The sequence below is a fragment of the Janthinobacterium sp. GW458P genome (assembly GCF_002127585.1).
Classification (GTDB): Bacteria; Pseudomonadota; Gammaproteobacteria; order Burkholderiales; family Burkholderiaceae_D; genus Janthinobacterium.
The window spans coordinates 1-54,411 of sequence record NZ_NEGZ01000024.1; the positions used below are offsets into that span (position 1 = coordinate 1).

The 54,411-nt window shown below is 62.3% G+C and carries 57 protein-coding genes and 1 other RNA gene (1 of these 58 only partly in view); 23 read left to right on the forward strand and 35 right to left on the reverse strand.

What is annotated here, in order from left to right; all coding sequences use genetic code 11:
- The 3 genes from CBW50_RS14810 to CBW50_RS14820 form a co-directional block, all read left to right on the forward strand.
- A partial coding sequence (locus tag CBW50_RS14810; protein ID WP_172404770.1) for a DUF4129 domain-containing protein occupies positions 1-505 on the forward strand: 505 nt, incomplete at its 5' end.
- A gap of 8 nt (positions 506-513) precedes the next feature.
- On the forward strand, positions 514-1,662 hold the full coding sequence (gene mltB, locus CBW50_RS14815; RefSeq protein WP_226936081.1) for a lytic murein transglycosylase B: 1,149 nt from the start codon (positions 514-516) through the stop codon (positions 1,660-1,662).
- A 439-nt stretch (positions 1,663-2,101) separates the two neighbouring features.
- A complete protein-coding gene (locus CBW50_RS14820) occupies positions 2,102-2,434 on the forward strand; it encodes a hypothetical protein (protein WP_034751784.1) in 333 nt (110 codons plus the stop codon).
- Positions 2,435-2,535: 101 nt separating this feature from the next.
- On the opposite strand, the gene cysM is transcribed toward CBW50_RS14820, so the two are convergent.
- Positions 2,536-3,438, reverse strand: coding sequence for a cysteine synthase CysM (gene cysM / locus CBW50_RS14825; RefSeq protein ID WP_086146278.1), 903 nt, complete (start codon positions 3,436-3,438; stop codon positions 2,536-2,538).
- 248 nt (positions 3,439-3,686) lie between these two features.
- Here cysM and CBW50_RS14830 point away from each other — a divergent pair, with 248 nt between their 5' ends.
- Entirely contained in the window at positions 3,687-5,456 is a 1,770-nt protein-coding gene (locus CBW50_RS14830; RefSeq protein ID WP_086146279.1) for a cyclic nucleotide-binding domain-containing thioredoxin-disulfide reductase, read from the forward strand.
- On the opposite strand, the gene CBW50_RS14835 is transcribed toward CBW50_RS14830, so the two are convergent.
- Positions 5,453-6,808: a M20/M25/M40 family metallo-hydrolase gene (locus CBW50_RS14835; RefSeq protein WP_086146280.1), complete on the reverse strand. Its 1,356-nt coding sequence runs from the start codon at positions 6,806-6,808 to the stop codon at positions 5,453-5,455. The two genes, CBW50_RS14830 and CBW50_RS14835, sit on opposite strands and share 4 nt — an antisense overlap.
- Before the next feature lie 205 nt (positions 6,809-7,013).
- On the opposite strand from CBW50_RS14835, the gene CBW50_RS14840 reads away from it, so the two are divergent.
- Positions 7,014-8,579, forward strand: coding sequence for a phospholipase D family protein (locus CBW50_RS14840; RefSeq protein ID WP_216356361.1), 1,566 nt, complete (start codon positions 7,014-7,016; stop codon positions 8,577-8,579).
- A gap of 128 nt (positions 8,580-8,707) precedes the next feature.
- Here CBW50_RS14840 and CBW50_RS14845 read toward each other — a convergent pair whose 3' ends face one another.
- From CBW50_RS14845 to gyrA, 15 genes are all read right to left on the reverse strand, one after another.
- Positions 8,708-9,367: a helix-hairpin-helix domain-containing protein gene (locus tag CBW50_RS14845; protein ID WP_076567447.1), complete on the reverse strand. Its 660-nt coding sequence runs from the start codon at positions 9,365-9,367 to the stop codon at positions 8,708-8,710.
- Between the two features lie 165 nt (positions 9,368-9,532).
- Positions 9,533-10,477: a D-glycero-beta-D-manno-heptose-7-phosphate kinase gene (gene rfaE1 / locus CBW50_RS14850; protein ID WP_086146282.1), complete on the reverse strand. Its 945-nt coding sequence runs from the start codon at positions 10,475-10,477 to the stop codon at positions 9,533-9,535.
- Positions 10,474-11,841, reverse strand: a complete 1,368-nt coding sequence (locus CBW50_RS14855; RefSeq protein WP_086146283.1) for a UDP-glucose/GDP-mannose dehydrogenase family protein — start codon at positions 11,839-11,841, stop codon at positions 10,474-10,476. The genes rfaE1 and CBW50_RS14855 overlap by 4 nt, the downstream gene beginning before the upstream one ends.
- A gap of 139 nt (positions 11,842-11,980) precedes the next feature.
- Positions 11,981-13,156, reverse strand: coding sequence for a lipopolysaccharide assembly protein LapB (lapB, locus tag CBW50_RS14860; RefSeq protein WP_086146284.1), 1,176 nt, complete (start codon positions 13,154-13,156; stop codon positions 11,981-11,983).
- Between the two features lie 46 nt (positions 13,157-13,202).
- The gene (locus CBW50_RS14865) at positions 13,203-13,505 is read right to left on the reverse strand and encodes a lipopolysaccharide assembly LapA domain-containing protein (protein ID WP_076567441.1); all 303 of its coding nucleotides are present in this window, start codon (positions 13,503-13,505) and stop codon (positions 13,203-13,205) included.
- Between the two features lie 241 nt (positions 13,506-13,746).
- The gene (locus CBW50_RS14870) at positions 13,747-14,052 is read right to left on the reverse strand and encodes an integration host factor subunit beta (RefSeq protein ID WP_008446215.1); all 306 of its coding nucleotides are present in this window, start codon (positions 14,050-14,052) and stop codon (positions 13,747-13,749) included.
- A gap of 20 nt (positions 14,053-14,072) precedes the next feature.
- Positions 14,073-15,785, reverse strand: a complete 1,713-nt coding sequence (rpsA, locus tag CBW50_RS14875; RefSeq protein ID WP_071650172.1) for a 30S ribosomal protein S1 — start codon at positions 15,783-15,785, stop codon at positions 14,073-14,075.
- A 118-nt stretch (positions 15,786-15,903) separates the two neighbouring features.
- Positions 15,904-16,572: a (d)CMP kinase gene (gene cmk, locus CBW50_RS14880; protein ID WP_086146285.1), complete on the reverse strand. Its 669-nt coding sequence runs from the start codon at positions 16,570-16,572 to the stop codon at positions 15,904-15,906.
- A 15-nt stretch (positions 16,573-16,587) separates the two neighbouring features.
- A complete protein-coding gene (gene aroA / locus CBW50_RS14885) occupies positions 16,588-17,943 on the reverse strand; it encodes a 3-phosphoshikimate 1-carboxyvinyltransferase (protein WP_086146286.1) in 1,356 nt (451 codons plus the stop codon).
- Positions 17,944-17,958: 15 nt separating this feature from the next.
- A complete protein-coding gene (locus tag CBW50_RS14890; protein ID WP_172404771.1) occupies positions 17,959-18,864 on the reverse strand; it encodes a prephenate dehydrogenase/arogenate dehydrogenase family protein in 906 nt (301 codons plus the stop codon).
- 4 nt (positions 18,865-18,868) lie between these two features.
- Positions 18,869-19,975 (reverse strand): histidinol-phosphate transaminase, encoded by a 1,107-nt coding sequence (hisC, locus tag CBW50_RS14895; protein ID WP_086146287.1) that lies wholly within the window; start codon positions 19,973-19,975, stop codon positions 18,869-18,871.
- Positions 19,976-20,065: 90 nt separating this feature from the next.
- Entirely contained in the window at positions 20,066-21,136 is a 1,071-nt protein-coding gene (gene pheA, locus CBW50_RS14900; protein ID WP_086146288.1) for a prephenate dehydratase, read from the reverse strand.
- 83 nt (positions 21,137-21,219) lie between these two features.
- On the reverse strand, positions 21,220-22,311 hold the full coding sequence (gene serC / locus CBW50_RS14905; protein WP_086146289.1) for a 3-phosphoserine/phosphohydroxythreonine transaminase: 1,092 nt from the start codon (positions 22,309-22,311) through the stop codon (positions 21,220-21,222).
- A gap of 24 nt (positions 22,312-22,335) precedes the next feature.
- Positions 22,336-22,920, reverse strand: a complete 585-nt coding sequence (locus CBW50_RS14910) for a DUF2059 domain-containing protein (RefSeq protein ID WP_099374639.1) — start codon at positions 22,918-22,920, stop codon at positions 22,336-22,338.
- 109 nt (positions 22,921-23,029) lie between these two features.
- The gene (gyrA, locus tag CBW50_RS14915; protein ID WP_086146291.1) at positions 23,030-25,699 is read right to left on the reverse strand and encodes a DNA gyrase subunit A; all 2,670 of its coding nucleotides are present in this window, start codon (positions 25,697-25,699) and stop codon (positions 23,030-23,032) included.
- 543 nt (positions 25,700-26,242) lie between these two features.
- On the opposite strand from gyrA, the gene ompA reads away from it, so the two are divergent.
- The 5 genes from ompA (at position 26,243) to CBW50_RS14940 (ending at position 29,991) form a co-directional block, all read left to right on the forward strand.
- The gene (ompA, locus tag CBW50_RS14920) at positions 26,243-26,953 is read left to right on the forward strand and encodes an outer membrane protein OmpA (RefSeq protein ID WP_086146292.1); all 711 of its coding nucleotides are present in this window, start codon (positions 26,243-26,245) and stop codon (positions 26,951-26,953) included.
- 132 nt (positions 26,954-27,085) lie between these two features.
- Positions 27,086-27,781 carry a bifunctional 2-polyprenyl-6-hydroxyphenol methylase/3-demethylubiquinol 3-O-methyltransferase UbiG gene (gene ubiG, locus CBW50_RS14925; RefSeq protein ID WP_086146293.1) on the forward strand — a complete coding sequence of 232 codons (696 nt, stop codon included), beginning with the start codon at positions 27,086-27,088 and terminating at the stop codon, positions 27,779-27,781.
- Between the two features lie 66 nt (positions 27,782-27,847).
- Positions 27,848-28,552: an HAD family hydrolase gene (locus tag CBW50_RS14930; RefSeq protein WP_086146294.1), complete on the forward strand. Its 705-nt coding sequence runs from the start codon at positions 27,848-27,850 to the stop codon at positions 28,550-28,552.
- Between the two features lie 190 nt (positions 28,553-28,742).
- Positions 28,743-29,103, forward strand: a transfer-messenger RNA (tmRNA) gene (gene ssrA / locus CBW50_RS14935).
- Between the two features lie 585 nt (positions 29,104-29,688).
- The gene (locus CBW50_RS14940) at positions 29,689-29,991 is read left to right on the forward strand and encodes an HNH endonuclease (RefSeq protein ID WP_086146295.1); all 303 of its coding nucleotides are present in this window, start codon (positions 29,689-29,691) and stop codon (positions 29,989-29,991) included.
- Positions 29,992-30,073: 82 nt separating this feature from the next.
- Here CBW50_RS14940 and CBW50_RS14945 read toward each other — a convergent pair whose 3' ends face one another.
- The 4 genes from CBW50_RS14945 to CBW50_RS14960 all read right to left on the reverse strand — a co-directional run bounded on the left by CBW50_RS14945 (position 30,074) and on the right by CBW50_RS14960 (position 33,819).
- On the reverse strand, positions 30,074-30,583 hold the full coding sequence (locus CBW50_RS14945; protein ID WP_086146296.1) for an SUKH-3 domain-containing protein: 510 nt from the start codon (positions 30,581-30,583) through the stop codon (positions 30,074-30,076).
- A gap of 183 nt (positions 30,584-30,766) precedes the next feature.
- Positions 30,767-31,219 (reverse strand): HD domain-containing protein, encoded by a 453-nt coding sequence (locus tag CBW50_RS14950; protein ID WP_086146297.1) that lies wholly within the window; start codon positions 31,217-31,219, stop codon positions 30,767-30,769.
- 24 nt (positions 31,220-31,243) lie between these two features.
- Positions 31,244-32,077, reverse strand: coding sequence for a hypothetical protein (locus CBW50_RS14955; RefSeq protein WP_139842525.1), 834 nt, complete (start codon positions 32,075-32,077; stop codon positions 31,244-31,246).
- Positions 32,078-32,217: 140 nt separating this feature from the next.
- Positions 32,218-33,819 (reverse strand): sensor domain-containing diguanylate cyclase, encoded by a 1,602-nt coding sequence (locus tag CBW50_RS14960; RefSeq protein ID WP_086146299.1) that lies wholly within the window; start codon positions 33,817-33,819, stop codon positions 32,218-32,220.
- Between the two features lie 238 nt (positions 33,820-34,057).
- Between CBW50_RS14960 and CBW50_RS14965 the strand changes: the two genes are divergently transcribed.
- Entirely contained in the window at positions 34,058-34,522 is a 465-nt protein-coding gene (locus tag CBW50_RS14965; RefSeq protein ID WP_139842526.1) for a hypothetical protein, read from the forward strand.
- 19 nt (positions 34,523-34,541) lie between these two features.
- Positions 34,542-34,892: a hypothetical protein gene (locus CBW50_RS14970; protein WP_086146301.1), complete on the forward strand. Its 351-nt coding sequence runs from the start codon at positions 34,542-34,544 to the stop codon at positions 34,890-34,892.
- Between the two features lie 47 nt (positions 34,893-34,939).
- Here CBW50_RS14970 and CBW50_RS14975 read toward each other — a convergent pair whose 3' ends face one another.
- Positions 34,940-35,182: a hypothetical protein gene (locus CBW50_RS14975; protein WP_086146302.1), complete on the reverse strand. Its 243-nt coding sequence runs from the start codon at positions 35,180-35,182 to the stop codon at positions 34,940-34,942.
- A 249-nt stretch (positions 35,183-35,431) separates the two neighbouring features.
- Between CBW50_RS14975 and CBW50_RS14980 the strand changes: the two genes are divergently transcribed.
- From CBW50_RS14980 to CBW50_RS14990, 3 genes are all read left to right on the forward strand, one after another.
- Positions 35,432-36,181 carry a hypothetical protein gene (locus tag CBW50_RS14980; protein WP_086146303.1) on the forward strand — a complete coding sequence of 250 codons (750 nt, stop codon included), beginning with the start codon at positions 35,432-35,434 and terminating at the stop codon, positions 36,179-36,181.
- A gap of 5 nt (positions 36,182-36,186) precedes the next feature.
- A complete protein-coding gene (locus tag CBW50_RS14985; RefSeq protein ID WP_086146304.1) occupies positions 36,187-36,429 on the forward strand; it encodes a hypothetical protein in 243 nt (80 codons plus the stop codon).
- A 63-nt stretch (positions 36,430-36,492) separates the two neighbouring features.
- Positions 36,493-37,497: an SMP-30/gluconolactonase/LRE family protein gene (locus tag CBW50_RS14990; RefSeq protein ID WP_226936078.1), complete on the forward strand. Its 1,005-nt coding sequence runs from the start codon at positions 36,493-36,495 to the stop codon at positions 37,495-37,497.
- Here CBW50_RS14990 and CBW50_RS14995 read toward each other — a convergent pair.
- The gene (locus tag CBW50_RS14995; RefSeq protein WP_086146305.1) at positions 37,484-38,551 is read right to left on the reverse strand and encodes an SDR family oxidoreductase; all 1,068 of its coding nucleotides are present in this window, start codon (positions 38,549-38,551) and stop codon (positions 37,484-37,486) included. The genes CBW50_RS14990 and CBW50_RS14995 overlap by 14 nt on opposite strands.
- A gap of 97 nt (positions 38,552-38,648) precedes the next feature.
- On the opposite strand from CBW50_RS14995, the gene CBW50_RS15000 reads away from it, so the two are divergent.
- The 3 genes from CBW50_RS15000 (at position 38,649) to CBW50_RS15010 (ending at position 41,814) form a co-directional block, all read left to right on the forward strand.
- Entirely contained in the window at positions 38,649-39,563 is a 915-nt protein-coding gene (locus CBW50_RS15000; protein ID WP_086146306.1) for a LysR family transcriptional regulator, read from the forward strand.
- Positions 39,564-39,632: 69 nt separating this feature from the next.
- Complete coding sequence (locus tag CBW50_RS15005) at positions 39,633-40,667, forward strand: MerR family transcriptional regulator (RefSeq protein WP_086146307.1); 1,035 nt, start codon at positions 39,633-39,635, stop codon at positions 40,665-40,667.
- Between the two features lie 67 nt (positions 40,668-40,734).
- Positions 40,735-41,814, forward strand: coding sequence for a hypothetical protein (locus CBW50_RS15010; protein ID WP_086146308.1), 1,080 nt, complete (start codon positions 40,735-40,737; stop codon positions 41,812-41,814).
- Here CBW50_RS15010 and CBW50_RS15015 read toward each other — a convergent pair.
- Positions 41,804-43,009: a D-amino acid dehydrogenase gene (locus CBW50_RS15015; protein WP_086146309.1), complete on the reverse strand. Its 1,206-nt coding sequence runs from the start codon at positions 43,007-43,009 to the stop codon at positions 41,804-41,806. The two genes, CBW50_RS15010 and CBW50_RS15015, sit on opposite strands and share 11 nt — an antisense overlap.
- Positions 43,006-43,458 (reverse strand): helix-turn-helix domain-containing protein, encoded by a 453-nt coding sequence (locus tag CBW50_RS15020; RefSeq protein ID WP_086146310.1) that lies wholly within the window; start codon positions 43,456-43,458, stop codon positions 43,006-43,008. The genes CBW50_RS15015 and CBW50_RS15020 overlap by 4 nt, the downstream gene beginning before the upstream one ends.
- 91 nt (positions 43,459-43,549) lie before the next feature.
- Between CBW50_RS15020 and CBW50_RS15025 the strand changes: the two genes are divergently transcribed.
- Positions 43,550-44,740, forward strand: coding sequence for an MFS transporter (locus CBW50_RS15025; protein WP_086146311.1), 1,191 nt, complete (start codon positions 43,550-43,552; stop codon positions 44,738-44,740).
- On the opposite strand, the gene CBW50_RS15030 is transcribed toward CBW50_RS15025, so the two are convergent.
- The 4 genes from CBW50_RS15030 to CBW50_RS15045 all read right to left on the reverse strand — a co-directional run bounded on the left by CBW50_RS15030 (position 44,737) and on the right by CBW50_RS15045 (position 48,277).
- The gene (locus CBW50_RS15030; RefSeq protein ID WP_070221800.1) at positions 44,737-45,432 is read right to left on the reverse strand and encodes a Crp/Fnr family transcriptional regulator; all 696 of its coding nucleotides are present in this window, start codon (positions 45,430-45,432) and stop codon (positions 44,737-44,739) included. The two genes, CBW50_RS15025 and CBW50_RS15030, sit on opposite strands and share 4 nt — an antisense overlap.
- Positions 45,433-45,711: 279 nt before the next feature.
- A complete protein-coding gene (locus tag CBW50_RS15035; protein ID WP_253251944.1) occupies positions 45,712-46,359 on the reverse strand; it encodes a response regulator in 648 nt (215 codons plus the stop codon).
- Between the two features lie 39 nt (positions 46,360-46,398).
- The gene (locus CBW50_RS15040; RefSeq protein WP_086146312.1) at positions 46,399-47,631 is read right to left on the reverse strand and encodes a GAF domain-containing protein; all 1,233 of its coding nucleotides are present in this window, start codon (positions 47,629-47,631) and stop codon (positions 46,399-46,401) included.
- Between the two features lie 64 nt (positions 47,632-47,695).
- Positions 47,696-48,277, reverse strand: a complete 582-nt coding sequence (locus CBW50_RS15045; RefSeq protein ID WP_086146313.1) for a DJ-1/PfpI family protein — start codon at positions 48,275-48,277, stop codon at positions 47,696-47,698.
- 207 nt (positions 48,278-48,484) lie between these two features.
- Between CBW50_RS15045 and CBW50_RS15050 the strand changes: the two genes are divergently transcribed.
- Complete coding sequence (locus CBW50_RS15050) at positions 48,485-48,910, forward strand: hypothetical protein (RefSeq protein WP_086146314.1); 426 nt, start codon at positions 48,485-48,487, stop codon at positions 48,908-48,910.
- 66 nt (positions 48,911-48,976) lie between these two features.
- Positions 48,977-49,276 (forward strand): antibiotic biosynthesis monooxygenase, encoded by a 300-nt coding sequence (locus CBW50_RS15055; protein WP_086146315.1) that lies wholly within the window; start codon positions 48,977-48,979, stop codon positions 49,274-49,276.
- A 25-nt stretch (positions 49,277-49,301) separates the two neighbouring features.
- On the opposite strand, the gene pncB is transcribed toward CBW50_RS15055, so the two are convergent.
- The gene (gene pncB, locus CBW50_RS15060; RefSeq protein ID WP_086146316.1) at positions 49,302-50,492 is read right to left on the reverse strand and encodes a nicotinate phosphoribosyltransferase; all 1,191 of its coding nucleotides are present in this window, start codon (positions 50,490-50,492) and stop codon (positions 49,302-49,304) included.
- A gap of 77 nt (positions 50,493-50,569) precedes the next feature.
- On the reverse strand, positions 50,570-51,433 hold the full coding sequence (locus tag CBW50_RS15065) for a cysteine hydrolase (protein WP_086146317.1): 864 nt from the start codon (positions 51,431-51,433) through the stop codon (positions 50,570-50,572).
- Between the two features lie 71 nt (positions 51,434-51,504).
- Between CBW50_RS15065 and CBW50_RS15070 the strand changes: the two genes are divergently transcribed.
- Positions 51,505-51,744: a TIGR02450 family Trp-rich protein gene (locus CBW50_RS15070; protein WP_086146318.1), complete on the forward strand. Its 240-nt coding sequence runs from the start codon at positions 51,505-51,507 to the stop codon at positions 51,742-51,744.
- Here the strand turns inward: CBW50_RS15070 and CBW50_RS15075 are convergent.
- The gene (locus CBW50_RS15075) at positions 51,726-51,980 is read right to left on the reverse strand and encodes a hypothetical protein (protein WP_086146341.1); all 255 of its coding nucleotides are present in this window, start codon (positions 51,978-51,980) and stop codon (positions 51,726-51,728) included. The two genes, CBW50_RS15070 and CBW50_RS15075, sit on opposite strands and share 19 nt — an antisense overlap.
- A 140-nt stretch (positions 51,981-52,120) precedes the next feature.
- On the opposite strand from CBW50_RS15075, the gene CBW50_RS15080 reads away from it, so the two are divergent.
- The gene (locus CBW50_RS15080) at positions 52,121-52,420 is read left to right on the forward strand and encodes a hypothetical protein (RefSeq protein WP_086146319.1); all 300 of its coding nucleotides are present in this window, start codon (positions 52,121-52,123) and stop codon (positions 52,418-52,420) included.
- A 142-nt stretch (positions 52,421-52,562) separates the two neighbouring features.
- Here the strand turns inward: CBW50_RS15080 and CBW50_RS15085 are convergent, their stop codons facing one another.
- The 3 genes in view from CBW50_RS15085 to CBW50_RS15090 are tightly spaced (each overlapping or abutting the next) and all read right to left on the reverse strand, a layout consistent with a single transcriptional unit that may run on beyond the window.
- Positions 52,563-53,351, reverse strand: coding sequence for a hypothetical protein (locus CBW50_RS15085; RefSeq protein ID WP_086146320.1), 789 nt, complete (start codon positions 53,349-53,351; stop codon positions 52,563-52,565).
- Entirely contained in the window at positions 53,344-53,835 is a 492-nt protein-coding gene (locus tag CBW50_RS28905) for a hypothetical protein (RefSeq protein ID WP_139842528.1), read from the reverse strand. Before CBW50_RS28905 ends, CBW50_RS15085 begins: the two co-directional genes overlap by 8 nt.
- Positions 53,822-54,411, reverse strand: partial view of a GTPase gene (locus tag CBW50_RS15090; protein ID WP_086146321.1) — the 3' portion only. The gene runs 79 nt beyond the window's last position; only the last 590 of its 669 coding nucleotides appear in the window; its start codon lies beyond the right edge, outside the window; it ends in the stop codon at positions 53,822-53,824. Before CBW50_RS15090 ends, CBW50_RS28905 begins: the two co-directional genes overlap by 14 nt.

Here is a 54,411-nt window from a genome sequence, read left to right on the forward strand (position 1 = left end):
GCTGACGGCGTGGCGCGCCCTGGCCGGCCTCGATGGCGGCGCGCACGGCGCGCTCGCCGCCTGGCGCCGGCAATGGCAGCAGGCCGGGCATGCCTGGAGCCGCTGGGTGCTCGATTACACCCCGCAACGCCAGCGGGTCTTGCTCGACGGCTTGAAAAACTTGCCAGCGAAAAAGCTGGCACTGGCCTGCGCCGTGCTGGCCCTGCTGGCCGCCGCGGCCGGCGCACTGGTCTGCTGGCGGCAGGCGCGGCAAGGCGATCCGCTCGACCGCCTGTACGCGCGTTTTTGCCGCCAGCAGGCGCAGCGCGGCTACAGCCGTGCGCCGCATGAAGGCCCGCACGGCTATGCTGCGCGGCTGGCCGCCGGCAAGGCTAAGCCCGAGGCGCACGCCGCCATCGCACAGTTTCTGGCAATCTACGCCGCGATGAAGTATGGTAATGCCAACCCAGATGAACACACCCGCGCGCGGCGCAGCTTGCGCCGCCTGTTAACCCAATGCCGATGAGACGCTCCTTGTTACCGATCAAATACTCCGCCCTGTCCCTGCTCCTCTCCCTCCCCCTGTGCCTGGCAACCGCGCACGCGGATGAAAACAGCAACATTTCCGCCGCCGACCGCGCCCGGGCCGTGCGCGCCGCCAAGGCCCAGCCCGTCAAAAAGGCCTCGGCGAAGAAAGCCCCGGCGAAATTCGACTTCGAAGGCGAATTTGTCGACTACGCCAACTGGAAGGAAGTACGCGCCTTCCTCGACGAGATGTCCGCCAAACACGGCTTTGACCGTGCCGAACTCGACACCCTGATCGGCAAGGTGCGCTATGTGGACGCGACGGTGCAACTGATGAAGCCGGCGCCGCCGGGCAAGCCGAAGAACTGGCATGCCTACAGCGCCCGCTTCATCGAGCCCGTGCGCATCAATGCCGGCGTGAAATTCTGGGAAGAAAACGCGGAAGCGCTGGCGCGCGCCCAGCGCGAGTATGGCGTGCCGGCCGAAATCATCGTCGGCATCATCGGCGTGGAAACCGTGTACGGACGCAACACGGGCCGCTTCCGCGTGCTCGATGCGCTGACCACGCTGGCGTTTTCCTATCCGGAAAGCCCGACGCGGGCCGCGCGCATGGAATTTTTCAAGGGCGAACTGGAAAACGCGCTGCTGTACGCGCGCAAGGACGGCATCGACCCCTTGACCCTGCTCGGCTCGTATGCGGGCGCCATCGGCCTGCCCCAGTTCATGCCTAGCAGCATCATGAAGTACGCGGTCGATTTCGATGGCGATGGACACATCGACTTGCGCAACTCGACGGCCGACGCCATTGGCAGCGTCGCGCATTTCCTCGTCGAACACGGCTGGCGCCGCGATGATCCGGCCATCAGCGTCTACCCCGTCACCGTGTCGGCCAACCGGGCGTGGGAAAAATTCATCGGCCAGGGCTTGCAGGCCAGGTACCGGCTGGAGGAATTGCAGGCGGCCGGCGTCAGCGCCGTTGCAGTCGCGCCACCGAATATGCTGTTTGGCCTGATCGATCTACAAAATGGTTCAGAAGCAACTGAGTATAGCTTGGCAACCAATAACTTCTTTGCTATAACTCAGTACAACAGAAGTTATTTTTATGCCATGTCAGTGATCGACTTGGGCAAGGCCATCAGCCAAGTGCGCGCACGCTAACCGAAAGTCGGTGTAAAGTTATAATATTACTTGTAAGAAAGCGTAAGCGATGTTGAAGCGACCGGCAAACACGTCTATGGTGGAGTCGATAACATCGTGCCAGCCTCGCTCGCCAGCCTGTTGTGCGGTACGGGATACAGAATGGTTTTATACTTAACTTTTGTCAAAGTACAATTTTTGTTCTATCATAGAGCATAATAAAGAATAAATAGGTGTTGCAACAAGACAACACCGATTCTGTACAAAGCAAGATTACAGAGCTTTCCAGCCTGAAATTAAATCCTGCTGTACAATTGTGTATATATTATGAAAAACTGTAACCCGGATCGTACCGTGTGTGAATTCGTTCCTTTTAGTAAAGAATGAACATGAACGCAGCAAGAGCGAGCTCCGAGTGTTTTTTACTTTGCAGTGCAACTACAGAAGGAACAATAACATCATGACAAACCAAGTCGGCATTGATATGAACAGCGATTCGGACTCCGACGATCTGCTTCAGTACAACCCAAACAGACTGCTCGATACCCTGATCGAAAACCTGCGCCTGAAAAACGACGCAGCCCTGTCGCGCGCGCTGGAAGTAGCGCCGCCAGTCATCAGCAAGATCCGCCACCACCGCCTGCCGGTCGGCGCATCGCTGCTGATCCGCATGCACGAAGTCAGCGATCTGAGCATCCGTGACCTGCGTTACCTGATGGGTGACCGTCGCAACAAATTCCGCATCAGCGACAAGCAATTCAAGCCAAAAGAAGGCGAAACGCCACAAGGCTGATCCTGCCAGTTATGCAGGTTTTCCCTCCCCGCCATGGGGAGGGGGTATTTCAGCAGTTCTCAGGCCGTCCTGGCCAATATCACGACACGATGCTTTAGCCCTTACGCAGGGAAAACACCTGTGGACAGATACCTGTCGCCGCGGTCGCAGACGACAAACACGATGGTCGCGTTTTCCACCGTCTGCGAGATGCGCAGCGCGATTTCGCACGCGCCTGCCGCCGAGATGCCACAGAACAAGCCCTCTTCCGCCGCCAGGCTGCGCGCCATGCGCTCGGCCACGCCCTGGCTCACGTATTCCACCTGGTCGACGCGGCTCTTGTCGTAGATTTTCGGCAGGTAGGCTTCCGGCCACTTGCGGATGCCGGGAATCTGCGATCCTTCCTCGGGCTGGGCGCCGATGATCTGGATGGCGGGATTCTGTTCCTTCAGGTAGCGCGATACGCCCATGATGGTGCCCGTCGTGCCCATGGCGCTGACAAAATGCGTCACGCGGCCATTCGTGTCGCGCCAGATTTCCGGCCCCGTCGTTTCATAGTGGGCGCGCGAATTGTCTTCGTTGGCGAACTGGTCGAGAATGACGCCGCGGCCATCCTTCTGCATCTGCTCGGCCAGGTCGCGCGCATATTCCATGCCGCCCGTCTTCGGCGTCAATAAAATGTCGGCGCCGTAGGCGGCCATGCTCTGGCGGCGCTCCACGCTCAGGTTGTCGGGCATCAACAACAGCATCTTGTAGCCGCGCAGGGCGGCGGCCATGGCCAGCGCGATGCCCGTGTTGCCGCTGGTCGCTTCGATCAGGGTGTCGCCCGGCTTGATGACGCCGCGCTCTTCCGCGCGCTTGAGCATGGACATGGCGGCGCGGTCCTTCACGGAACCGGCCGGGTTGTTGCCCTCCAGCTTGCCGAGGATGACGTTGTTGCGCGCAATCGCATCGGCGCCCGGCAAGCGCGTCAGCTGCACCAGCGGGGTATTGCCTATCGTATCTTCCAGTGTCTTGTAAGCCATCGTGTCGGTTTGAGTAATTTCAACAAAGACCCATTCTAATATGAGATGCTGGACGGCGTATGGCTAAAAACCCCTGCCCGGCCGGACGGCGCAGGCCCCGGCCACTGCCGCGCCAGGCCGCACGGCGCCTGGCTTTGCGCCCGGCCGGGCCGTGCGCGCGCGGCGTGCCAGCGCCCCGCGCGCGCATGCGCTAGACTCGTGACGGTTAGTTATTTTAGTAATTTGCTTATTCACTCAATGGATCAGTCATGGCCAGCACCGTTCCCGAATTCATCCCCGAAACCACGCAGGACGACCCCGTCCAGGCCAGCAGCCTCGATATCCAGGGCCGCATGCACCAGATTTCCCCCGTCTTCAGCGAGGCCGAACTGCGCCGCCTGCAGCGCTACGGCAAGACCTGCCGCTATGCTGGCGGCGCCACCCTGTTCGAGGCGGGCAGCAGCAGCTTCGGCATGCTCGTCATCCTGTCCGGCCACGTGGCCGTCACGCGCCACGAAGGCCTGGGACGCACTTCGCTGATGCGCGAAATCGGCCCCGGCCACTTCATCGCCGAAGTGGCGCAGCTGTCGGGCCGCCCCGCCCTCGTCAACGGCCATGCCGTGGGCGACGTGGAAGTGCTCGTGATCAGCTCGGAGTCGCTGCGCGCGCTGATCGTGGCGGAAGCGGAAATGGGCGAGCGCATCGTGCGCGCCCTGATCCTGCGCCGCGTGGCCTTGATCGAAGTCAATTCGGGCGGTCCCGTGCTGGTGGGACCGCGCGGCAACGGCAATCTGTTTCAGCTGCAGAGTTTTTTGTCGAGCAATGGCCACCCGCACACGGTGCTCGACCCGGCCACGGATGCGGCCGCCGCCGCGCTGGCCCAGCGCTACCAGCCCGCGCCGCAGGAATGGCCGCTGGTGGTGTGTCCCGACGGCAAGGTCATGAAGAATCCCGGCAATGCGGAACTGGGCCGCTGCCTGGGCATGCTGCCCGATTTATCCGGCGACAAGATCTTCGACGTGCTGGTGGTAGGCGCCGGTCCCGCCGGCCTGGCCACGGCCGTGTATGCGGCGTCCGAAGGCCTGTCGGTGCTGGCCCTGGAGCAGCGCGCGTATGGCGGCCAGGCGGGCGCCAGCGCGCGCATCGAGAATTACCTGGGCTTTCCGACGGGTATTTCCGGCCGCGCCCTGGCCGGACGCGCCTACGTGCAGGCGCAAAAATTCGGCGTCGAGATCGCCACCCCGGCCAGCGCCGCCAGCCTGCTGTGCGACAGCTGGCCTCTGCGCGTCAATCTGTGCGACGGCACGCAGGTGCGCGCCCGCACGGTGGTGCTGTCGTGCGGCGCGCGCTACCGCCGCCCCTCGCTGGCGAATCTGAAAACGTATGAGGGACGGGGCGTGTATTACTGGGCCTCGCCCATTGAAGCCAAGCTGTGCCGGCAGGAAGAGATCATTTTAGTCGGCGGCGGCAACTCGGCCGGCCAGGCGGCCGTGTTCCTGTCCGGCCACGCATCGCGCGTCCACATGGTCATCCGCGGCGAGGGACTGGCGGCCAGCATGTCGAGCTACCTGATCGAGCGCATCGCCGCCACGCCCAACATCACCCTGCACACGCACACGGAAATCATCGCCCTCGAAGGCGACGACGATGGCTTGACGGAGGTGCGCTGGCGCAACAACCAGACGGGCGAAGAGTGCGACTGCGCCGTGCGCCGCGTCTTCCTGTTTGTGGGCGCCGATCCGAACACGGACTGGCTGCACGATTGCGCCGTGGCCGTCGACGAACAGGGTTTCATCCGCACGGGCTTCGACGTCACGCGCGCCGAATGCCGCGCCCAGGGCCACGCCGCGCTGTTGGCCGCTCCGCCGCCCGACCTGCCGGAGCGGGCCGCGCTGGAAACGAGCGTGCCCGGCGTATTCGCCATCGGCGACGTGCGGGCCGGCTCGACCAAGCGCGTGGCCGCCGCCGTGGGCGAAGGCGCAGCCGTCGTTTCGCAGATCCACGGCTTCCTGGCGCGGCTGCCCGCAGGCAGCGCCTAGCGCAAGGGCATCGGGTAAGTTGCCACGCTGACATTGCCGTCGTTGTCGATGGCCTGGACGCCGAAGAAATAGTTGTCTTTCGACAATTTCAACCGCGCTTGCGTGACATTGCCCACGTCCTGCGCACCCTGCCACTGGTCGGCCGTCGTGGCGCGCCAGACGATGCGGTAGCCGGCCAGGTCCGGCTCCGCATTCGGCTGCCACTGCAGCGAGGTGGCGTTTTCCAGCTGGGCCGTGCGCACGTGCACGCCGGTGGGCGCGGCCGGGGCCAGGGCCAGCGATGCGAGCGCCGCCGCATTCACGCGCGCCACTTTCGCCACGTAATCGTAATCGACGAATTGCGGCAGGTCGCCGTATTGCACGCCGTTTTCCACGCGCACATCCTGATGCTGGTGGGAAAAATCCTCGTGCGGTTCCGTGAAGCGCAAGGCTGCGTAGCCTTGCGCCAGGAACGGCATGTGGTCGCCGCCGCGCAGGTAGCGGTCGGCGCGCTGGATGACGTTGACCCGGAAGCCGGGAACGTAGTGCTCGCCCACCTGTTTTACATGGCGCGCCAGCTGGCGCGAGAGGGAATCATTTTCGCCGCCCGTGGCCACGAGGCCGCGCACGCCGTCGCTCATTTCCTTGACGGCGGGAATGCCCTCGGCAAACAGCCGCACCTGGCCGCCATCGACCGTGCCGTCGTCGGCGCGCGAACTGCCGATGATGTCATTATTGAGCATGCCGGCGATGTTGAGCTTTTTCAACTTTGCCTGCTGCGCCCAGTGACCGGAACCGAGCAGCCCCTGTTCCTCGGCCGCCACCGCCATGAAGACGAGCGTGGCGTCGAACTGGTGGCGCGCCATCACGCACGCCATTTCAATGACGGCCGCCGTGCCCGACGCGTCATCGTTGGCGCCGGGGGCGTCGCCCCTGGCATCCATCACGTCGGTGGCGCGCGAGTCATAATGACCGCTGACGACGTAGATGCGTTCGGCCGACTGCGGCTGGCTGCCGGGCAAGGTCGCCACCACGTTGACGATTTCCGTCGGCTGCGCGATGCGCTTCGACACGGGCGCGACATGGCTGTCGAACGCCACCTGCAGCCGCCCGCCCGCCTGCGCGCCGCAGCGCTCCAGTTCGGCCCTGATCCAGCGCCGGGCCGCGCCGATACCCTGCGTCTCGGACACGGTGTCGGACATGGTATGGCGGGTCCGGAAGCCGACCAGCTTGCGCACATGCGCCTCGATGCGCTGCGGCGAGATGGCGGCCACGATATCGCGGATCTGCGGCTGTGTCTGTTCAATGGCTGGCGCCGCAACCGCGCCCGCCGACAGCAGGGCCGCCGTCATCGCCGTCAAAATTCGTACCATGCGCGCATCCCCCGATGATTGATTGAGCTGCCCATTCTCGCATTTTTGACGGCAGGCAAGGATGTTCCAGGATGAAAATCGTGCATTACAGGAACTGCTACAATCGGCCACTTCCCGTCCCGTTCACGAAAGACACCCGCATGCGCCAGTCACACCTCCTTCCCGCACGCCGCAGCATGCGCGCGGTCCGCTGACGGTGCGCCGCGTGCTCGTCAAACTGCTGCTGTGCGCGGCCATCTTTGCCGCACTCAGCATCGCCGCCCTGTACAGTTACGGGCGCTTCGCCGAACGTTCGCTGGGCGCGCCTGGCACGGCCTTGCCGGTGGCGATGGGCGCCACCCTGCTCGACCGCGTGCTGGCGCCGCAGCTGGCGCAACGCCCCGGCGACAGCGGCACGGCCCTGATCGACGACAACCTGGAAGCGTTCGCCCTGCGCGCCCTGAGCGCGCGCGAAGCGGGCCGCAGCATCGACCTGCAATATTACATCTGGCATAACGACGTCACGGGGCGGCTGCTGGTGCGCGAGCTGCTGCGCGCGGCCGACCGCGGCGTGCGCGTGCGCGTGTTGCTCGACGACATCAATGCGCGGGGCCAGGACGCCGCCATCCTCGCGCTCGACAGCCACCCGCTGATCGATGTGCGCATCTTCAATCCCGGCCGCAACCGCGACGGCATCTGGTGGCGCGCCGTGGAAATGGCCTTGCGCGCCGTCAGCCTGAACCGGCGCATGCACAACAAGGCCTGGATCGTCGATGGCAGGGTGGCCCTCGTCGGCGGGCGCAATATCGGCGATGAATATTTTGATGCCGCCGAGCAAGTCAATTTCCAGGATGCGGACTTGCTGCTGGTCGGCCCCGCCGTGCAGCAGACGAGCGACATCTTCGACCGCTTCTGGAACAGCCGCGCCGTCATCCCCATCGGCGCCTTGCACGCAGGCAAGAACGCGGGCGCGCCGGAGCTGCAGGCGGTGCGCGCCCGCCTCGACGCGTTGACGGGCGAAGTGGGCGCTTCGCCATATTTACGGCAGCTGACCGACACGGGCCAGCTGCAGGCGCACCTGGACGGCCGCCTGCGCCTGCACTGGAGCGGGCAGGTGCAGGTGCTGTCGGACCCGCCGGAAAAAGCCGCGCCCGTGGCCAGTTTGCAGCGCAGCGAGCACTGGCTCATGCACAGCCTGCTGCCCCTGCTGACGCAGGCGCGCGAGGAAGCACTGCTGACCTCGCCCTACTTCGTGCCCGGCACGGCCCTGAGCGCGCTGCTGGGCGACAAGGTCGCGGCCGGCGTCAAGGTCAAGGTGCTGACCAACTCGCTGGCGGCCACCGACGTGGCCCTCGTGCATGCGGGCTATGCGCGCTACCGCCAGCTGCTGCTCGATGGCGGCGTCGACCTGTATGAATTGAAGACGCAGCATCGCAAGCGCATCAGCCTGATGGGTTCGAGCCGCGCCAGCCTGCACACCAAGGCCGTGGTGGTTGACGGCGAACGGGGCTTTGTCGGCTCCTTCAACCTCGATCCCCGCTCGGCCCAGCTGAATACGGAAATGGGCGTGCTGTTCACCGATGCCGCGCTGGCGGCCGACATGCGCACCCTGTTCCGGCACTCGACGTCGAGCGACACCAGCTACCGCTTGTTCCTCGACAATGGCGCGCTGCGCTGGTCGGACGCCACAGAAGAGCCTGCCAAGGTGTGGACGCGGGACCCGGAGACGGGCTTCTGGCGCCGCACGCTGGTGTCCGTGATGCGCTGGCTGCCGATCGAGTCGCAGCTGTAGGCGCGCCGGCCGCCGGCGGGCCAAACAAGGCGGCGCGCGCATAAAAAAACCCCGCGCGGCCGGTACCACGCGGGGTTTTCTTGCATGCTGCGCGGCACCACCACTCAGCACGCTTTACAACAAAACGCTTATTTTTTCTCGGCTTCCGCTTTCTTCGCCTCGGCGGCAGCCAGTTTCGCTTCCTTCTTCGCGGCAGCGGCGGCAGCCTTCGCTTCTTTCTTGGCCGCGGCAGCTTCCTTCTTCGCTTCGGCGGCCGTCTTCACGGGCGCGGCACCATCGGCTGCGGCGGCGGCAGGCGCGGCGGCGGCTTCTTTTTTGGCGGCAGCGGCGGCGGCCTTGGCTTCTTTCTTCGCGGCAGCAGCTTCTTTTTTCGTTTCAGCGGCTGTCTTGGCCGGCGCCGCAGCGGTGTCGGTCGCAGCAGCTGGCTTCGCTGCGGCTTCTTTCGCTGCAACTTCCTTCACAGCAGTTTCCTTTTTTGCCGGGGCAGCTTTCGCCACGGGGGCCGCCGGCGCGCCGGACTTGGCCTGGCCATTCACCTGCAAGCCCGCTTCCGACAGTTTCACGGAGCTTTTCGGGCCGATGCCCTTCACGCGGCTTTCGAAATCGGCCCAATCCTTGAAGGCGCCGCCCTTCGCGCGCTCGTCGATAATGGCTTTCGACGTGACGGGGCCGATGCCCTTGACGCTGTCGAGTGCCGCCTGGTCCGCCTTGTTGACGTCGACCTGGGCAAAGGCAAAGCCCATCGTCGCGATCAGGGTGGCGATGGCCAGCAGTATTTTTTTGAACATGGGTATCTCTCCGTGATGTGGTTTCAAGATGACTCGAACGCAAGGGAGAAGCAGCGCCTTAACGGCTTTAACGGCTGTGGCGTGATACGGTTGACAAGACGGGACAGGGGAACGGGGGAAAAGCCTGCGCCAGATCAAACGCTGCGGCGCAGGCATTGCAACAAATTACTGGGGGAACAGCTCTTCGCGGGTGACGGTCGCCGTGCCCAGCTTGCCGACGACGATGCCGCCGGCGCGGTTGGCCGTGCGCACGGCATCGCCCAGGTTCATGCCGGCGCCCAGCATGGCCGCCATGGTGGCGATCACCGTGTCGCCGGCGCCCGAGACGTCGAACACTTCGCGCGCATCGGTGGGCATGTGCAGCACTTCGTCAGCCGTGTACAGGCTCATGCCCTCTTCCGAGCGGGTCAGCAGCAAGGCGTCCAGGCCCAGTTGCGCGCGCATCTGCTGGGCGCGCTCCGTAAGCTGCTCTTCCGTGCTCCAGCTGCCGATCACGCGGCGCAGTTCCGCCTTGTTCGGAGTGAGCACTGACGCTCCCGCATAACGGCTGAAATCGTCGCCTTTCGGGTCGACCATGACGATCTTGCCGGCGGCGCGGGCGGCCTTGATCATCTCGGCCACGTTCACCAGGCTGCCCTTGGCGTAATCGGACAGGATCACCACGTTGTAATTAGGCAAGAGGGCGTTAAACTGCGCCAGCTTGTCGCGCAGCACCGTGTCGCTGGGCGCATCCTCGAAATCGATGCGCAGCATCTGTTGCTGGCGGCCGATCACGCGCAGCTTGATGATGGTGGAAATGGCCGCATCGCGCTGCAGATAGCTGTGGATGCCGCTGCCCTCGAGCAGGCGCTCGACCTGGCTGCCGGCCTCGTCGTCGCCCACCACGCCCAGCAAGCTGGTCTTCGCGCCCAGCGCGGCCGCGTTGCGCGCCACGTTGGCCGCGCCGCCCAGGCGCTCCTCGCGCTTTTCGATGCGCACGATGGGCACGGGCGCTTCCGGCGAAATGCGGCTGACATCGCCGAACCAGTAGCGGTCCAGCATCACGTCCCCCACCACCAGCAGTTGCACCTGGGCCAGGGCGGCAATCGCCGTCATGTCGCGGGCGCTCATGCGCGCGTCAGGATCGAGCGGCCGATCCCGTGGTATTCAATGCCCGCCTCGGCCATGACGGCCGGTTCGAACAGGTTACGGCCGTCAAAGATCACGGCCTGCTTCAGGCGCGCCTTGACCTGCTCGAAGTCGGGGCTGCGGAAGGCTTTCCATTCGGTCACGATGACCAGCGCGTCGGCGTCCGTCAGCGCATCCTTCGGGCTGTCGGCAAAGCGCACCTTCGCCAATTGCGCCGGCGTCAGGTCCAGCTGCAGCACGCGGCGCGCCTCGGCCATGGCGACGGGGTCGTACACGGCCACCGTGGCGCCCCGTCCCAGCAAGTCGGCCAGCAGCACGCGGGCCGACGCTTCGCGCATGTCGTCCGTGTTCGGCTTGAACGCCAGTCCCCACACGGCAAAATGCCGGCCCGTCAGGTCTTCGCCGAAGCGAGTGACCACTTTGCCGCCCAGCACCATCTTCTGCTTGTCATTGACGGCTTCGACAGCGCGCAGGATCAGCAATTCCTGGCCGTGGCCGCGCGCCGTGCGCTCGAGCGCCTGCACGTCTTTCGGGAAGCAGGAGCCGCCGTAGCCGCAACCGGCGTACAGGAAGCTGTGGCCGATGCGCGGGTCCGAGCCGATGCCGTGGCGCACGGCCTCGATATCGACGCCCACCTTGTCGGCCAGGTTCGCCAGTTCATTCATGAAGGAAATGCGCGTGGCCAGCATGGCGTTGGCCGCGTATTTCGTGAATTCGGCCGAGCGCACATCCATCCAGTAGGTGCGCTCGTGGTTGCGGTTGAACGGCGCGTACAGGCTTTTCAGCAATTCGCGCGCGCGCTCGCCGTCCGGCGTGGCGTCGACGCCGATGACGATGCGGTCGGGACGCATGAAGTCTTCGACAGCCGCGCCCTCCTTGAGAAACTCCGGGTTCGACGCCACCGAGAACGTGGTGGCCACGCCGCGCGCATCGAGTTCGCCCTGGATGGCGGCGCGCACTTTTTCGGCCGTGCCGACGGGCACGGTCGACTTGTCGACGATGACCTTGAACTCAGTCATGTACTTGCCGATGCCGCGCGCGGCGGCCAGCACGTATTGCAGGTCGGCCGAGCCGTCTTCATCGGGCGGCGTGCCGACGGCGATGAATTGCATCACGCCGTGGGCGGCGGCCGCTTCGACGTCGGTGGAAAAGGTCATGCGCCCGGCGGCGCGGTTGCGCGCGACGACTTCTTCCAGGCCCGGTTCATGGATGGGGATGCCGCCGCTGTTGAGCAGGTCTATCTTCTGTGCGTCGAGGTCGAGGCAAAAGACGTCGTTGCCCAGCTCCGCCAGGCAGGCGCCGGTCACGAGGCCAACATAGCCCGTGCCGATAATGGTGATTTTCATGGTTGTGCCGTATTTGTAATATATATTTCTGACCTGCAAGTGCACAGCACAGGGTTCAGGGCAAGGCGCGGCGCCGAAGACAGTACGAATAGTACGGCGAGGCGCTGCAACGCAGCCATGGGTCCTGTGGTGGGCACGACTAGTTCATGACGTTGAGCTCTTCTGTGCGGCGCGGTGGATACGTTTCCCACTTGTTGCAGCCCGGGCAATGCCAGTAGAACTGGCGCGCCTTGAAGCCGCAGTGGCTGCACTGGTAGCGCGCCAGCTTCTGCGTATAGCCGTGGACGAGGTTTTTCACCATCGACAGCTCGGACCAGATGGCGGCTGGCGCATCCATCATGCGTGCTTCCAGCAGCTTGTCGAGGCCCAGCAGGGTCGGCGTGCGGCGCAGCTCGGCGCTGACCAGCTGTTTCGCCGCTTCCACGCCATCGAGCTCGATGACGGCCTTGAAGACGACTTCGATCAGGTCGATCGACGACGCTTCTTCCAGGTAGGAACGCAGCAGGTTGACGCCTTCCTGCGGACGGCTCAACTTGGTGTACCCGTCCATCAGGCGCTGGGCCACCAGGGCCACGTGCGGCACGCTTTGCTGCTCGACGCGACGCCAGGTGGTCAGCGCCCCTTCCACGTCGCCGCGCGCCAGCAGCACGTCGCCCGTCAGGATGGTGGCGCGCACGCTCTTGCGGTCCGTCTGCAGGGCTTTTTCCAGCAGCGGCATGGCTTCGTCCGGCTTCATGTGCACGAGGGCGTCATGCGCCAGTTCGCAATAGAACTGGGCGATTTCCTTCTGGCGCGCTCCGGCGCCCGATTCCTGCAGGCCCACGGCCGCTTCGATGGCGCGCGGCCACTCCTTTTCGCGCTGGTAGATTTCCAGCAGCGCGCGGCGCGCCTGGGCCGCGTATTGCGTGTCGATCAGGCTGTTGAAGGTTTCCTCGGCGCGGTCCAGCAAGCCCGCCTTCAGGTAATCCATGCCCAGTTCATAGGCGGCGTGGCCCTGCTGTTCCAGCGGCAAGTCCGGGCGCGCCAGCAAGTTCTGGTGCACGCGGATGGCGCGCTCCGTCTCGCCACGGCGGCGGAACAGGTTACCCAACGCAAAATGCATATCGGCCGATTCCGGGTCCAGCTTGACGACTTCGATGAAGGCGTCGATGGCCTTGTCGTGCTGTTCGTTGAGCAGGAAATTCAAGCCCTTGAAGTAATTGCGCGGCAGGCTGCGCGATTCGGACACCAGTTGATGAATGTCAACACGCGCGGCGATCCAGCCCAGCGCGAAAAACACCGGGATACCCAAGAGCCACCAGAGTTCAAAATCCATGCGATTATTTTTATTCGAGTAAGAGAGATAGGAGCGACGGCGGCGCTTACTGCGCGCTCACGCTGTCCGGTTGCGGCTGAACATTGCTGGGCACGCCAACGGTCTGCAGCGCGGCAATGGTGGTTTTTTGCTTGCTCGCTTCGCGGCGGTGACGGAACACGGTCGGCGTCAGGGCCAGCACGCCCAGACTGGCGCCGGCGACAAAAAAGCCCAGCAGCATCAGGACCAGGGGGCCGCGAATTTCATAATTGAGGAAAACATGCAGGTCGACAACCTGCGCGTTCTTCAGCGCAAAACTGAAGAACAGGACGAAAAGAACACAGCCAACGATGGTGGAGATGATTTTCATCGATAGGTCCAGAGTGAACAAAAAAATGCCCGTGCCACATGGCACAAACGTAGAGCGCTGATCAAACCGTAGCGAGCGGCAGCGATTTGCGGCCGAGAAGCGCAACCGTACTTGAGTACGGTGAGCATCGCCGGCCGCAAAGCGCGACGCGCAGCAGGTTTGATCAGTGCTCTACAGCATATTAACAAAAAAAAGCGGCATCCAAGGGACGCCGCTCTTTGTCTCGCCTTCCAGCAGACGATTAATCCTCGATAATCGGTTGCCCGACCATCGCGTCCACCCGTTCGCGCAACTGTTTGCCCGGCTTGAAGTGGGGTACCCGTTTTTCGGGCACCATCACCTTGTCGCCGGATTTCGGGTTGCGGCCGATGCGCGGGGGCCTGCTGTTCAGGGCAAAACTGCCAAAACCGCGGATCTCGATACGTTGACCGGTCGCCAGGGCGTTGGTCATCGCATCGAGAATGGTCTTGACGGCATACTCCGCATCTTTCGCCACCAGCTGAGAATAACGCTCAGCGAGGCGGTTGATCAGCTCGGACTTTGTCATCTGCCAGTATCCGCGAAGTCTTAGTTCTTGTTATCGAACTTAGCTTTCAACAAGGCGCCCAGGCTGGTGGTGCCCGAAGCTGCGTTGTTGTCGGTAGCTGCCATCTTCTGCATGGCTTCCTGGGTTTCAACGTTGTCTTTCGCTTTGATCGACAGTTGGATACCACGGGCTTTGCGGTCGATGTTCAACACCATTGCTTCGACAGTGTCGCCGACTTTCAGGTGCGTACCAGCATCTTCAACGCGGTCGCGCGAGATTTCGGAAGCGCGCAGGTAGCCTTCAACTTCTTCGGACAGTTGGATCACGGCGCCTTTAGGCTCAACCGATTTAACGGTGCCGGTTACCAGCGAGCCTTTGTCGTTCATGGCTGCGAAGTTGTTGAATGGGTCACCTTCCAGTTGCTTGACGCCCAGGGAAACGCGCTCGCGCTCAACGTCGATGGCCAGAACGATGGCTTCCAGTTCGTCACCTTTCTTGAAGCGACGCACGGCTTCTTCGCCGGTTTCGGTCCAGGACAGGTCGGACAGGTGCACCAGACCGTCGATGTTGCCGGCCAGGCCGATGAACACGCCGAAGTCGGTGATCGATTTGATCGCGCCGCGGACTTTGTCACCTTTCTTATGGGTAACACCGAAGTCATCCCATGGGTTGGCTTTGCACTGTTTCATGCCCAGCGAAATACGACGACGCTCTTCGTCGATTTCCAGAACCATGACTTCTACTTCGTCGCCCAGTTGGACAACTTTGTTAGGAGCAACGTTTTTGTTCGTCCAGTCCATTTCGGAAACGTGTACCAGACCTTCGATACCCTGTTCCACTTCAACGAACGCGCCGTAGTCGGTCAGGTTCGTTACTTTACCGAACAGACGGGTGCTTTGTGGGTAACGACGGGACAGACCGGTCCAAGGATCGTCGCCCAGTTGTTTCACGCCCAGCGAAACACGGTTTTTCTCTTGATCGTACTTCAGGACCTTGGCGGTGATTTCCTGGCCAACCGTCAACACTTCCGACGGGTGACGTACACGGCGCCATGCCAGGTCGGTGATGTGCAGCAGGCCATCGATACCGCCCAGATCCACGAACGCGCCGTAGTCGGTGATATTTTTGACGACGCCGGTCACGACCGTGCCTTCTTTCAGCGTTTCCATCAGCTTCTGACGCTCTTCGCCCATCGAAGCTTCGATGACGGCGCGGCGGGACAGAACCACGTTGTTACGCTTGCGGTCCAGTTTGATGACCTTGAATTCGAGGGTCTTGCCTTCGAATGGGGTGGTGTCTTTGACAGGACGGGTATCAACCAGCGAGCCCGGCAGGAATGCGCGGATGCCGTTGGTCAACACGGTCAAACCGCCTTTGACTTTACCATTGACGGTACCGACGACGATTTCGCCCGATTCCATCGCTTTTTCCAGAGCCAGCCACGAAGCCAGACGCTTGGCTTTATCGCGCGACAGGATGGTATCGCCGAAACCGTTTTCCAGCGATTCGATCGCCACGGAAACGAAGTCACCAACTTTGACTTCCAGTTCGCCGTGGTCGTTCTTGAATTCTTCGACAGGGATGAATGCTTCGGATTTGAGGCCGGCGTTGACGATCACGAAATTGTGGTCGAGGCGCACGACTTCAGCGGAAATAACTTCGCCGGAGCGCATATCTTGACGCGACAACGATTCCTCGAAGAGCGCAGCAAAACTTTCCATACCGGTAGATTCGTTAGTTGTAACAGTAGACATAGGGTTCACACAGGTTATCCAGCAGAGATCGCACGATGCGACTTAAACTGGGTTAGGTTTTTGACACACCCGGACAGGCCAGGAGCCGTCAACGGGCACCACATAGCACAACAGCACGCTATTTTGCTACAGCTGCATACCATTTCAACACGGTTTCAACGGCAACATCTGCCGTCATTTCCGACGTATCGAGGACATGCGCCCCTTCCGCGGGGACCAGCGGCGCAATCGCACGGTGAGTATCACGTTCGTCCCGCGCCTGCAAATCCATCAGAAGGTCTTCCATATTAGCAGAAAAACCCTTGTCTATCAATTGCTTGTAGCGCCGTTGCGCGCGCGCCTCGACGCTGGCGGTGAGGAACACCTTCAACTGGGCGTGCGGGAAGATCACCGTGCCCATGTCGCGCCCGTCGGCCACCAGGCCCGGCGTCTTGCGGAAACCCAGCTGCAAACCCACGAGGGCATGGCGAACAGTTGGCAATACGGCAATTTTTGACGCCGTATTGCCCACTTCTTCGGCACGGATCTGCTCGGTGACGTTTTCCTGCGCCAGCAGGATCTCGCCGCCCGCGAAATGGCAGGGCAAATGCTCGGCCAGCTTGGCCAGCGCGTGCTCGTCGCGCAAGTCGGTGCCGCGGCGCAGGGCCGTGAGCGCCGTCAGGCGGTACAGCGCGCCCGAATCGAGGTAATGAAAGCCCAGCTTGTCGGCCACGCGGTGCGCCACCGTGCCCTTGCCGGAAGCGGTAGGGCCGTCGATGGCGATGACTGGGATGGTGGAAGTCGGCATTGTATTATTTATCAATTAAATTAAGGTATCTTTGGCAATCCCCGCAAATGCGGCGAAATACTCGGGGAAGGTCTTGGCCACGCATTTCGGGTCGTTGATGCGCATCTCGTTGCCGCGGCGCGCGGCGCCGTCCAGCGAGGCCAGCGAAAAGCACATGGCCATGCGGTGGTCGTCATAGGTATCGATTGTCGCTGCCTGGATTTCGGCCGGCGGCGTCACGCGCAGGTAGTCCGCGCCCTCTTCCACTTCGGCGCCGAGTTTGCGCAATTCCGTCGCCATGGCAGCCAGGCGGTCCGTTTCCTTCACCCGCCAGCTGGCGATATTGCGCAAGGTGGAGGTGCCGTCCGCGTACAGCGCGGCCACGGCGATCGTCATGGCCGCGTCGGGAATGTGATTAAAGTCCATGTCGACGGCCTTCAGCGCGCCGTTCGACCGGGCCTCGATCCAGTTCTCGCCCATGGTGATGGTCGCGCCCATCTGCTGCAAGGCTTCGACGAAGCGCACGTCGCCCTGGATGCTGTCGCGCCCCACGCCTTCCACGCGCACGGGGCCGCCGCCGATGGCGCCGGCCGCCAGGAAATACGACGCCGACGAAGCGTCGCCTTCCACGTGGATGGTGCCCGGGCTTTGATATTGCTGGCCAGGCTGCACGGTGAACGACTGCCAGCCGTCATGCTCGACCGTCACGCCGAAGCGGCGCATCAGGTTCAGGGTGATTTCGATGTACGGCTTCGAGATCAGCTCGCCCGTGACGTCGATGGTCACCGCATGGTCGCGCGCCATCAGCGGCGCCACCATCAAGAGGGCCGTCAAAAACTGGCTCGACACGTTGCCGCGCACGGCGATGCGCTGCGCGTGGATGTGGCCGCGGCGGATGCGCAGCGGCGGGAAGCCCTGCTCGCCCGTGTATTCGATCTGCGTGCCGACGGCGTTGAGCGCGTCGACCAGGTCGCCGATGGGGCGCTCGTGCATGCGCGACACGCCGTGCAGCGTATAGTCGCCGCCGATCACGGCCAGCGCCGCCGTCAGCGGACGGATGGCCGTGCCGGCGTTGCCCATGAACAGGTCTGCCGCGTGGTGCGGAAACACGCCGCCGCAGCCTTCCACATGGTGCACCTGGTGCGCCGTGGCCGGGTCGCCCGTCAATTCATCCTGCGTCCATTTCACGCCCAGCGACGTCAAGGCCGTGAGCATGACGAAGGTGTCGTCGGAGGCGAGCAGGTCGATGATCTTCGTCGTGCCCCTGGCCAGCGCGGCCAGCAGCAGCACGCGGTTGGAAATGCTTTTCGAGCCGGGCAGACGCACCGTGCCCTCGACGTGCATCACGGGCTTCAAATCGACATGGTGGGGGTAGTGCTTGATCTGGGTCATGCTGGAATCCTTCAATTATTGTGTGGGCGCGGGCGCTTCCGCCGTTTCGATCGCCTCTATCCATTGCTGCCGCGCGTGCTGGGCGTTCGCATACACGCCCTCGATGGCGGCGCCGTCGCTGGCGGCCAGGTGGGCGCGCAAGGTCGTCAACTGCGCCAGGTAGGCGTCCAGTTCGTGCAGCAGCGCCGGCTGGTTGGCCAGGCTGATGTCGCGCCACATTTCCGGCGATGAGCCGGCGATGCGCGTAAAGTCGCGAAAGCCGCTGGCCGCATATTGAAACAGCAGGCCCGCGTGCGGCTTGTTGGCGATATCGTCGACCAGCGCAAAGGCCAGCAGATGCGGCAGATGGCTGACGGCGGCAAATACCTTGTCATGTTCTTCGGGGCTCAAGGTGTGCAGGATGGCGCCGCAGGCGCGCCAGGCGGCCGCCACGCGCTCGACGTCGGACGCGGCGTTTTCCGCCAGCGGCGTAAGCACCACTTTCTTGCCTTGATATAAATCAATGATGGCGGCGTCGGGGCCATTCGTCTCGCGCCCCGCGATCGGGTGGCCGGGCACGAATTGCGCCACCTTGCCTTTCAACGCCGCGCGCGCTGCCGCCACCACGTCGCTTTTCGTGCTGCCCGCGTCGGTCACGACGGTGCCAGGCTGCAGGTGCGGCGCGATGGATGCGAGGATGGCGCCCGTCTGCGCCACGGGCGCGGCGACCAGCACCAGGTCGGCGCCCGCCATGGCTTGCGCCATGTCGCCGCCGATTTCGTCGATGATGCCCAGTTCGAGCGCGCGCGCCATCGAGGCCGGCGAGCGGCCCATGCCGACCACCGTGGCGACGGCGCCGGCGTGCCGCAAGGCGCGCGCGAACGAGCCGCCGATCAGGCCCACGCCGAAAATGACGACCTTCTTCAGTGCAGGCGTCGTCATATCGTCAGGCCAGCGCTTTCGTCAGCGCGGCGATGAAGATGGCGTTTTCCTGCGGCAGGCCGATGGAAATGCGCAGCCATTGCGGCAAGCCGTAGCTGCCCACCGGGCGCACGATCACGCCCTGCTTGAGCAGCGCCAGGTTGACTCTCGCCCCGGCGCCGTCGTCGTCGCCCACCTTCACCAGCACGAAATTGCCGTGCGACGGCACGTATTCCAGCCCCAGTGCATCGAACGCCTCTGTAAACTGCCGGTAGCCGGCCGCGTTGTTGCGCGCGCTTTGCTCGAGGAAGGCCTTGTCGTTCAGGGCGGCAATCGCCGCGGCCTGCGCCAGCGAATTGACGTTGAACGGCTGGCGGATGCGGTTCATCAGGTCCGTCAGCACCGGCTGGGCGATGGCGAAGCCGATGCGCAGGCCGGCCAGGCCATACGCCTTCGACAGGGTGCGCGACACCACCAGGTTCGGATACTGGCGCACCCACGCCGTCGATTCGTACTGCTCGTCGGCCGAGAGGAATTCATTGTAGGCCTCGTCGAGCACGACGACGACGTGCGCCGGCACTTTTTGCAGGAAGGCTTCGAGCTGCGCCGCCGTCAGGAAGGTGCCGGTCGGGTTGTTCGGGTTGGCGATGAAGACCAGACGCGTGTCGTCGGCAATCGCCGCCGCCATGGCGTCGAGGTCGTGGCCGTAGGCTTGCGCCGGCACGACGACGTGGCGCGCGCCCAGGCCTTGCGTGGCCAGCGCGTACACGGCGAACGAGTACTGCGAGTAGACGACGGACTGGCCGTGCTCGACAAACGCGTGCGCGGCGATTTCCAGGATGTCGTTGCTGCCGTTGCCCAGGGTGATCCAGTCGGCCGGCACGTCATAGCGCTTCGACAGCACGGCCTTCAGGTCGAAGCCGTTGGCGTCCGGGTAGCGGCCCAGGTCATCGATGGCGGCGATCATCGCCTGCTTGGCCGATTCCGGCATGCCGTACGGGTTTTCATTCGACGCCAGCTTGACGATGGCTGCCTCGTCGAGGCCGAATTCGCGCGCGACTTCCGCGATCGGTTTGCCGCTCTGATAAGGGGCGATGGCGCGGACGTATTCTGGACCGATATTTTTAGACATGGTGTTCTTTAAAAGTTGGTGAATGATTGGTGACCCCCACAGCAATGACTGGGACCGGCCCCTGAGGGTCCGATCCCGGCCTTTACCGGGTTACAAACTGACAGGATACGACCCCAGCACCTTGAAAAATGCCGCATTGCTTTGCAGCTCGGCAAGCGCCTGGGCGACGGCAGAGTCGTGCACGTGACCTTCCACATCGACATAGAAATAATACTCCCAGCTGCCCATGCGCGCCGGGCGCGACTCGAAGCGCGTCATCGACACGCCGTGTTTCGCCAGCGGCGCCAGCAACTGGTACACGGCGCCCGCCTTGTTCGGCACGGCCAATACCAGCGAGGTCTGGTCCTTGCCCGACGGCGCCGTCTGCAAGGTGCCCACGACGGCAAAGCGCGTGCGGTTGTGCGGATCGTCCTGGATATGGCCCTTGACCACGCCCAGCTTGTACTGCGCGCCGGCCAGTTCGCTGGCAATCGCCGCCACCGTGCCATCTTCGCCGGCCAGGCGGGCCGCCTCGGCGTTCGAGGCCACGGCGCGGCGCTCGATGTGCGGATAATTCTGGTTCAGCCACACCTGGCACTGCGCCAGCGCCTGCGAATGGGCGCAGATGACGGTGACGCCATCCATGTTGCCGCTCTTCGTCATCAGGCTGTGGTGCACGGCAATCGCCACCTCGCCGCTGATGATGAGGCTCGTCTGCAGCATCATGTCCAGGGTGCGGTTGACGGCGCCTTCCGAGGAATTCTCGATCGGCACCACGCCGAAGTCCGCCGTTCCCGCCTCGGCGGAACGGAATACTTCGTCGATGGACGCGCACGGCAAGCCTTCGACGGCGCTGCCGAACTGCTGGTACACGGCCTGTTCGCTGAAGGTGCCGGCCGGGCCCAAGTAGGCGACAGTCACGCGCTTTTCCAGCGAGCGGCAGGACGACATGATTTCGCGGAAGATGGTCTGCACTTCGCGGTCGCCCATGGGGCCGGGATTGCGCTCGGCCACGCCGCGCAGCACCTGCGCCTCGCGCTCGGGGCGGAACACGGGCGCCTGCGTTTCGGCCTTCACGTGGCCCACTTGCTGGGCGATTTGCGCGCGGCGGTTCAGCAGCTCGAGGATTTGCGCGTCGATCGCATCGATCTGTTCGCGCAGCGGTTTCAATTTATCGGTCATGGTTGGTTTGTTTCGTCAGCTGTACTTCAATCATTGCCGCGCGGCCTGCGCCGGCGGCGGGCCGGCGCGGTCGGTCAAGCGACTCAGCGTCCGGCAAACTCGTTCAGATAATTCACCAGGGCTTGCACGCCCTCGATCGGCATCGCGTTATAGATCGATGCACGCATGCCGCCGACGGACTTGTGGCCCTTCAGTTGCAGCAGGCCGCGCTGCTTGGCGCCGGCCAGGAATGCGTCGTTCAAGCTTTCGTCGCGCAGATAGAACGGGATGGTCATGCGCGAGCGGTATTGCGGGGCGACCCGGTTCTGGTAGAAGTCGTCCGCATCGAGCGCTGCGTACAGCAGCGCCGCCTTGTCAATATTACGCTGTTCCATGGCTGCCACGCCACCCTGGCGTTTGAGCCACTGGAAAACCAGGCCGGCGATATAGATGCCGTACGTGGGCGGCGTGTTGTACATCGACTCATGTTCGGCCACGATGGTCCAGTCGAAAGCGGACGGGCAGATCGGCAGCGCCTTGCCCAGCAAGTCTTCGCGCACGATGACCAGAGTCAGGCCGGCCGGGCCGATATTTTTCTGCGCGCCGCCAAAAATGACGCCGTATTGCGATACGTCAATAACGCGCGACAAAATATGCGACGACATGTCGGCCACGATGGTGGTGCCGGCCGGCACGGCCGGCACCTGCTGGAATTCCACGCCATCGATGGTTTCATTGGTGCAGATATGCAGGTAGGCGGCGCCGGGCGTCAGCTGCCATTCGGCGACGGGCGGCACGCCCGTGAAATGGGCGGCCTTGGACGACGCGGCCACGTTCACGTTGGCATACTTGGCCGCTTCCTGGATCGACTTGCCCGACCACGAGCCCGTGTGCACGAAGTCGATGGTGGCCGGCTGCTGCGCGGCCAGGCCCACCAGATTCATGGGAATGATGGCGTTCTCGCCCAGGCCACCGCCCTGCAGGAACAGGATCTTGTAGTTCTCGGGCACGGCCAGCAGTTCGCGCAGGTCGGCCACGGCCTGCTTGTAGATGGAAATGAATTCGGGACCACGGTGGCTCATTTCCATCACCGACATGCCGCTGCCATGCCAGTCCAGCATCTCGGCCGCCGCTTGCGCCAGCACTTCCTTGGGCAGGACGGCGGGGCCGGCGGAGAAGTTGTAGATATGGGTCACGATACGGTCCTTAATAAGATGGAGTTATTGGGGCGGCTGCGTGGCCGCCCGCATGACCTGGTCAAGCACGGCGTTCACGCGCGGGATCAGCACGCGCTGGCTGATGGCCATCGACTCGGCCGACAGCTGCGGCATGGTGGCCAGCATCTTGCGGCCCAGCGGCGTCTTGTAGAAGACCGTCAGCTGCTCGACTTCCTGCACCGTATAAAAACGCGCGTACAGGGGCACCATTTCGGCGCCCAGCTCGTCGATCAGGGTCGGGTCGGCCAGCACCTGCGTCAGGGTGGCGATGGCGACGGGGATTTCTTCCTCGGCGCTGGCCAGCGCGCGCGCCTTGCGCTGTTCGTCCAGCTTCGGGTTGCTGCTGATTTGCTGCAGGGCCGACTGGCGTATCATGGCCGGCACCGATTGCAGCATCTGGTCGAAGATGCTGCGCGTGAGCTGCGGGAACTGCATCGCGTCGAGCATGCGCCGCACGGCCACCTTCATGGCGGGGCTGGGCGCGGCCTGGCGGGCGGGCGTCGCTTGCGCGGACTGCGCCAGGGCCGGCAGGGTGGCAAGAAAGGCCAGCGAAAACGCGGCGAAGAAGGTGGCGACGATTTTTCTCATGGCATGCGGGACTTTACAAAAAGCGGGAAAACTACCTGGGGATACGCAGGCTGGCGCCGCAACTGGCACGCCAACAGCAATTGGGGCTCCCGAAAGAGCCCCAATCATCTTACTCCGGCTGGGCCGGATCAACCGGATCGGCCACTGCCGGCGCGGCGTCCGTGCCCGCTTCCGTCGTCAGCTCGACTTCGTCGATATCCGTCTCCACCACGCGCTGCAGGCCGGACAGCTTGGTGCCGTCTTCCACGGCGATCAGGGTCACGCCCTGCGTCGCGCGGCCCATTTCGCGGATTTCCGACACGCGGGTGCGGATCAACACGCCGCCGGTGGTGATCAGCATGATTTCATCGCTGGCGTCGACCAGGGTCGCGGCAACCACTTTACCGTTGCGCTCGCTGGTCTGGATGGCGATCATGCCTTTCGTGCCACGTCCATGGCGCGTGTACTCAAGAATCGGCGTGCGCTTGCCATAGCCGTTTTCCGTGGCCGTCAGCACCGACTGCTGCTCGTTCTCGGCCACCAGCAGGGCGATCACGTGCTGGCCCTCTTCCAGGTTCATGCCGCGCACGCCGCGCGCCGTGCGGCCCATCGGACGCACGTCGTTTTCGTCGAAGCGCACTGCCTTGCCCGAATCGGAGAACAGCATTACGTCGTGCTGGCCGTCCGTCAGCGCGGCGCCGATCAGGAAGTCGCCGTCGTCCAGGTCGACCGCGATGATGCCGGCCTTGCGCGGATTGCTGAAGTCCTTCAGCGGCGTCTTTTTCACGGTGCCGAGGCTGGTCGACATGAACACGTAATGGTCTTCCGGGAAGGTGCGGTTCTCGCCCGACAGCGGCAGGATCACGGTGATCTTTTCGTTGTCCTGCAGCGGGAACATGTTGACGATCGGCTTGCCGCGCGAATTGCGCGAGCCTTGCGGCACTTCCCACACCTTCAGCCAGTACATGCGGCCACGGTCCGAGAAGCACAGGATGTAGTCGTGCGTATTGGCGATGAACAGCTGGTCGATCCAGTCTTCCTCTTTGGTCGCCATGGCCTGCTTGCCGCGGCCGCCGCGCTTCTGCGCGCGGTATTCGGAAATCGGCTGCGCCTTCATGTAGCCGGTGTGCGACAGGGTCACGACCATGTCCTGCGGCGTGATCAGGTCTTCCGTTTCCAGGTCGGTCGCATTCAACTCGATCTGCGAGCGGCGCACGTCCTTGTTGCCGGCGCCGTATTCGTTCTTCGCCACGTTCATTTCATCGGTGATGATGATGGTGACGCGCTCCGGCTTGGCCAGGATGTCGAGCAAGTCGGCGATGTGTGCCATGACTTCCTTGTACTCGTTGACGATCTTGTCCTGCTCCAGGCCCGTCAGGCGTTGCAGACGCATCTGCAGGATCTCTTGCGCCTGGTCGTCCGACAGCTTGTACAGGCCGTCGGCCTGCATGCCATAGTGCTTCGGCAGGTTTTCCGGACGGTAGGCGTCCACGCCGCCCGGCGTCGTGCCGTCGCCCGTGCGGGCCAGCATTTCGCGCACCACGGACGAATCCCATGGACGGGCCATCAGCTCGACCTTGGCGATCGGCGGCGTCGGCGCGGCCTTGATGATGGCGATGAAGTCATCGATGTTGGCCAGCGCCACTGCCAGGCCTTCGAGCACGTGGCCGCGTTCGCGCGCCTTGCGCAGTTCGAACACGGTGCGGCGCGTAACCACTTCGCGGCGGTGCGACAGGAAGCATTGCAGCATCTGCTTGAGGTTCAGCAGTTTCGGCTGGCCATCGACCAGCGCCACCATGTTCATGCCGAAGGTGTCTTGCAGCTGGGTCTGCTTGTACAGGTTGTTCAGCACAACTTCCGGCACTTCGCCCCGTTTCAGCTCGATCACCACGCGCATGCCCGACTTGTCGGACTCGTCGCGGATGTCGGAAATGCCGTCCAGCTTTTTGTCGCGCACGTTTTCGGCGATGCGTTCCAGCAAGGATTTCTTGTTGACCTGGAATGGCAGCTCGTCGACGATGATGGCGATGCGGCCGCCGTCCTTGCCGTATTCCTCGAAGTGCGTCTTGGCGCGCATGACCACGCGGCCGCGGCCCGTACGGTAGCCATCGCGCACGCCGGACACGCCGTAGATGATGCCGGCGGTCGGGAAATCGGGCGCCGGAATGATCTCGATCAATTCATCGATCGTGCAGTCCGGATTGCGCAGCACGTGCAGGGCGCCGTCGATCACTTCGGTGATGTTGTGTGGCGGAATGTTCGTCGCCATGCCGACCGCGATGCCGGACGAGCCGTTGATCAGCAGGTTCGGGATACGCGTCGGCAAGACCGTCGGTTCCTTTTCCTTGCCGTCGTAGTTGGGCTGGAAATCGACGGTGTCCTTGTCGATATCGGCCAGCAGCTCGCTGGCGATCTTGTCCAGGCGGCACTCGGTGTAACGCATGGCCGCGGCGCCGTCGCCGTCGACGGAACCGAAGTTACCCTGGCCATCGACGAGCATGTAGCGCAGCGAGAAATCCTGCGCCATGCGCACCAAGGTGTCGTAGATCGAGGCGTCGCCGTGGGGATGGTACTTACCCATGGTTTCGCCGACCACGCGGGCGCACTTGACGTAAGGGCGGTTCCACACGTTGTTCATTTCATGCATCGCGAACAAGACGCGGCGGTGCACTGGCTTCAAGCCATCGCGCGCATCCGGCAAGGCGCGCCCGACGATCACGCTCATGGCGTAATCGAGGTAACTCTTGCGCATCTCTTCTTCGAGGGAAATAGGAATTGTTTCTTTTGCGAATTGATCCATTGGCGGTTCGACTGATCTCAGGCTGTGGTTAACTTATCTGTTACGCAATGTATGACGCAATACTGCATATCCTGGGTGGCTGTCGTCGTGGATGCAGCGCCGCCACGGGCATTTGCTTCACACTATTGACAGTCAAGCGCACGATTTTAGCATGCGCGCCCTGCTACCTGTACAAATTGGCCAGACCGGCAAGATTGCCACTTTGCGCCGGAGGCGTGCGCGCCGGCATGTCGTTAATGCACAATGGCAATACCAGTTCAAGTCGCCTGCCCTTAAAAGAGGCAAAAAAAGCGATCATTTGTTACAGACGCGTTACAAATGAGCATTTTCGTTGCGCAAAAACAACGTGCGGTCTAAAATCGGGCAAGCTTTGATTTAACCACGGTCGTGCGCCCCTGATGCGTGTGGCAAAATGACTGGGAAGTTAATTGCTAGTTTCGCAATCTGAAACGAGCGCATATGGTCTACATGATAAAATCTTGGCACGTAGCACCAGTAGCGCAGTGTTGTTCTGCGGATATCACCCCCCGAAAGGAAAAAAGAATGAATAAATTTGTAACGCTGTTTTTCGCTGCATCCGCAGTGATTGCTGGCTCGGCTTCGGCCCAAACCCCAACCTCCCCACCGTTCGCGCCAGTTACCACTGACATCAAAGCACCAAGCCCAAAAAGCGCTTATGTGCAAGATGCCCGCGGCGTCATCGTGCGTGATCCATTCGGCCTGTGCTGGCGTACCGGCTACTGGACACCAGCTGACGCGGTGCCAGGTTGCGACGTTCCCCTGTGCGTAGAGCCAGAAACTCTGCAAGACGGCAAATGCGTGGCCCCACCTCCGCCAGCAGTGCCAGCACCGGCACCAGTCGTCGTTGCGCCAGTACCAGTCGTCGTTGCTCCTACCTCGGAAAAAGTCAGCTTCGCTGCTGATGCATTCTTCGATTTCGACAAAGCTACGCTGAAGCCAGAAGGCAAAGCCAAGCTGGACGAGCTGTCCGCACAACTCGGCGGCATCAACCTGGAAGTCATCATCGCTGTGGGTCACACCGACTCCGTCGGCACCGATGCTTACAACCAAAAACTGTCGGTACGTCGTGCTGATGCTGTCAAAGCCTACCTGGTCACCAAAGGCGTTGAAAGCAACCGCGTGTACACCGAAGGCAAAGGCGAGAAGCAACCTGTTGCTGACAACAAAACTGCCGAAGGCCGTGCGAAAAACCGTCGCGTGGAAATCGAAGTTGTTGGTACCCGCAACAAGTAATTGCTGAACGCTGGCCTGGGACTTGCCGCGAGTCATCGCGCAAGTCAAGGACAGCATGAAAAACCCCGCCCAGGCGGGGTTTTTTTTCGTCCGTGGCTGCCCGATTGTGAAATTGCCGCTATTATTCGACCTATGAACGCCGACCCTCTTGAAATCCAAAAATTCAGTGAGCTGGCCCACCGCTGGTGGGACCCCACTTCCGAGTTTCGTCCCCTGCACGAAATTAACCCCCTGCGCCTGGAATGGATCAACGCGAAGGTGCCGCTGGCCGGCAAGCGCGTGATCGACATCGGCTGCGGCGGCGGCATCCTGGCCGAATCGATGGCCCGCAAGGGCGCCGACGTGACGGGCATCGACCTGTCCGACAAGGCCTTGAAAGTTGCCGACCTGCACAGCCTGGAATCGGGCGCCAAGGTGCGCTACAAGCTGATCGCCGCCGAAGCCATGGCCGATGAAGAGCCGGGCCAGTACGACGTCGTCACCTGCATGGAAATGCTCGAGCACGTGCCGGACCCCGCCGCCATCGTCAAGGCTTGCGCGGCGCTGGTAAAACCGGGCGGCCACGTCTTCCTGTCGACCCTGAACCGCAACCCGAAAGCCTATCTGTTTGCCATCCTGGGGGCCGAATACCTGCTGCGCCTGCTGCCGAAAGGCACGCACGACTACGACAAATTCATCACCCCGGCCGAATTGTCGCAATACATACGCAGCGCCGGCCTCGATGTCAATAGCATGCGCGGCATGGGCTACAATCCATTGACCAAAATTTACTCACTTAATAGCGATACCAGCGTCAATTACCTGGTGGCCTGCACCCGGCCCCTGTAATCCACGCGCGTAACAAAAGGCGGCTGCGGCCGCCATTTTTCATGCTCTTTCACCACCTCAGCCATCATGACCACTGACCACCTGCCAGCACCGCGCGCCATCCTGTTCGACCTCGACGGCACCCTGGCCGATACCGCGCCCGACCTGGCGGCGGCCATCAACCTGCTGCGCACACGCGCCGGCCTGGAGCCGACCCCGTACGAAGTGCTGCGCCCCACGGCCTCGGCCGGCGCGCGCGGCATGATAGGCGCGTCGTATGGCGTCCACCCGGGTGAAAGCGGCTATGAAGCCCTGAAGGACGGCTTCCTGAACAACTATGAAGCGGCCCTGGCCGTGGAAAGCCGCTTGTTCGACGGCATCCCCCTTCTACTCGACGGCTTGAGCAGCCTGGGCCTGGCCTGGGGCGTCGTCACCAACAAGGCCGCCCGCTTCACGGACCCGCTGGTGGGCCAGATCGGCCTGGGCGCGGCCGGCTGCGTGATCTCGGGCGACACCATGGCGCACCCGAAACCGCACCCCGCTCCCCTGCTGGAAGCGGCGCGCCGCCTGGACCTGGCCCCGCAGGACTGCTGGTATGTGGGCGACGACCTGCGCGACATCCAGGCCGGCCGCGCCGCCGGCATGCGCACGGTGGCCTGCGCCTGGGGCTACTGCGGCCCCGTCGAGCCGCAGCACTGGAACGCCGACCATTTGCTGGACACGCCGCAAGCGTTGCTGGAACTGGTGACCGGCGTGGTGAAGGCGGCGCAGGAGCGGCAGCTGGCCGCCTGAAAACTTGTCTTGCAGACTAATGCGGCCGCAAACACCTGCCCAGGCCAACAACGAAAACCTGGGGTCTGCCGCCAGCACTTTGCTTTATGGGCCAAGACTCAAGTATGACGACTTCGGTGCCATTGCCTCGTTCCTTATCGCGAATGCATCATGCAAGAGTGTGAAGTTTGCGCTACAATGAAGGTTCTGTGGGGACGACCTGGTTTCGACGTGGGTTGCAAAGCAGCGCAGGGCATACCGAGGGCTGGCTACCTCGTAAATACAACCAGAAAAAACTTAACTGCAAACGATAACTCGTACGCACTGGCAGCTTAATCGCTGTTAGCTCTAGAACACCTCGTCCCTGGGGTGGGCCGTCAAAAGCTCTAGAGTCATTTACAGGGACTCGTCGTATGCTGGGTTACTTAGCGTCCGACTAAATAATAGGTAACTCGCTTGCCCATAACGTGCACATCCGTGCTGGCTGAGTTAAATTAAATGATAGTGCTAAGTATGTAGAACTGTCTGTAGAGTGCTTGCGGACGCGGGTTCGATTCCCGCCGTCTCCACCACTGAATAAATGAAAAGGGCTTCCCCGTTTTGGCGGGGAGGCCCTTTTTATTTATTCCATGCATGCAGAACGCGGGCAGCGCATGCGCGTCCGGAACGGGCGCGGGGGTTTTGCGGGACTTCGGCGAGCGCAGCTCGGCGCCGCAACACCGGGTTGCGCTTGCAAGCGCAACCCTCTCCGATTCTTCCGGCTAGCTCTTGCGCCGCAGGCGGTTTTTCCTAACGACAACCTTAGCGGCTCAGGCTGTGTGCGAATGCCGGACCTGACCCTCGCTCCTCTTTTGGCGGGGAGGCCCTTTTTTATTTATTCCATGCATGCAGAACGCGGGCAGCGCATGCGCGTCCGGAACGGGCGCGGGGGTTTTGCGGGACTTCGGCGAGCGCARCTCGGCGCCGCAACACCGGGTTGCGCTTGCAAGCGCAACCCTCTCCGATTCTTCCGGCTAGCTCTTGCGCCGCAGGCGGTTTTTCCTAACGACAACCTTAGCGGCTCAGGCTGTGTGCGAATGCCGAGCCTGCCCCTCGCTCCTCGCTCCATCAGGGGCCAATGATATAGTGGCGGGAATGTATACATTGAAGGAAACTGCATGAAAAACGACGTAACTGCTCGCCCGCAAGCAACCCAGGCACCTGCCAGACTCAGCAAAGGGGACTTCGTCACCGCACTGCGCAAGCTGCTGCAAGAAGCAGGAAAGACCGGCAAGGCCAGCGTGGACGTACGCGCTGCGACCCTGCACACCGACGTTGGCGTTTATCCCGCGCGCGGCCACTCGATGCCGACCTGTTGCACGGTGATGTACGAGGAGATGCAGCCGGGTGACGAGATACTGCTGACGCCAACCGGCGGCAAAGGACCTATGCTGCTGGTACGGTATAAATTCCCGCGCTGAAAATCGCAGTCTTACGCTACTGGCGGCGATTCAGAACCCTAATCGGTTCCGCCCGCTTCCGCCCCCCCGGGCGGATGCTGACTTAGACCTGGTATGCGTCCTTTGAAATTGTGGCGCCGTATGAATAGCCGCAAAGCAAACGACGCATCAGCTCTCCGAAATTCTGCGGACCTTGGTATAGCTGACCGTCAGGATCGGTAAATACATAATAGGTCCCGTCAGTACCGACTGACAAGATCATGTGCTCATGGTGGGCTGATGCAAATGCGACAACCTCGCCAATGTGTTCTGCCCAAGCTTGAAACAGACCGCAACGAAGATGCTCGTAAAAGCGCACGTCGCTCGATGCCATTTCTGTTCCTGAACCACATGTGCCTACAGTCAACCCTCCGAACTCATCAACTATTTGATTGGCGATGGCATAGGCAGACGCTGGCGTCTTGCCTGGCGGGGCTAGACTCTTCGGTCCGTTCCAGCCGGCCTCTCGCAAGGCGGGCTCTATTAGCTTCGGTATCTCCAGCATGCTCAGTTTAAAAAGGTTGTCGATTGAATCCGCAGCCGACAGCTGCCGTTGCGGGTTGATTGCATGCATTTTGCCAGAGAATCCCGGCACGTTCGCAAAGGAACATACACATTCGACAATTTTTCCACTATGCATTTCTGGTCATTGCGGAGTATCAAACATCCTAGCGTTACGGAAAATGTATGCGGGCGTTGCCGCCGCTTGTAGCCATGGCCTTGAGCCAGCGCAAGGATGCGCCGCACCATCTTAAAATTAAGAAATATCCCCCCTTAAATACCCGATCGCCCGCCGATATTTCTCTATCCTCTCCAGATCCTTTGGCCTCGGCTCCCCTATCCTCGACAAGTCGCTGTTTTCCGCCAGGTCAGCCAGCTTGACGGCCTTGCCGAGCGGGTCCAGGGCCGCGCGGGCGATGAAAGCCTCGTACGACTCGCCCTCGACCTTGGTCACGGCGCGCACGCCGTCGATGACGTCCTGGGAAAATCCTGCGCGCGCCAGGTCGTCGAAGGTGACTTTGCCGTCGCTGTCTTCCACCACGTCATGCAGCACGGCGACGATCTGCTCGGCGCCGGGGGCGACGCGCAGCATGACGCGCAAGGGGTGGAGTATATAGGGCGCGCCCCCCTTGTCCGTCTGGCCCGCATGCGTGGCGGCGGCGATTTGAATGGCGCGCTCCAGCGTGCCGCCTCTTGCGTGTTCACTCATGTTCACTCCTTGTTCACTCTTTGTTCACGCCACTTTGATTGATGTGTCCGCAGCACGCCAGCCGCGGCGCTGCAGATGGCAGACGCTGCCGCACAGCAGGGCGGGCAGCAATAAATTGACGACCGGTATCAACATCAGCAAACACAGCAGCAGTCCCAGCGCAAAGATCGCCGGGCGCTGTGCGCGGCGCAGCGCCGCTTGCTGTTCCACGCTGAGCACCTCTTCGGCCGCCGCGCCGTAGATCGCCTGGACGTTCCAGGCAAGCAAGTACGAAATCAGCACGCACATGGCCCATACGGGGATCAGCAGGGAGAGCGGCAGCAACAGGCGCCGCCACCAGGCGGGGCGCGCGGCGGACAGCTCCAGGCCGGTTGGCGCCTGCCAGCCGGCATAGCGGCGCGCCGCCACCGTCCTTGCGCGTTCCAGCAGGAGCCAGCGCAGCGGCAAGCGCGCCGTGCCGATGGCGCCGACGATAAAGACCATGACATAGAACAAGGTGGCCAGCGCCAGCAACGCCAGGGCGATCTGGCCGATCGACAACAGGGCTTGGGCGGCGCTGCCCAGGCTGCCGGCGATATTGCCCATTTGCGAGAGCGTGGCAGGCCCGTTGGCCAGGGGCCCGACGCCATCCATCACGCCCAGGCCCAGGCCCAGCAAGCCGGTGACGGACACCTGCGCCAGCACGGCGCTCAGCTCGACAAAGAATCGGCCGAAATAGCCGTACAATCCCAGCCACAGCGCGACGACCGCCATGCACCACAGCGCGGAACGCCACCACAGCCCGGCATGGCGCGCATCGCGCAATCCCAGGCCCACGCATGTCAAGGCTTCGCGCCAGGCAAATAAGCAGGTGTGCAATGTCGGTATCACGCTGGCGCGCACTCCGCGATGAAGGGGCGGACACGTCGATCCGGATATTGCCGATTGTACATGGATCAGGCAGGCGCACGCGCCACGCAGGACAAGGCAGGCGCAGCCGCGTCAACCGTCAATGATGGCTAGCGAAATGCAAATACACTCGCAGCCCGCCCCGCACTCTCGCAGGAAGAGGCATGGCAGACCTGGTTTCTCCCGGACGACTTGGCGTCATACAATGCCAGGTCAGCGAGTTCGATGAGCTCGACTGGCTGGTTTTCCAGATGCGACGGTATAAAAGCCGCCACGCCGACACTGACCGTCACCACGCCCGGGGGACTGCCCCGATGGTCGATGCCCAGCGATTGCACGGCATGGCGTATGCTTTCCGCCACCACCAATGCGCCCGGTAAATCCGTACCGGGCAACAAAATGACCATTTCCTCGCCACCGTAGCGCGCCGCAAGGTCGCCGGGCCGGCGCATGCTGTAGGCCACCACTTTGCCGATCTTTCTCAGGCACTCGTCGCCGGCCACATGGCCATACAGGTCGTTGTATTGCTTGAAGAAGTCGACATCGATCAACACCAGCCCAAGCGGGTTGCCTTCACGCTGAGCACGACTGAATTCGGCGAGCAGCGTCTGGTCGAAGTGGCGCCGGTTTGCCAGCCCCGTCAATCCATCCTGGCTGGCAAGCCGGGCCAGGGTTTCATTGATCAATTCCAGTTCGTTGCGCGCCTCGACCAGTCCCGCCTCGCTTTTTACCCGCAACCCGATTTGCCGCACCATGCGGTAACCGATGAATGCAATCAGCAGCACCATTACCCCGCCCACGGCGTTCTGCAGCACCGTATCGAGACGCCACGCAGCGAGGACTTCATCCTGTGACAAGGCGGCAGAGACCACCAGCGGGTATTCGCTGATTCGTCGATAGCTGTTGATGCGCGTCACGCCATCGACGCGCGACCTGAACACGGCGGTGCCAACGGGACTTTTGGGCAAATAATCATGAAATAAGGGAAACTGCGAAAGATCGCGCCCCAGCATGCTTTCATCGAACGGCCTTCGCAATAAAAGAATGCCATTGCCATTTGCAATAAAAATGGCGCCTTTTTCTCCTATTGAAAAGCGTTCGTAAAACTGCCTGAAATAACGCATATTGATGGTCGCCAGCGCCACGCCGCCGAAGCTGCCGTCAGGTAAATTGATACGCCGCGATACCGTGACTATCCAGTCCCCCGTCGATTTGCTGCGCACGGGCGGGCCGACATAAGGGCCGCGATCGCCATGCGTTCGATGGTAGTTGAAATATTCCCGATCGGAATTGTTCAGATGGTTCAACAGCGTCTTCTGGGAGTTCACCAGCCAACTGCCATCGCTGGCATAGACGAAGATGCCATGCAGCTGCGGCAGCTCGGCTACGCGGGCGGCCAGCAATTTATGCATACGCGCCAGTTCAGGTTCGGAGGTACCGTCAACCTCCATCCGCTCCACCAGGCCGACCAGTACCGTATCGGCCGCCTTGATCGTGTCATAAGCGTGCTGGGCGACAGCCTGCGCCAGGTTGGCGCTTTCACGGGCCGCTTCATGCAATTGCACTTCCCGCGCGCGCAAGGTCATCCATAACTGCAGCGCCAGCAGCGACAGGCACACCAGCACGACAAATGAGATAGCCAGCGGCAACAAGGAGAAACCCCGGAAGCGCCCCCTCGGCAATCGCGGCGACAGGCTAGGCGACCTGATCATGGCTACGCTCCCATTTTGATATTCAGCAAAGTGTGCACGAAATAGGCAGCAACATAGTCACACATCGTCACGAAAGATGCAAAAAAGTTACGGCATCACTTGCCGGGCAAGGCGCTCTCTCCGCCACGGCATCGGCGGTCCCGTTCCTATTCACAATGGTTTGCCCTGGCGCAATCACGGATGGAACGGATGCGAAACAATGCCAGTTCCCCCAGCGTTGCGTATAGCGGAGTCGGCCATGCTCGAAGTACAGCCCGGGGACAAGCGCGGTTTTTTCATCCTGCCGCAGGCTCCGGAAGGTGCGGGATATTACGTCTATGGCACCCCGGGCAGGGGCGCGGGCCAATACGCGCACCCGAACATGATGATGCCACTCCTGTATGTGGAGCGCGAATGGCAAGCGGTCGATGACCGGCAATTTGGCTTTGGCAACATCAGTCTGGCTAACGGAACCGCCTATGGCCAGCACTCAGCCCGCAAATCCGGCCTGGAGGTGGACATTCGCCCGCTGCGCAAGGACGGCCTTCAACTCCCTGTTGATTGGTATGACAGAGACTACGATCAAGCCGAGACGGCCAAGCTCATCGCACTTTTTCGTGCCCATGCCAGCGCGCGCAGGGTGCTGTTTAACGACACCCACATTCCATTCGTGACGCCATGCAAAAATCACGACCATCACCTCCATCTGGAACTGAGAGCCTGATATGAAAACACTATGGCCTATGGCACTGAGCGCCCTCACCCTGTTTTCAACGGTCTATGCAGGTGGCAACAGCGACTGGGGCGCAGACAAACAGTTCAAGGGTACTTATCTGATCTATTCGAATACCTTGGGCGAGCAACAGCCGCCCACACCGCATGACCGCAAGATTGCTTTCATGGTCACGGGGGCCGTTGCCAAGGACATGTTTGACTCCATGGCTACGGATTCGAACGAACGCTGCAGTTTGGAGAAAGGCTATCGGCAGCGCGATAAGGAAAATGTTTCCTGTGTCCGGGATCATGACGGCTATCGGTGCCACTTCGGCTTTAACTTGCGCAATGGCAAAAGCATAGGTGGATCGATTTGCTAGCGCCCCTGCAGCCTGGCAGCCATTAAACAGCCAGGCCCCCGCGCCCCCTACCTTCGGCTCAACGGCACATACTCGCCCGGCAAGTGCGCCACTTCCAGCGCATCGGCGAACGCCAATAAAAACTTCGCCGGGCCATGCTCGGACACCAGCAGGGAGGCGCCCTTGTGGCGCAGCAGTTTCAGCACTTCCTGCTGGTGCGCCTGGTATTCCTGCGAATGGCCATAAAACGTTTGATACATCTCAAGGGTTTCCATGGCCTTGGTGGCCAGGATGAATTCGGGTTTGTCCATGATGTCTCCTCGTTGTTACTGCTGCCAAAACCACGAAAAAAATCTGCAGAACGTGCTGGCGCGAGCCCGTCGCACTGCCTTGCGGCAACCACATCCGTATTTCCATCATACGCCTCAAGCCGGCCGTTGCGCCGTCCTGCCGTGCATCTTTTTCTATCGCTCCCATCCGGCGCCATCGCTGCGGTGCGCGCGCTGGCGCCAGGTGCCCGCGCATGGCATCATGCGCGTTGCCCCCCCTCATAACGACATATGGACCAATATCACTTCCTCGTAGGCGAATTCAAGAAAAATACCCCCTTCATTGCCGCTGCGGCCAGCGCGCAGCTGTTTGCCTGGTTCGCGCACATCGGCGAACCCGTCGAGCGCTACGGCAACAAGCGTGGCAAAATCGTCAAGTTCTCACAGCGAAATTACGAGAAGATGCTGTTCGCGCCAGAGACCAACAGCATCGGACTGCTTTCGCCGCGTCTCGTACCGCCCGACGAAGCTTACGAGGCCGTCAACTGCGACGCGCAGGCCATGTATTCATCGGACTCGGAGCTGGTTCTGTCCATACGCGCCAGCAAGCTTGCGCTGGCGCCGCTGTTCGACGGTGCGCGGGCCATACCCGGCCTGTTTGAGCATTGCGAATATGTGTACTGCTACGCTGAAACGCAGGGCTATGGCACCGGCTACGCACTCGGCTACCGGCAGCTCGATGCGGCCCATCCGATGACCTTTGGCACTCCTTGCCCGGCAAATAACTGGGCCGCCATCAAGCGGCGCGGGCTGCAAGATGCGCACCTGCGCGATGCATATGCCATCAACGGTTTCACGCAAGCCAAACTGGATGCGCTGCCGCCCGCGCGCCGGCAAGCGCTGCGCGCTGCGATGCAAGCCCATGGCCGCTGTGAAGAACATGCCGGCTGGATCTTCTGGCACCTGCAGCCGGGGGAACTGGAAGCGGCCCGCGCCGCACTGAACGCACACGCCATGCTGGGCGCCTACATCAACAACTGAAGCTCATGACCACACATTTATCGCTGCACTGCTATCTGCAAGACGAGGCCGCCGAACGTCCGCTGCCCTGCTCCGACGTGACGATACAGGCCGACCCGGCCACCTTGCGCGCCATCGCCCATTTTCTGCTGGCCAGCGCGGACGCCTTTGATCTGGCGCAAGACCGGGCCGGCATGCACGCGCACCTGCAGGATGCATGGGCCGGCTGGCAGGACGACTTCCCCGACCTCGTCGTGGTGGCCGCCTAGCTTGGCGCCCCGCTCGCTGCGCGTCGGGTAACATACGCCACCGTTGCCACACAGAGAACCTTGATGCCTCATTCCCGAACCGCCCTGGCGTCGCTGCGCGCCGCCGTGCTGGCCGCCGCGCTGGCCAGCCTGTCCGCCTGCGCCAGCCCGCCCGCGCACGAAACGCTGTTCCTCGCTACCACCCTGACCGCCGCGCATTCCTTTACCAAGGGCATCGAAGGGCCGGCCGTCGATGCCGACGGCAATATCTACGCCGTCAACTTTGCGCGCCAGCAAACCATCGGCAAGGTCAGCCCCGGCGGCGTTGCCGAGGTCTACCTGACCCTGCCCGGCGCCAGCATCGCCAACGGCATCCGCTTCGGCAGCCGTGGCCAGATGTATCTGGCCGACTACATGGAGCACACGATCTACCTGGTCGACCCGGCCACGCGCGCGCTGTCCATCCACGCGCGCGAGCCGCGCATGACGCAGCCGAACGACATCGCCATCACGGCCGACGACGTGCTGTATGCGAGCGACCCGAACTGGAAGGAAAACACGGGCCGCGTGTGGCGCATCGCGCAAGATGGCACGGTGACCCTGGCGCTCGACACCATGGGCACGGCCAACGGCATCGAAGTGAGCCCCGACGGCAAGATTCTGTACGTGAATGAAAGCGTGCAGCGCAATATCTGGATGTACGACATCGCCGCGGACGGCAGCCTGGGCGGCAAGCGCCTGCTGATCAAGTTCGACGACTTCGGCATGGATGGCATGCGCGTGGACGTCGACGGCAACCTGTACGTGACGCGCTACGGCAAGGGCACGGTGGTGAAATTGTCGCCGCAGGGACGCATCTTGCGCGAGATCAGCGTGCCCGGCGCCAAACCCAGTAACATCACCTTTGGCGGCCCCGATGGCCGCACTGCCTACGTGACGGAAGTGGTGCAGGGGCGCCTGCTGCAGTTCCGCGTCGACCGCCCGGGCCTGGAATGGCAGCGGGCGCAGCGGCACAAGGCAAATGCGGCGCATGCGGCAGCGGCTGCAATGCCGCCACCGGCCGCAGCGGACAGCGTCAGCGCGGAATGATGCGCTCGGCCTTCAATTTCTCGAACAGATGAATGAAGGCATCGTGCGTATCCTGGTAGTCGAGGAAACCCGCCTTGCGGCTCTTGCCCATGTCCGTCATCACTTCCATCGGCCGGCCCAGGTCGGCATCCGTATGCCACCACGAGGCCAGGCGGCCGACATCAAGCTCCGCCAGCCCATGCTGCTCGGCAATCGCACGCCACCGGGCGGGCGCGTCGTGCATGCGGCCGCCCAGCGGCGCCATGGTTTCCGGCAAGGCCGCCGCTTCGATGCCGAAATACGCGGCCAGGCGCGGCCACAGCCACTTCCAGCGGAACACGTCGCCATTGACGATATTAAAATCTTCGTTGCGCGCGCAAGGGCTGTCCGCCGCCCACGCCAGGTGGCGCGCGACCTGGCCCGCGTCCGTCATGTCGGACAAGCCGTGCCACTGCGCGGGCGAACCGGGGAAGACGAAGGGCGCGCCGCTGGCCTTGCATAAATGCGCGTACACGGCCAGGGTCAGGCCCATGTTCATGGCATTGCCCAGCGCATGGCCGATGATGGTGTGCGGCCGGTGCACGCTCCACGTAAAGCCGTACTCCGCGGCCGCTTCAAACAGGCGGTCTTCCTGTTCATAGTAAAAATTCTCCACGGGCTGGCGGCCCTGCTCTTCGCGGAACGGCGTGACGGGCACTGCTCCCTTGCCATACGCGTCGAACGGTCCCAGGTAGTGCTTGAGACCCGTCACCAGGGCCGCATGGCGCAGGTGGCCGTTCGGCCCCAGCGCGGCCAGCACATTGGCCACCATGGCGCCGTTGACGCGGATGTTTTCCTGCTCATTTTCCTGGCGCGCCCAGGCCGTGAAGAAGACGTGGCTGGCGTCGACACCCGCCAGCGCGGCGGCGACGGCCGCGCCGTCCGTCGCATCGAACCGCAGGGCCGTGCAGCCGGCGGGAACGGGCGTGCGGCCGCGCGAAACGCCCGTCACCTGCCAGCCTTCGCCGAGCAGATGCGTGGCCAGCTTGCTGCCGATGACGCCGCTGGCGCCGATGATGAGGGCGTGTTTATGCATGAGTGAGTAGCTCCGAAAGAAAAAACCATCATATCCGCGACGCAAATTCTTATCCGCGATACTATTTCACCTCATTCATGAATAAAATTCGCGGATCATGTTTTCATCGGAACATCTGAAGGGCCTCACGCCCTTTCTCGCCACGGCCGACGCGGGCAGTTTTACGAAGGCGGCCGAGCGCCTGCACCTGAGCAGCTCGGCCGTCAGCAAGAGCGTGGCGCGGCTGGAGGAACGGCTGGGCGTGCTGCTGTTCCAGCGCAGCACGCGCCGCCTGACACTGAGCGACGCGGGCCGCGCCTACTACGCCACCTGCAAGCGCGTGCTGCAGGAACTGGCGGATGCGGAAAACGTGCTGGCCGACCATGCGGCGGAACTGGCGGGCCAGGTGCGCATCGGCGTGCCCGCCGCGTACGGCCGGCTTCGCGTGATGCCGGCGCTGATCGATCTGTGCGAAAAATATCCGCGCCTGCAGCCGGCCATCGCCTTCAGCGACCGCTTCGTCGACCTGTTCGAGGAGCGCATCGATATCGCCGTGCGCATCGGCGCGCCATCGCACTGGCCCGCCGCGCTGGGGCAGATGCACCTGGGCGATGAACAGCTGATCCTGTGCGCGGCGCCCGCCTACCTGGCGCGGCGCGGCGCGCCGGCGTCCATTGCGGACCTCGACGGCCACGCCTGCATCGCCTACGGGCGCGGCGATGGCTCGCCCATGCCGTGGCTGTTCCCGGACGATGAACATGGCGGGCAGATGGAATACCGCCCGGCGTCGCCGCGCATGACGGCGGGCGACGCGGAAGCGCGCACGGCCGCCGTGCTGGCCGGCCTGGGCGTGGCCCAGCTGGCCACCTGGCTGGTGCAGGAACACCTGGCCACCGGCGCCATCGTGGCAGTGCTGCCGGCACTGGCCACGCCGGGCCTGCCCCTGTACCTGGCGTGGCCGCTGGCGCGCCAGCTGACGCCGAAAACAGGCACCCTGCTGCAGGAATTGCGGCAGCGGCTGACAATCAGCTGAAAATATCCGTTGACCCTGACGCAACGTCATGGTCGATGCTGTGTGTACGCACCAGGAAAGGAGCAAACGATGCTGTTGAAAATCGGTGAACTGGCCAAGATGACAGGCTTGAGCATCCGCACCCTGCACCACTACGACAGCATCGGCCTGCTCTCGCCTTCGGCGCGCACGCAAGCTGGCTACCGCCTGTACCAGCACGGCGACATGGACCGGCTGCACCGGATCATGGCGCTGCGCAAGTTCGGGTTGTCGCTGGCCGATATCGCCAACGCACTCGCCGGCCCGGACCTGCCCTTGAGCGCCATCGTGGCGCAGCAGATCGCCATGCTGGAACGCCAGATCGCGCAGGCTTCCACCCTGCGCGAACGCCTGCGCACCTTGCAGGCGCAACTGGCGCAGGGGCAGGCACCGGAACTGGCCGAGTGGCTCACCACAATGGAGTTGATGACCATGTACGACAAATACTTTACCGAGGAAGAACTGCAACGGATGCCGCTGCTGACAGATAGCGCCGTGGAACAGGAATGGAAGGCACTGGTGACGCGCGTGCGCGCTGCCAGGGACGCGGGCGCCAGCCCGGACGATGCGCAGGCGCAGGCGCTGGCCACGGAATGGATGGTCAAGCTGGTGCGCGACACGGGCGCCCACCCGGGCCTGTTCGCGCGCCTGAACAGCATGCACGAGCAGGAACCATCGATGCAGGCTACCACCAGCATCGATGCGGAACTGATGCAATTCATCCTCGCCGCCTTCAACGCCTCGCGCATTGCGCTGTACCGGCCTTTCCTCGATGAGCAGGAATATGCGTATTTACTCGCCAACTACGGCAGGCGCTCGGGCGAGTGGCCGGCCCTGATCGCCGCCGTGCGCGCCGCCATCGATGCGCGCACGCCGCCCACGGACCCGGCCGTGCTGCAGTTGGCGCGGCAGTGGCTGGACCTGTTCCGCTCGTATGCGGGCACGGACCCGGCCACGCAGCTGAAGTTCCGCCAGGCGCACCAGCAGGAACCGCGCTTGATGGAAGGCAGCTTCGTCGACGCCGCCATGGTGCAATACCTGGGCGCGGCGATGGCCGTGGTGGCGCAGGAGCGTCCGGCCAAATAAGTTGACGTGTGGCATCTCGTGGGCGGGGCCATGTAGAATCGGCCTTCGCCCACGAAAGGAACCACCGATGCGCCGCTTTCTGTTTGCTTGCCTGACCCTGCCCGCCTGCCATATCGCCATGGCTGGCGATACGCCCGTGCAAGGCGTGTGGCAGGGCACCCTGGGCAAGGCGAATATCGTCGCCTGCTTCAACCAGCCCAGCCCCACGCAAGGGGCTGACCGCAGCGGCAATTACTACTACACGCGCTACAAGACACCGATCATGCTGTCCATGGCGAACGGCAAGAGCGAGTGGAGCGAGTCCGACGCCAAGGGCGACACGACGGGCACGTGGCGCCTCGACGCGCCGCAGGGCAACAAGCTCACCGGCACCTGGACGGAGCCCAGAAGCGGCAAGACCCTGCCGCTGGCCTTGACCCTGCTGCAAGCGGCGGGCGACCGCGAACACCCGTCCTGCGCCAGCGACGCCTACAATCTGGCGCTGGAAGACTTTCCCGGCACCAAGGTCAGCAAACCCCTTACCTTCGAAGGCAAGCAATACCGCAACCTGCAAGTGGGCGACACCATCACCGTGGAATTGATGGCGCCCGGCGACGGCATTGCAAAAATCAATGCGCAGCTGCGCGCCGTGCTGGCGAAGAACAAGAAGGACCTGGCCGATTTCTATGCCACGCGCCGCGAATACCTGGGCCGCAACGGTTTCACGACGGAAGATGAAGTGTATGCGGAACCGACCTACTGGTCGCCGCGCTGGGTGACGGTCAAATTCTACCGCTGGGCGGCCGGCTATGGCGCCAGCGGCATTTCCATCCGCTTCCGCACCTGGGACGTGAAAACGGGCCAGGAAACGGACGTGTGGAACTGGTTTGGCGCCAGCGCCAGCGATGGCGACGACAAGGCCGAATTGCCGGACCGCCTGCGCCAGGCCCTCTTCAAGGATGTGGCAATCGACGCCGAATGCAAGGGCACGGATTACGACGGCCGCGGCCGCTTCCACCTGTCATTGAAGCCCGAAGGCGTGTCGTTCTGGGAAGACGCGAACGGCAGCGGCTGCGAAAACGATTTTTTATTGCCTTACAGCAAGGTCGGCCCCTTCCTCACCGTCAAGGGCCGCGCCGCGCTCAGCGATTTATTGCCTAAGAATTAAGCAGCGCCTCTGCCGCCATCTCCGCCGTGGCGGCCGCCAGGGTCCAGCCCAGGTGGCCGTGGCCCGTGTTGTAGTACACGCCCGGCGCCTTGCCCGGCCCCACTTTCGGCAGCATGGCCGGCAGCATGGGGCGCAGGCCCGCCCACGGGATCACTTTGCGCGTATTGACTTCAGGAAAGCACTGCTGCACCCACTGCAATAAGGGGCGGATGCGGTCGGCGCGGATGTCGTCATTGACGCCGTTGAATTCCGCCGTGCCCGCCACTCTTAACCGGTCCTCGCCCAGGCGGCTGCTGACCAGCTTGGTCGCATCGTCGAGCAGGCTGACGGACGGCGCCGCCGCGCGGCTGGCGTCGTCATCGAGCTGCACGGTAATCGAATAGCCTTTCACGGGATACACGTTGACATGGTCGCCCAGCATGGCCGCCATGGCGCGGCTGGCCGTGCCCGCGCAGATGACGACGGCGTCGAACACGCTGCTGTCCTCGCCCACGCTGACGCGCACCTGGCCGTGCTCGCGCGCCAGCGCCGTCACCTGCGCGCCGTAGCGGCAGACCACGCCCAGGCGGGCGCAGGCATCGGCCAGGCCGCTGGTGAATTTGTGGATGTCGCCCGTGGAATCGCTGTCCGTGTAGTAGCCGCCGTAAAAGTTGCCGTGCAGGGCCGGTTCGATGGCGCGCATTTCGGCCGGCGTGACGGCGCGCCGCTCCAGCCCTGCCTGCGCCAGCAGGCGCGACACGCCGGCCGCCCGCTCGAAGCCGCGCCGGTCCCGGTACACGTGCAGGATGCCGGCGCGGCGGTGATCAAAATCAATGTTTTCCTGCTCGGCCCACGCAAACAAATGTGCGCGCGCGGCAATCGCCATGCGCGCCGTGGCGATGGTGTTGCGCTCGTAATCCGGCATGGCGGCGAGAAACTCCGCAAACCAGCTCAGCTTGTGCCAGCTGGGCCAGGGATGCAGCAGCAGCGGCGCGTCGCGCCGCGCCATCCATTTCAGCGCGTTCAAAATCGTCGCCTTGTGGTTCCACACTTCCGCGTGCGAGGCCGACAATTGCCCGCCGTTCGCATACGACGTTTCCATGGCCGCATAGCGGTGGCGCTCGATCAAGGTGACATCGACGCCCCGTTTCGCCAGCGCATACGCCGTGGTGACGCCCGTGATGCCGCCGCCGATGACGGCCACCGTGCGGCTCATGGCGTCCCTACCTTCTGCACGACGGTATCGCCCGCCTGCAGCACGCGGCCATCCTCGGCCAGCACGTCCATGCGGCGCACGGGCAAGGCTGAGCCGCGCTGCAGCAGGGTGGAATGCGCCTCGCCTTGCTCAAACAGTTGCGCCTCGCTCCACTGGCGCAAGCCGACGACGACGGGAAACAGGGCCAGCCCCTTGGGCGTGAGCACATATTCCTGGTAGGCCGTGCCGTCCGAGGCGGGCGCAATGGTAAAAATGCCCTCCTCCACCAGCGTGTGCAGGCGGTCGGCCAGGATGTTCTTCGCCACGCCCAGGCTTTTCTGGAATTCTCCGAACCGGCGCATGCCGTCGAAGGCGTCGCGCACGATCAAGAGCGACCAGCGCTCGCCGATCGCGTCGAGCGCGCGCGCCACGGGACAGGGGTCGGTTTTCAGGCTCTTGCGCTTGGCCACGGGGTTTCTCCTTGATTGAGTGGTTGCATTTTAAAACTTCCCGGCGTAGACTCCAACTGGTTTTAATTTGAAACCACCTAAAGCCATTCTTATGCGCGATACGAACCCTCCCCTCACGACCACACTTTCCCCCTCCCTCGTCTGGCTGTTTGCCTGTGCGGCCGGTCTCAGCGTGGCCAATGTGTATTACTCCCAGCCTTTGCTCGCCACGCTGGCGCAGGAATTCGGCATGACGGAGGCGGCCAGCGGCATGGTCATCACGGCCACGCAGCTCGGCTGCGCGCTGGCCCTGCTCTTGCTCGTGCCCCTGGGCGACATGCTGAACCGGCGCCGCCTGACCCTGTTCCAGCTGGGCTTGCTGGCCCTCACCCTGGCGGCGCTGGGCTGCGCCCGTTCCACGGCAGCGTTGCTGGGCGGCATGCTGTTGGTGGGCTTGCTGGGCACGGCCATGACGCAGGGCTTGATCGCCTATGCGGCCAGCGCGGCGGCCAGCCACGAGCGGGGCAGGGTCGTCGGCATGGCGCAGGGCGGCGTGGTGATCGGCTTGCTGCTGGCGCGCACCCTGTCCGGCGTGGTGGCCGATATCGCCGACTGGCGCGCCGTGTATTTTGTCTCGGCCGCCATCGCCTGCGCCCTGCTGTTGCTGCTGTGGCGCAAGCTGCCGCCGGCGCAGCCAGGCAAGCAACAACTGGCTTACGGCGCCCTGCTCGCTTCCATGGTGGATATGTTGATGCACAACAAGGTGCTGCGCGTGCGCGGCATGCTGGCCCTGCTGATGTTTGCCGTGTTCAATATTTTCTGGAGCGCCCTCGTGCTGCCCCTGACGGCGCAGGGCTACAGCCATGCGGCCATCGGCGCCTTCGGCCTGGTCGGCGTGATCGGCGCGCTGGGCGCGGCGCGGGCCGGAGCATTGGCCGACAAGGGCCGCGCCCAGTGGACGACGGGCGCGGCCCTGCTGTTGCTGCTGGCCGCGTGGCTGCCGCTCAGCTTTGCGGGCGCGGCCCTGTGGCCCCTGGTCGTCGGCATCATCGCGCTGGACCTGGCGGGCCAGGCCGTCCACGTGACGAACCAGAGCCTGATCTTCAAGGACGACAGCGACGCGCACAGCCGCCTGGTGGCGTGCTACATGCTGTTTTATGCGGTGGGAAGCGGAGTCGGTGCGATTGCCGCCACCAGCGTGTATGCGCTGGCGGGCTGGCATGGGGTATGCGCGCTGGGCGCGGCGGTCAGCTTGCTCGCCCTGCTGTTCTGGCGGCTGACCTTGCCTGCTGAAAGAGCTTAATTCAGCATGGCCGCGGCGGAGCCGTGGCGATAGGTTTTCAGCGCATCGGGCTGGATCTGGATCAGCGAACCGCTGACTTTAATCAAATGCAGGTCCGTCAGCTGGTGCAGCACGCGCGACAGGGTGGCGGGCGCCAGGTTCAGGAACGAGGCCAGCAGGCTTTTCTTCAGGTCCAGCTTGACCTCGTTGGAACGCTGCTGGTCCGATGCCTGCAGCAGATACTCGACGACGCGCTGGGTGGCGTTCTGCACGGAGCAGCGCTCCACGTTGCGGATGAAACCCATCAGGTGGTGCGACAGGCTGTTCATCATCTGGCGCGCGATGCGGGGCGACTGGTCCAGCAGGCGCAGCAGCGCGTGCGGCGGGATGCGCAGCAGCAGGCAGTGCTCGAGCGCTTCGGCGCAGAAGGGATACGGTTCATCGAGGAAAATCATGGCTTCGCCGAAGCTCTGGCCGGGACGGATCAGTTCCAGGACCTTGTCGGTCCCTTCCATGGAAAACACGCTCAGCTTGACGAGGCCGAAGACCACCACATAGGCGCCTTCCGCCACTTCGCCCTTGCGGAACAGCACTTTGCCTTTTTCCACTTCGACGCGCACGACATCCTGGCGCAATTGCTCTAATTGCGAAGGGGAAATATGGCGGAACAGAGCCTGGCTCGACAGCAAGCCATCGACGTTGACCTTATGCATGACACTCTCTTATTAGATTAGCGAATGACTAAGAGTGTAATGCGCAGGCACCGTCAAGGCCATACGTCAAAGGAACTAGGGTTGTCTAGGCCGTAACGCCATGCAGATCAAACAATCGCGCATTCCCTGCCCACTATTTGCGCTTTGTTTGATTTTTAGAGTGCCTAGCAGAACCGTAGCGAGCGGCAGCGAGTTGCGACAGAGAAGCGGAACTGTGCTTGAGCACAGTGAGCATCGGAGGTCGCAAATCGCGACGCGCAGTAGCTTATGCAGGTACTCTTATTTACTTAACTCACGCTCGACCGCATATACGGCAATCTGCACGCGGCTGCTCAGCTTGAGCTTTTTGAGGATGTTCTGCACGTGGATTTTCACCGTGCTTTCGGCCACGTCCAGCTGGCGCGCGATTTCCTTGTTGCTCAGCCCTTGCGCCAGGCAGGCCATGGCTTCGCGCTCGCGCGGCGTCAATTTGTCATAATCGGCCTGGGGCGCGTTCTGGCCCGCGCGGAACTGCGACACCAGCTTGGCCGTCATGGCGTCGGCAATCACGGATTCGCCGGCCGCGGCGCGGCCGATGGCCTGGCCCAGCTGCTCGGCTTCGATATTTTTCAACAGGTAGCCACGGGCGCCCGCGCGCAGGGCCGCGCCCAGGTCGGCCGCGTTTTCCGACACGGTCAGCATCAGCACGACCATCTGCGGCCAATCCTGCAGGATCAGCTGCAGCGCCTCGACGCCGGACACGCCGGGCATGTTCAAGTCCATCAGCACCACGTCGGGCTGCAATTCGGCCACCAGCCTGACGCCGTCGAGCCCGTTCGCTGCCTCGCCCACCACCTGGAACTGAGGATTGCGCTGCAGCAGCAGCTTGACGCCGCTGCGCAGCAAGGTGTGGTCGTCGACCAGCAGGATTTTGATTGGAGCGTTCACTATGTTTGTTTCTTCTGCCTGATAGGGGTGAATCATCTGTTACGCGGCCTGGCGCCGGGCTGCCGGCAGGGCCAGCGAAATCGTCGTGCCGCCGCCGGGCGTGCTGTCGATGGCAAATTGCGCCCCGAGACGCTCGGCCCGTTCCTGCATGATACGCAAGCCGATCTGCAATTCCGTTTTCTTGTCGCGCAGGTTGGCGGCGAAGCCTTCGCCGTCGTCGCGCACCTGCAGCGTGAAATCGCGCCCGTTCTCCACGCGCAGCGCCACATTGCTCGCTTGCGCATGCTTGCGGATATTCGACAGCGCTTCCTGCACGATGAACAGGATCTGCAATTGTTGCTCGGGCGCCAGCGGCGCGCCGTTGCCGCTCATGTCCAGGCTGCCGACGACGCCCGTCTGCAGCTCGAACTTGGCCAGCACTTCCGACAATTTGCTTTCCAGGTCGCTGCCATGCCAGCGCGTGCGGAAGTTAACCAGCAACTCGCGCACGTCCTGGTAGCTTTGTTCGACACCCATGCGCATCAGCGGCAACACTTCGGCCGCTTCGTCGAGCTGGCCCCGGCGCACGGAATCGTCGAGCATCTGCACTTGCAGGCTGATGAAGTTCAAGCTTTGCGCGATGCTGTCATGCAAGCCTTCGGCCAGCAGGCTGCGTTCGCGCGCCACGGCGAACTCCTTTTCGCGCGCGATCAGGCGCTGGTTTTCGATGGCGATGCCCAGGCTCTGGCCCAGCGTCTCCAGCCAGCCCTGCTGCTGCGCATGCACCGCTTGCGGCCGCGCAAAGTGCAGCGAAAAACTGCCCACCACCTGGTCGCGCGCGAGGATGGGGAAAACGGCGATGGCGATAAAACCTTCGTCCTGGCAACGGTAGCGCTGCAAGGCGTCGACCTGGCGGAAATCGCGGATCTGGATCACGCCCTGCGCCACGGCCGCGCCGCACAGGCAATCGTTGTTGCGGATGCAGTGCTCCTCTTCCACCATGGCGTCGGAAATACCCTCGTGCACAATGATATGCACGGTATCTTGTTGCGGATCAAGGATGCGCACGGTGCCGCCTTCGGCCTGCGCGAACTGCATCACGTGGCGCAAAAAGCCGCGGCACAGGGCATCGATGGCGTGCTGTCCCGCCAGCAGGGTGGAGATGTCGTGCAGGGTGGCCAGCTGGCGTTCCTGCGCGGCGCTCAGGCCCGATGCGGCTTGCGCCAGGCGGCGCTGGCGCCAGCGCGAGGCTGGAAGTTGTTTGCGGGAAGGTTGACTGCGCGGCGCATGCATGTGGAACTCGAATCTGAAAAGTGGTGCGCCCGGCAAACGCTGCGGCCTGCCGGGCTGGTAAAGGTTACAAATGGATCTCGGTGCCCAGCAGCTTGACGAACTGCGCCAGCCAGGCCGGATGGGCGGGCCAGGCGGGCGCCGTGACGAACTGGCCATCCGTGACGGCGTCCGTGACGGCGATGTCGGCGTACGCGCCGCCCGCCAGCTTGACTTCCGGCGCGCAGGCGGGATAGGCGGAAATGCGCTTGCCGCGGATGACGTCGGCGGCGGCCAGCAATTGCGCGCCGTGGCAGACGGCGGCGACGGGCTTGCCCGCCTCGGCGAAATGGCGCACGGCGGCGATGACTTTCTCATTCAGGCGCAGGTATTCGGGCGCGCGGCCGCCGGCGATCATCACGGCGTCGTAATGGGCCGGATCGATCTCGTCAAAGCTGGCGTTGAGGGTGAACAGATGGCCCGGTTTTTCCGTGTAGGTCTGGTCGCCCTCGAAGTCGTGGATGGCCGTCTTGATCGTCTCGCCGGCCTTCTTGCCGGGGCAGACGGCATGCACGGTATGGCCCAGCATCAGCAGGGCCTGGAACGGCACCATCGTTTCATAATCTTCTGCAAAATCGCCGGTCAAAAACAGAATTTTCTTCGCTGCCATTTGGTTCTCCTATGAAAGATCGTCACCGTATCGCCATCGGCACCCTGCGCCGCAAGGCGTATCTTAGCGCGACTTGGCAGCCATACTGGATATTTATCAAACTTTTGCCACTCAATGCAGGCATTTCGAGGCTGAGACAGAATTATTTCAAGGCTCGCAGGTCAAATCCAGACGACCCTCTTTGAAAGCCTGGCCATGAGTACCTCCATGAGCACTCCCCTCGGCGGCACGCTGATCCGCGTCTTCGACCATTTCGCCGATGCCGAGCGGGCCCGCGGCGCCCTGCTGGCCGACGGTTTCGCCCCCCATGCGGTGCAGCTGGACGCGGGCGACGACGAAGCCGGTCCCGTACAGGGCAATTTTACCGTCGGCAATCGCGACACCCTCACGGGCCGCCTCGAGCGGGCCATCAACACCGTGTTTGGCGGTGACAACCATATGTACGGCCGTAACTATGGCACCACGGCATTTCGCGGCATGTTCCGCCTCATCGTCGCCGTCGGCACGGCGCAGGAACGGGAGCGGGCGCACGCCATCGTGCAGGCATGCAATGGCTGCGACATCGAACAGCGCACGGCCAGCCACGCGGGCGGGCGGCGCGCCGATGCGGGCGCCCATGCGCTGGCAGGCTGACGCCCTCCCCCGCGCGACGAAATTATGGCAAGATCGACGTTCCTTCATTCCACAGTGGAACTTGCCATGATTTATGAAATTGCCCATATCCAGATCAAATCGGCCACGCACGCAGCCTTCGAAGCGGCCGTGGCGCAAGCCGTGCCCCTGTTCCAGCGCGCGCGCGGCTGCGAGTCGATGCGCCTGGAGCGCTCGATCGAAAACGGCGACGCCTACCGCCTCGTGGTGGGCTGGACCACCCTGGAAGACCATACCGTGCATTTCCGCGGCAGCGAGGACTTCCAGGCCTGGCGCGGCCTCGTCGGCGAATTTTTCGCCGCCCCGCCGCAGGTCGAGCATATGAACACCGTGCTGACGGGTTTTTAAGCCGTCAGCGCCAGCCCTGCCGCCGTCAGGCCGCGGGGTGGTGGAACACTTGCCGCAAATACGCGAGGAAAGTTTCATCCTTGCACAGGGTCTTGCCCGGCGAATCCGACAATTTCGCCACGGACTGGCCGTTGCAGCGCACCAGCTTCATGACGATGTTGAGCGGCGTCAAACCGACGTCGTTGGTCAGATTGGTGCCGATGCCGAAACCCGTCATGATGCGGTCGGCAAAGTGCTGGTACAGGGCAAACGCCTTGTCCAGGTCCAGGCCGTCCGAAAACACGAGGCGCTTGGTATTGGCGTCGATGCGCAGGGCCGCATAGTGGGCCAGCGCCTTCTCGCCCCACTCGACGGGGTCGCCCGAATCGTGGCGCAAGCCGTCGAACAGCTTGGCGAAATACAGGTCGAAGTCGGCCAGGAAGGCATCCATGCCGACCACGTCCGTCAGGGCGATGCCCAGGTCGCCCCGGTATTCCTGCACCCAGTCTTCCAGTGCCGCCTTCTGGAAGTCGCGCAGGCGCACGCCGAACGACTGGAATGACTGCATGTATTCATGCGCCATGGTGCCGATCGGCACGATGCCGAGCTTTTTCGCCAGGTAGACATTCGACGTGCCCTTGAAATACTCGGGCACCTCGCGCGCCAGCCGCTGCACCACCTCGTCATGCCAGGCGCCGGAAAAACGCCGGCGCACGCCGAAGTCGGAAAATTCAAACGGATGCTTGCGCCTCGGCAACTTGCCGAATTCCTTCACGGCTTCCACTTTCAAGCCCAGGCGGTGGCGCCCTTCGCGCATGGCCGCATCGAGGTCGAAACGGCGGAAATACAGCTCGTTGATGATGTACAGCACGAAAATCTCGAAGCCCATCACGTGTACCTGCGGCCCGGCCGCATGCACGAGCAGGGTGTCGCCGTCCGTGCTGACGTCGATGAATTTGCGCTGGAAGCGGAACACCGTCAAAAAGTCGACGAAATCGCTCTTCATGAAGCGCAAGGTGCGCAGATAGGCCAGCTCGTCGTCGGCGAACGACATCGCGCACAGGTGGTCGAGCTGCTCTTCCAGCTCGCCCTTCAGTTCCGCCAGGGGGAAGACGGGCGTATTGCGGCAGACAAATTCGTATTCGGTGTGGGTATTCGGGTGACCGTGCAGCAAAGCTTGCCACATTGTAAATTTATACAGATCGGTTTCCAGCAAACTGCGCACTATCGGGGTCATGTGTGTTTTCTCCAACTTCCTGAAGGCAGAATAGTACGCCACCGCAAGCATTTCAGCAGGGCATGATCGACAGCGGCTCAGGCCGGCACGTTGGCCAGCAATTCGGGCACGACGTCGGCGGAAGTTGCCAGCCGCACGCCGCGCTCTTGCATTCCGGCAATAAAGTCGCGCTGCTGCCGTTCAAAACCCGTGACGGGACTCATGCAGTCCGTCAGCAGCACCAGGCGCGACAGGGCCGGCTTGCCCTGCTGGGCTTCCAGGTAGTCGGCGATATGTTCCGTGCTCGCTTTCACGCAATGGCTGCCCGCCTCGCCGCAGATGTAGAGTTGCTGCGCCGGCAGCAGGGAGTCGAGGAAAGCGCGGTTGAGCTGGGTGGCCGCATCCTGCGCGTCCGGCACTTCGGCCATGACGGCCGAGTAATGCTCGGTCCACGGATTGGAACCCTTGCTCAGCTTGGCCACCACTTGCAGGTGGGCCACTTCCCACGCGTTGTAGGCGGCGCGCACGGCCGCGTGCACATTCTGGCCCCAGCTGCCGATTTCGCAGTGCACGGGCCACACCATCAGCCGGTAGCGCCCGGCCTGCTCCAGGGCGTCAAGGTAGGCCAGCGCGCGCGGCAAGGCGCCGGCGGCGGCGGGCCGGAACAGGCCGTCGCGCACCTGCTGCGCGCCGATCTGCGTGAACGGCGCGACGGCACCGCCGTCGCCCGTGCGCCAGAAGGCGGGGTGGGCGATGTCGAAGCGGTGGTGGGCGTCGAGGGTGATGCTGATCTGCGTCAAGCCCGCTCCCCCTTCGCGGATCAGCTGCGCCACGCGCAGCATGTCGGCATGGGCGCCGGGCACGGCCAGGGCCGGCGCCGCATCGGGCGGCAGCCAGGCGGCGGGCAAGTCGCAAAAATCGTTTTGCGGGTCGATGACAAGCAGGTGCAGCTGGCGTTTCATGGCGATCCTCGTGCATGGCGGGTAGTGCATGATAATGGCAACATCACCATCACGCCAATCCGGGAGCCGCCATGCACCGTGCCAATCGCAATAATTTGCGTCCGAGCAAATTACTCAACAGCAAATGGACGGCCGTCACGCCAGCCAACAAGGAAAAACACTTCCTGGTCATCGGGCTATGCGCAACGGCCACGCCCGATGAGCCCGTCACGCACGTGAAGCTGGAAGCCGTGCATTCGGGCCGCGTGCAGATCCTGCCGTGGCGCGCGCTGCAGGATGCGGCGCAGTGGCATCAGGGATGGAAGACGTAGCGGCGCCGACGCCGCTCGACCAGCTTGACGGCCGCCTCGCCCGCCTCGGCGACGGCGTCCGCTTCCGTCGCAAACTGGTGATCGGCCGACACCCGGCGCTTCTTCACGAGGTTCGCCCTGTGCATGGGGTTGGCGGTAGGGGCATAGATGGCGACGTAGGCGCCCCACAGCTTGCAGCCCCGCAAGGGTTCCGCCGTGTAATTTACCTCATAAAAATCAACATACTTTATCGGCACGATGTACGCTCCAAAAATGACATGGCCGGACAGCTTGTCTCTACGGACTGACACGGTAACAGGGTAAAAATCATGTGCGCGCTTGATCGGATACCTGATTCAGTTCTCTACTTATTATTGCGCGGCACAGGAGAAAAGGAATGAACGATTACATCATCTTCATGCATGACGACACGGAAACACCGATGGAAGTCGCCACGCCCGTCTGGGACGACTACTTTGCCATGCTGCGGGCCAGCGGCCGCTTCCTCGGCGGCAGCTCCATCGGCCCCGGCGTCTGCGTCCACCGCTCCGGCCAAACCAGGCCGGTGACGCCGCACTTGTCAGGCTATCTGCGTGTGCAAGCTGAAAGTATAAACGATGCAAAAAAATTGTTAATCGGAAACCCCGTACTGAACGCAGGGGGCACGGTAGAAATCCGCGAACTGCCGCGCGACTGACGCGGCAGGGCCGGCCAATAGCGACAGGCAGTCGAACGATTATCTATAAATAATAGATACAGCAGCATCTGTAAAACGGGGGCGCCATGCGGAAACGAGACCAGGAATCAGCCTGGTCAAATATCTCGGAGTCTTGCCTCACTTAAAATTGCACTACGACAGAAAGTTTTGTCGCAGTCCGGGTCCGCTCGACAGACCGTTTTGCTTTCTCGAAATCCACATTACCTTCATATAGCTTGCTCATGACCTTGATTTTTGCGTGAATAGATGAATCAAAAATTCTCTTCACATCGGTCGAAAAGTCCAGCGATAGCTCATGCCTGCTTAGCCTGTTCGTTGCAACCCTGCACATTCCCAGCATATCCGTGAATAGTGAATCTTTTTGCAGCCCATACTGGCAAATTATAGTGTCGGCCTTTTCAAAGTCGGGTTCGCCACCAGACGCGGATGTATTCATTTCCATGATGCTTTTGCTGACATTTTCCGTCAGCCCCGACGTTTTTGATGAAAATTCAGCGCTACCGCTTGCCAATGGCGCGCGTGCACCCACCCCCGCCTCCATTCCCAGCTCAGCATCACTTCCAAGCGAGACATTATCAATATTGCTGACGGAAACATTCTTCGCACCCAAGGCAATACAAAGCTGCACAAAAAGACCGTATTTCCGATTCATCAGATCCTCAGAAAAACCGTCCACAGGAACGAACTGGTCAGTATAGCCCGGCCTAACAACGATACTTCCTGGACGAATCGCCGAAGGATCGACAAGCGCCGTAACTTCATCAATTTTCGCCGGAGAAAGAGGTAGCGCAATTACTTTTGTGTCCAATCCCGGATCGGAAAATTCTTCCCTGTCACGCCTTGAAATCTGATTCAAATCTTCGAGGAAAATTTCATCCACAAATATGATTTTTCTGACATATTTATCCATTGATTTTATTCCAGATTTTTGAAAGAAATAAAGTAAAAAGCAGCACCGGCCTGGGCAAATTCAAAATCCGTTGAAGTTTTTCAACGTCTGCGACACTACCGCGACTCAAATCACGTCCCATTTGCCCAAGAATTCCGTTTACTACCGTCGCAACATGATGGCGCAAGTCACCATGCACATTAAATATCATTAATACCGGTGATATTCGACCATCAATGTCGAGCGTGCTTGGCCTGATTGAAATCAAACCGGATCCAGCAAAACTCATCCTGATATCCAGCGTCTCACCTTTAAAAAAATAAAACGCCTCCAACATCGCAGCTTCGTCTATATTTTTTCGAATGAGAGCTAATTTCGGATCCGCCATCTCCAATTTATCATAACGAGCACCCTGTTCACTGATCCTCCAGTACTCAACCTCACCACTATTATCCAGCGCCTGAGCAAAAAAATATGCGCAATTAGGCAAGTCAAGCGATGGCATCTTTGACGACACTTTCAATCAGGCGTTGGAAATTTTCTGTATCCGTCAGATTAGCCGCGTACACATAACCCGCCACGTCATCGATCGTTTCATACAATTTTCGGAAATCATCATCATTTTGCAGAATATTATTAATCTCAGCCGGGTTGATATTTTTCCAGCCAGACTCATCAACATGGGATGCAATAATATTAATCCTTTTTCTGCTCTTCCCGGAGGCTCTTAAAGCACGAACAGTTTCAAAAAGATCCTTACGCACTTCGGCCATATAAGATGAATCCGTTCTTGACAGGTTCAACAAATAAAAAACATGTTCATGCGATTTAACCAGTTCCAACCAGTCTCCGCGACGATCCTGCGTGCCCGGCATGTCTACGATTTCATTAATTTTATAGTCCGTGCCTGCGATCTTGATAAATGGTATAAATTTGTGAACAGTCTTGGCAGTAGTAGCCTCCTTCCGCTGGAAGTCCGTTGCTTTCCCCAACAAACGGTTTATGAAGGTAGTTTTCCCGGCATTCGGACGCCCCCATATGGCAAACTTCCCTATGGATACGGACGCGACCGGAACTACTT

What these genes read in the sequence shown, in the direction of transcription:
- CBW50_RS14950 (WP_086146297.1), bottom strand. Translation starts at nt 31,219, where the DNA reads ATGAGTGAACACGCAAGAGGCGGCACGCTGGAGCGCGCCATTCAAATC.
- CBW50_RS14910 (WP_099374639.1), bottom strand. Translation starts at nt 22,920, where the DNA reads ATGAGAAAAATCGTCGCCACCTTCTTCGCCGCGTTTTCGCTGGCCTTT.
- CBW50_RS15065 (WP_086146317.1), bottom strand. Translation starts at nt 51,433, where the DNA reads ATGAAACGCCAGCTGCACCTGCTTGTCATCGACCCGCAAAACGATTTT.
- CBW50_RS15070 (WP_086146318.1), top strand. Translation starts at nt 51,505, where the DNA reads ATGCACCGTGCCAATCGCAATAATTTGCGTCCGAGCAAATTACTCAAC.
- CBW50_RS14835 (WP_086146280.1), bottom strand. Translation starts at nt 6,808, where the DNA reads ATGGTACGAATTTTGACGGCGATGACGGCGGCCCTGCTGTCGGCGGGC.
- CBW50_RS14870 (WP_008446215.1), bottom strand. Translation starts at nt 14,052, where the DNA reads ATGACAAAGTCCGAGCTGATCAACCGCCTCGCTGAGCGTTATTCTCAG.
- CBW50_RS15055 (WP_086146315.1), top strand. Translation starts at nt 48,977, where the DNA reads ATGATTTATGAAATTGCCCATATCCAGATCAAATCGGCCACGCACGCA.
- CBW50_RS14890 (WP_172404771.1), bottom strand. Translation starts at nt 18,864, where the DNA reads ATGACGACGCCTGCACTGAAGAAGGTCGTCATTTTCGGCGTGGGCCTG.
- CBW50_RS15040 (WP_086146312.1), bottom strand. Translation starts at nt 47,631, where the DNA reads ATGCATGCGCCGCGCAGTCAACCTTCCCGCAAACAACTTCCAGCCTCG.
- CBW50_RS15080 (WP_086146319.1), top strand. Translation starts at nt 52,121, where the DNA reads ATGAACGATTACATCATCTTCATGCATGACGACACGGAAACACCGATG.
- CBW50_RS14830 (WP_086146279.1), top strand. Translation starts at nt 3,687, where the DNA reads ATGGCCAGCACCGTTCCCGAATTCATCCCCGAAACCACGCAGGACGAC.
- ompA (WP_086146292.1), top strand. Translation starts at nt 26,243, where the DNA reads ATGAATAAATTTGTAACGCTGTTTTTCGCTGCATCCGCAGTGATTGCT.
- CBW50_RS15085 (WP_086146320.1), bottom strand. Translation starts at nt 53,351, where the DNA reads ATGGATAAATATGTCAGAAAAATCATATTTGTGGATGAAATTTTCCTC.
- CBW50_RS14990 (WP_226936078.1), top strand. Translation starts at nt 36,493, where the DNA reads ATGCCTCATTCCCGAACCGCCCTGGCGTCGCTGCGCGCCGCCGTGCTG.
- CBW50_RS14855 (WP_086146283.1), bottom strand. Translation starts at nt 11,841, where the DNA reads ATGAAAATCACCATTATCGGCACGGGCTATGTTGGCCTCGTGACCGGC.
- CBW50_RS14865 (WP_076567441.1), bottom strand. Translation starts at nt 13,505, where the DNA reads ATGAAAATCATCTCCACCATCGTTGGCTGTGTTCTTTTCGTCCTGTTC.
- lapB (WP_086146284.1), bottom strand. Translation starts at nt 13,156, where the DNA reads ATGGATTTTGAACTCTGGTGGCTCTTGGGTATCCCGGTGTTTTTCGCG.
- cmk (WP_086146285.1), bottom strand. Translation starts at nt 16,572, where the DNA reads ATGCCGACTTCCACCATCCCAGTCATCGCCATCGACGGCCCTACCGCT.
- CBW50_RS15025 (WP_086146311.1), top strand. Translation starts at nt 43,550, where the DNA reads ATGCGCGATACGAACCCTCCCCTCACGACCACACTTTCCCCCTCCCTC.
- CBW50_RS28905 (WP_139842528.1), bottom strand. Translation starts at nt 53,835, where the DNA reads ATGCCATCGCTTGACTTGCCTAATTGCGCATATTTTTTTGCTCAGGCG.
- CBW50_RS15030 (WP_070221800.1), bottom strand. Translation starts at nt 45,432, where the DNA reads ATGCATAAGGTCAACGTCGATGGCTTGCTGTCGAGCCAGGCTCTGTTC.
- ubiG (WP_086146293.1), top strand. Translation starts at nt 27,086, where the DNA reads ATGAACGCCGACCCTCTTGAAATCCAAAAATTCAGTGAGCTGGCCCAC.
- CBW50_RS14975 (WP_086146302.1), bottom strand. Translation starts at nt 35,182, where the DNA reads ATGGACAAACCCGAATTCATCCTGGCCACCAAGGCCATGGAAACCCTT.
- rpsA (WP_071650172.1), bottom strand. Translation starts at nt 15,785, where the DNA reads ATGTCTACTGTTACAACTAACGAATCTACCGGTATGGAAAGTTTTGCT.
- CBW50_RS15005 (WP_086146307.1), top strand. Translation starts at nt 39,633, where the DNA reads ATGCTGTTGAAAATCGGTGAACTGGCCAAGATGACAGGCTTGAGCATC.
- rfaE1 (WP_086146282.1), bottom strand. Translation starts at nt 10,477, where the DNA reads ATGAGCGCCCGCGACATGACGGCGATTGCCGCCCTGGCCCAGGTGCAA.
- pheA (WP_086146288.1), bottom strand. Translation starts at nt 21,136, where the DNA reads ATGACCGATAAATTGAAACCGCTGCGCGAACAGATCGATGCGATCGAC.
- CBW50_RS15010 (WP_086146308.1), top strand. Translation starts at nt 40,735, where the DNA reads ATGCGCCGCTTTCTGTTTGCTTGCCTGACCCTGCCCGCCTGCCATATC.
- CBW50_RS14940 (WP_086146295.1), top strand. Translation starts at nt 29,689, where the DNA reads ATGAAAAACGACGTAACTGCTCGCCCGCAAGCAACCCAGGCACCTGCC.
- CBW50_RS15050 (WP_086146314.1), top strand. Translation starts at nt 48,485, where the DNA reads ATGAGCACTCCCCTCGGCGGCACGCTGATCCGCGTCTTCGACCATTTC.
- CBW50_RS14985 (WP_086146304.1), top strand. Translation starts at nt 36,187, where the DNA reads ATGACCACACATTTATCGCTGCACTGCTATCTGCAAGACGAGGCCGCC.
- CBW50_RS14960 (WP_086146299.1), bottom strand. Translation starts at nt 33,819, where the DNA reads ATGATCAGGTCGCCTAGCCTGTCGCCGCGATTGCCGAGGGGGCGCTTC.
- gyrA (WP_086146291.1), bottom strand. Translation starts at nt 25,699, where the DNA reads ATGGATCAATTCGCAAAAGAAACAATTCCTATTTCCCTCGAAGAAGAG.
- CBW50_RS14970 (WP_086146301.1), top strand. Translation starts at nt 34,542, where the DNA reads ATGGCACTGAGCGCCCTCACCCTGTTTTCAACGGTCTATGCAGGTGGC.
- CBW50_RS15045 (WP_086146313.1), bottom strand. Translation starts at nt 48,277, where the DNA reads ATGGCAGCGAAGAAAATTCTGTTTTTGACCGGCGATTTTGCAGAAGAT.
- CBW50_RS14820 (WP_034751784.1), top strand. Translation starts at nt 2,102, where the DNA reads ATGACAAACCAAGTCGGCATTGATATGAACAGCGATTCGGACTCCGAC.
- hisC (WP_086146287.1), bottom strand. Translation starts at nt 19,975, where the DNA reads ATGTCTAAAAATATCGGTCCAGAATACGTCCGCGCCATCGCCCCTTAT.
- CBW50_RS15015 (WP_086146309.1), bottom strand. Translation starts at nt 43,009, where the DNA reads ATGAGCCGCACGGTGGCCGTCATCGGCGGCGGCATCACGGGCGTCACC.
- CBW50_RS14965 (WP_139842526.1), top strand. Translation starts at nt 34,058, where the DNA reads ATGCTCGAAGTACAGCCCGGGGACAAGCGCGGTTTTTTCATCCTGCCG.
- CBW50_RS15000 (WP_086146306.1), top strand. Translation starts at nt 38,649, where the DNA reads ATGTTTTCATCGGAACATCTGAAGGGCCTCACGCCCTTTCTCGCCACG.
- CBW50_RS14930 (WP_086146294.1), top strand. Translation starts at nt 27,848, where the DNA reads ATGACCACTGACCACCTGCCAGCACCGCGCGCCATCCTGTTCGACCTC.
- cysM (WP_086146278.1), bottom strand. Translation starts at nt 3,438, where the DNA reads ATGGCTTACAAGACACTGGAAGATACGATAGGCAATACCCCGCTGGTG.
- pncB (WP_086146316.1), bottom strand. Translation starts at nt 50,492, where the DNA reads ATGACCCCGATAGTGCGCAGTTTGCTGGAAACCGATCTGTATAAATTT.
- CBW50_RS14980 (WP_086146303.1), top strand. Translation starts at nt 35,432, where the DNA reads ATGGACCAATATCACTTCCTCGTAGGCGAATTCAAGAAAAATACCCCC.
- CBW50_RS14845 (WP_076567447.1), bottom strand. Translation starts at nt 9,367, where the DNA reads ATGTTCAAAAAAATACTGCTGGCCATCGCCACCCTGATCGCGACGATG.
- CBW50_RS14995 (WP_086146305.1), bottom strand. Translation starts at nt 38,551, where the DNA reads ATGCATAAACACGCCCTCATCATCGGCGCCAGCGGCGTCATCGGCAGC.
- CBW50_RS14945 (WP_086146296.1), bottom strand. Translation starts at nt 30,583, where the DNA reads ATGCATGCAATCAACCCGCAACGGCAGCTGTCGGCTGCGGATTCAATC.
- aroA (WP_086146286.1), bottom strand. Translation starts at nt 17,943, where the DNA reads ATGACCCAGATCAAGCACTACCCCCACCATGTCGATTTGAAGCCCGTG.